Origin of the sequence: Pseudomonas palleroniana (assembly GCF_022836895.1) — a bacterium.
Lineage (GTDB): Bacteria > Pseudomonadota > Gammaproteobacteria > Pseudomonadales > Pseudomonadaceae > Aquipseudomonas > Aquipseudomonas palleroniana.
This window is the reverse complement of sequence record NZ_CP092411.1, coordinates 1,970,398-2,028,068: the sequence shown is the minus strand read 5'-3', so window position 1 is coordinate 2,028,068 and position 57,671 is coordinate 1,970,398. Positions and strand designations below refer to the sequence as shown.

Sequence of the window (57,671 nt, the reverse complement as noted above, 5' to 3'; positions counted from 1 at the left end):
TTGTAGCCACGGGCCTGCCCTTGCGCACAAGCCCGGAAATCCACTCGGTGATCGCATTTTTTTGTGATAGGGTTCGCGCCCTTCGAAAAAGGCTCGGTTGTTTTGCACCCGAAACATTTAATGACAAACGGTGCAATCCAGCAGTAACGCGGCCTACACGGGCATTCGACCTTTCTTACACATTTTACTCACAACCTTATCCACAGGTTACTCCGTTGCTAACCCCTCAAAAACGCATTATCTTGTACCTCGAGGACAAACGAGACCCTACATGTAGGGTTTTCGAGCAAAGTGCCTAACCACACAAGTGGCTCGAAACTCAAGCGCTTTATTTGTTAGCGCGACGTGGAACCAACAGATTTTCAGTAGACCAAACCGCTCACGCGGATGGCATCTGTTCTCCATCCCCGACATGGAAAACGGTACGGGTGTTGCAGGAAAAGCCTGGCACTCGCAATCAAATATAGAACGTGGAGACAACCCCCCATGCAAACCGACACAACTCGCGAGAACCCGCAAGGCTCCGTGCCGCAGGCCGCTGATTCAAACCTGGATCTGTCCGCCACTGCACCCGGCCAACTGCGTGTGATCAAGCGTAACGGCACTGTCGTTCCTTACACCGATGACAAAATCACCGTCGCCATCACCAAAGCGTTTCTTGCAGTTGAAGGCGGCACCGCTGCTGCCTCGTCGCGCATCCACGATACCGTTGCCCGCCTGACCGAACAGGTCACCGCGACTTTCAAACGTCGCATGCCTTCGGGCGGCACCATCCACATCGAAGAAATCCAGGACCAGGTCGAGCTGGCCCTGATGCGTGCCGGCGAGCAGAAAGTCGCTCGCGACTACGTGATCTACCGTGACTCGCGCGCCAAGGAACGTGCCGTGCGCTCCCCCGCTGAAGAAGCTGCGGTGCAAGCTCACCCGTCGATCCGCATCACCCTGGCCGACGGTTCGTTTGCACCGTTGGACCTGGGCCGCCTGAACACCATCATCACCGAAGCCTGTGAAGGCCTGGAAGAAGTCGACGGCGACCTGATCCAGCGTGAAACCCTGAAGAACCTGTACGACGGCGTGGCCCTGACCGACGTCAACACCGCCCTGGTGATGACCGCCCGTACCCTGGTCGAGCGTGAGCCGAACTACTCGTTCGTGACCGCGCGCCTGCTGATGGACACCCTGCGCGCCGAAGGCCTGGGCTTCCTGGGCGTGGCCGACAGCGCCACCCACCACGAGATGGCCGACCTGTACGCCAAGGCCCTGCCGGCCTACATCGCCAAGGGTATCGAATTCGAATTGCTGAACCCGGTCCTGGCCTCCTTCGACCTGGAAAAACTCGGCAAGGCGATCAATCACGAGCGTGACCAGCAGTTCACCTACCTGGGCCTGCAAACCCTGTACGACCGTTACTTCATCCACAAGGACGGTGTGCGCTTCGAACTGCCGCAAGTGTTCTTCATGCGCGTGGCCATGGGCCTGGCGATCGAAGAGAAGCACAAAGAAGACCGTGCGATCGAGTTCTACAACCTGCTGTCGTCGTTCGACTACATGTCGTCAACGCCGACCCTGTTCAACGCCGGTACCCTGCGTCCACAGCTGTCCAGCTGCTACCTGACCACCGTGCCGGATGACCTGTCGGGCATCTACCACGCGATCCACGACAACGCCATGCTGTCCAAATTCGCTGGCGGCCTGGGTAACGACTGGACGCCGGTGCGCGCACTGGGTTCGTACATCAAGGGCACCAACGGCAAGTCCCAGGGCGTTGTACCGTTCCTGAAAGTCGTGAACGACACCGCCGTCGCGGTCAACCAGGGTGGCAAGCGCAAAGGCGCTGTGTGTGCCTACCTGGAAACCTGGCACATGGACATTGAAGAGTTCATCGAGCTGCGCAAGAACACCGGTGATGACCGTCGTCGTACCCACGACATGAACACGGCCAACTGGATCCCTGACCTGTTCATGAAGCGCGTCTTCGATGACGGCAAATGGACCCTGTTCTCGCCATCCGAAGTACCGGACCTGCACGACCTGACCGGCAAAGCCTTCGAAGAGCGCTACGAGTACTACGAAGCCCTCACCGAGTACCCAGGCAAGGTCAAGCTGTTCAAGACCATCCAGGCCAAAGACCTGTGGCGCAAAATGCTGTCGATGCTGTTCGAAACCGGCCACCCATGGCTGACGTTCAAGGACCCATGCAACCTGCGCAGCCCGCAACAGCACGTCGGCGTGGTCCACAGCTCGAACCTGTGCACCGAGATCACCTTGAACACCAACAAGGACGAGATCGCCGTTTGCAACCTGGGCTCGATCAACCTGCCGAACCACATCGTCAACGGCAAGCTGGACACCGCCAAACTGGAACGTACCGTCAACACTGCCGTTCGCATGCTCGATAACGTTATCGACATCAACTACTACTCGGTACCACAGGCGCAGAACTCCAACTTCAAGCACCGTCCAGTGGGCCTGGGCATCATGGGCTTCCAGGACGCGCTGTACCTGCAGCACATTCCGTACGGTTCGGATGCCGCGGTCGAGTTCGCCGACAAGTCCATGGAAGCGGTCAGCTACTACGCGATCCAGGCGTCCTGCGACCTGGCCGACGAGCGCGGTGCCTACGAGACGTTCCAGGGTTCGCTGTGGTCCAAGGGCATCCTGCCGCTGGACTCGCAACAGATCCTGATCGAAGCCCGTGGCCAGAAGTACATCGACGTTGACCTGAAAGAAACCCTGGACTGGGCACCGGTACGTGCCCGTGTGCAGAAAGGCATTCGTAACTCCAACATCATGGCCATCGCACCGACCGCCACCATCGCCAACATCACCGGCGTGTCGCAGTCGATCGAACCGACCTACCAGAACCTGTATGTGAAATCGAACCTGTCGGGCGAATTCACCGTGATCAACCCGTACCTGGTTCGCGACCTCAAGGCCCGCGGCCTGTGGGACTCGGTCATGATCAACGACCTGAAGTACTACGACGGTTCCGTGCAGCAGATCGAGCGCATCCCGCAAGAACTCAAAGAGCTCTACGCGACGGCCTTCGAAGTGGACACCAAGTGGATCGTTGACGCCGCCAGCCGTCGTCAGAAGTGGATCGACCAGGCGCAGTCGCTGAACCTGTACATCGCCGGTGCATCGGGCAAGAAGCTGGACGTGACCTACCGCATGGCTTGGTACCGTGGCCTGAAAACCACTTACTACCTCCGTGCCCTGGCCGCGACCAGCACCGAGAAGTCGACCATCAACACCGGTAAGCTGAACGCTGTTTCCAGCGGTAACCACGGTGATGATTCGGTTCTCGCAGCGCCAGCCGGCCCGGCCCCCGTGCCAAAGGCTTGCGCGATCGATGAGCCGGATTGCGAAGCTTGCCAATAAGCTGAACCGGTCCCGGGCTTGAACAGCCGGGATTGAAAAACCCCCGATAGACCCTGGCTGCAATGGGGTTTATCGGGGGTTTTCTTTTCGGGGGTTTTCTTTAGTCGGACAGGCCGCTTAGAACAAGACGGTCGCCAGCCCCGACCTGGGCGCTCCACCTCGCTGCCCCCACAGCTCGATCCGGCCATTGATCACGGCCATCGAGTGACCGTTGTACTCCACCGTGCCCACCTTGCTGTTTCTCAAGTCCGAGTCAGTTGCCGGCCGGTAACGTCCTTTGAGCCCCAAACGATCCAAACCTTCCCGGCTGTCTTCCCCGTTGTTCAAGCTGTTCAATGCAGCCCGGTAACTGCGTCCGGCAGTGCCATCGTTGTTTTCCATTTGAGCCCGCTTTGCGCTCACGGCATACATGAAGTTTGCGTCGGTCATCATTTGCGGGTCATCCCCCCTGAAGCGTGCCTCTCGCGCTGCAAGTTGCAACTCGCCCTTGGACAAGTACAGCTTGAAGCCATCGCGCATGGTCACGTCATAACCGTCGCCATTTTCCTTGACCTCTTTGTACACATCGGTGGGCTTCTGGCCGTACTGCATCATCGCCGCCTTTATCGCGGAAACCGTGATGCAATTGCCGTCCGGCCCCTGACTGAACCCACTCCAGATGTTGTCCGGTTTCTTCCCCGGATTACTGTAGTCCGGCTTGTAGTTGAAATGTTTCGCCCCTTCGGTAATGGGCTTGTTGCTCATGGATTCACTGGGGCCGAAATCGCTTCTAGGCACGCCAGGACCACGACCACCACTGCCTGGCGACACCGGTGATGGGCTGGGCGGGGCGTCATCCGCATCCGGAAACCATTCCTTCAACAGTCGCTTGAGAAACTCACGAAACTGCGCGGAAGCCTCTGCGATCAGCTCGTCAATCAGCGCCTTGAATTTCTCGTCGCCCAGCTTCTCGCGCAGCGCATTGAGTTTGTCGCGCACGTCCCGGGCCGTCTGGGACTTGGAACCTTGCTCGGCGTCAAACAGCTCGTTGAGCAGCTTCTTGATCGCACCCGCTTCATCAACAGGCGCGACAGGTGGCGACGGTGCTGGCACTACACCCGGCGTGGAACCCACGCGCCCATATTCGAACCCCACTACACCTGAATTCCACATTCCCAAGCCTCTCCATTGAGTCACTGGCCTACTCAGTGGCGATTCAGGACTCAGGCGTTCCACAGCATTCCTTTACTCCTCAGCGGGCGTTTTCCCACGCAAAAAAAAGCCCCTCAAACGAGGGGCCTGTTCAGACTGCATGCCAACCCAGATGCATCAGGTCATCTGGATAATGGTTTGCATGATCGTGCTCTGGGTGGAGATGGTCTTGGCGTTCGCCTGATAGTTGCTCTGGGCCTTGATCAGGTCCACCAGCTCGTTGGTCAGGTTGACGTTGGAGCTCTCCAGGGATTTGGATACGATCGAACCCAGGGTACCGGCTTGCGGGTTGTCATAACCCGGCTGGCCCGAGGCGAAGGTCTCTTTCCAGGTGGTGCTGCCGGCCGGCTGCAGGCCTTGCTCGTTGTTGAAGCTGGCCAAGGAGAGCTGGCCGATCGCCTTGCTCTGCTGGTTGCTGAATGTTGCGAACAGCACGCCGCTACCATCAATGTTCAAGCCGGTAATCTGGCCGGTGGCGTAACCATCGGTGACCGGTGGGTTACGGTAGGTGGCCGAGTTGTACTGGGTGATGTTAGCCATGTTGATGGCGATACCGGTCGGGTTGGCCGTCGCGCCGTTTGGCGTCCACACACCATTGGTCACTGTACCTGGGGTCCAGTTGGCAATGGTCAGCGTAGTGCTGGACGCGCCACCAGTAACGATCCCGGTGAGTTTGCCTGCGCCGTCAAAGCTCAAGGTCGAAGCAACCGGCGGTGTGGAGCCCGTGCCCGTCGGCGCCGTACCATCGGGGTTGCGGCCATCGATTAGGGTGTAGGAATTCCAGGTATTGCCACCGGTCTTGACCAGGTACTGCACCATCGAATGTGAGTTGCCCTGATTATCATACAAGGTGGTGTTGTATTGGGTCGTGAAGGTTTCGGACTTGGTGGGATCGAACGGTGTGGCCGTCTGGTCGATCACCGGCGACGATGAGTTCAGGTTGCTTTGGGAGTCCACTTTGGTGGAGGCCTTGGGCGGCAGGTTCGACAGGTTCAATTGCAAGTCGGTCAGGGCGCCCTTGATAATGTTGCCATTGGCATCCGCCGCGTAGCCTTGCAAGCGCGAGGTACCGGTGTTGTTGACGATGAAGCCGTCTTTATCCGAGTGGAAGGAACCGTTACGGGTGTATTCCAGCGACCCGTCACTGCCCTTCTGGACGAAGAAGCCGCCCCCCTGGATCGCCATATCCAACAGGCCGCCGCTGCCGACGACATCACCCTGGGTGAATTGCTGGGACACGGCTGCCAGGCTCACACCGCTGCCGACACTGTTCTGGCCAGTACCCAGCTTGGAAGCTGCGTAGATGTCGGCGAATTCTGCACGCGACGTTTTGAAGCCGGTGGTCGCAACGTTGGCGATGTTGTTACCGGTCACGTCCAGCTGTTTGTTGGCCGCATAGAGGCCGCTAAGGCCGATATTAAAAGACATGTTTCTCTCCCTCTGCCGTATTTAGCCGGCTCTATGTACCGATAGTCTGAATTTGCGACAGCTTGACGCTGCCCATGCCACCTGCAAGGTTGAGCAGCATCTCGCCGCCGGTCTTGCTCAATGTCACGCTGGTCACCGTGGCGGGCAGCGAAGTCAACAGGGCAGCAGAGTCGCCCTTGTCATTCTTGTAGGTGGCGTTGAAGGTGTAGGTGCCCGTTGGAGCGACTTCACCCTTGTCGTTCTTGCCGTCCCAGATAAAGCTGCTATTACCGGCACTCTGGGCGCCCATATCGATGGTGCGCACCACGTTCCCATCCTTGTCGGTGATCTTGACGGAGACGTTACCCGTCGCTGCCGTCACCGCCACCGAGCCGGTCATGCTCTTGCTGGTATCGACCAACGCTTTGTCGGTCTGGGTGATGATCGAGCGCCCGACCAACGACGAGGCTTGCAGCGCCTGCGACGAGCTGAAGTTGCTGGAGATCGCATTCACCGAGTCATTCAGGGTGTTGATGCCTTCCAGGCTGCTGAACTGGGCCAGTTGCGCCACGAACGCGCCGTTATCCTGGGGCGACAGCGGGTTCTGGTTTTTCAGTTGGGTCACCAGCAGTTGCATGAACGCATCCTTGCCCAGTGCCTGGTTACCCGTGGCGGCCTTGGCAGCGTTATTGAGACTGCTGTTGTCTGTCGCCGTCTTGACCTTGGTATTGAACAGGTCCTGAACCGGCGTGTTGGCTGGATTAGTGGTATCAACAATGGCCATTATTTGGCGCCCCTTATCACTGACCCAGGGTCAGGACCTTCTGCATCATGGTTTTGGCGGTGTTCATCATTTCCGCATTGGTCTGGAACGAGCGGCTGGCGGAGATCATGTCAGCCATTTCCTCGACCACGTTGACGTTGGGGTAGTACACGTAGCCCTTTTCGTTCGCAGCAGGGTGGTTGGGCTCGTAGCGGGCCTCAAGGTTGCTCTGGTCTTCGACCACACCCAACACCTGCACGCCGGAGCCTGCGGCATCCTGATTCTGGAACAGCGAATCGCTGCCGTTGCCCTGGCCACCTTGGAACATGGTGGCGAACACCGGGTGACGGGCGCGGTAGGTCTGGTCGATGCTCGAAGACACGGTCTCGGCGTTGGCGATGTTACTGGCGACGGTGTTCAAACGCGTGGTCTGCGCGCTCATGCCACTGCCGGCAATATTGAAAACACTGGACAGGGACATGGCTTACTCTCCACGCAGGGCTGACATCAGCCCTTTGAATTTACTGTTGAGCAGGGTGAAGCTGGCCTGAAAGTTCACCGAGTTCTCGGCATAGGCCGATTGCTCCAGCTGGGCGTCGACGGTGTTCTGGTCGATCGACGGTTGCATCGGCGTGCGATACAACAACGCCTCATCACCACTGCTCAGGCCCTGTGCTTCGATATGCCGGCTATTGGTCATATTCAAGGCAAAGGTGCCGTTCTTGGTCTTGTCCTGCTGCGCCGCGAGCACAGCGGAGAAATCCAGATCCCGAGCCTTGTAGTTCGGGGTGTCGGCGTTGGTAATGTTGTTGGCCAGGACTTCGGCACGCTGGGCGCGGAAGCCCAGGGCTTGTTCGTGGATACCGAGCGCTTTATCGAAGCTGATGCTCATGGCGGAAACCTTTAGGCTGACCTGCTTTTCGTATCTGGGTTATAGCAAGGCTCATGCCAATTCTTCGAAGGCCCGTATTTCAAGGGTTTGCTGGATGCTGTTAAGCGGCAATGCCAGAAAAGCGGCAATGGACTTCCGCGTGAAGCCAGTAAAGCGGCAATGCATGTTGCCGCTTTGAGGCGAAAAAATGGGAGGCCTGTGTGGGGCCTCCCATTTTTTTGTTCAAGGGTGCATCACTTCGCCTGGTAGATGATCCCAGGGCTGCATTGCACCATCTGGTAATGATCCGGCAAACCGTTCAACGCTTCTGAAGCCCCCAGGAACAGGTAGCCGCCACGCTTGAGGGTGCCGTGGATGCGCAACAGGATGTCTTTCTTCACTTCGGCCGAGAAATAGATCAGCACGTTGCGGCAAAACACCATGTCAAACTTGCCCAGACTGGCATAGCTGTCGAGCAGGTTGAACGAGCGAAACTCCACGCGATTCTTGATCGGCGCCTTGACCGCCCATCGCCCTGCCCCTTTAGGCTCAAAGTAACGCTGCAGGCGCTCCTGGGAAAGCCCACGCCCCAGAGCAAGGCTGTCGTATTCGCCGGTCTTGCAATTGGTCAGCATGGTGCCGGACAAGTCGGTGGCAACAATTTGTGCCCCCGCCTTCAGCTGGCCCATGTTGGTTCGCTCAAACTCATCGATAGACATCGAGATCGAATACGGTTCCTGCCCCGAAGAGCACGCCGCCGACCAGATGCGCAGGCGCTGGCCCGGGCTGGCCTTGATAGCCTCCGGCAGCACTTTGCTCTTGAGCACCTCAAAGGGGTAGGTGTCGCGAAACCATAGGGTCTCGTTGGTGGTCATCGCATCGACCACCATTTCCTTGAGCCCACTGCGCGGCTGTCCCTGGATGCGCTGAACCAACTCGCCCAGCGACTTGATACCCTGCTGCTCCATCAGCTTGTTGAGACGGCTGGATACCAGGTACTGCTTGTTTTCACCGAGCAATATGCCACAGGCCTTTTCCAGGAAGACCCGGAACTGTTCGAAATCCAAATTACCCGTAGACAATGATACCGCCTCTTAAATCGTGTGATCGCTAGGGAAATCCCCTAGCCGTGATCTGCAGCCTTGATCCGGTCGACTACCCGGGATGCCAGGTCATCAGGGCGGAATTTGGCCAGGAAGTCATCAGCGCCGACCTTCTTGACCATTGCCTGATTGAATACACCCGACAATGAAGTATGCAGGATGATATGCAATTTTTGCATGCGTGGATCGCTGCGTATTTCGGCCGTGAGGGTATAACCATCCATTTCCGGCATCTCGATGTCGGAAATCATCATCAAGAACTCCTCTTCCGGCTTCTTGCCCTCATCGACCAGGTTACGCAGGTAATCCAGCGCCTGGCGACCATCATTAAGAGCCACCACGTCCACGCCAACGGTTTGCAGACAACGCGTGACCTGCTTGCGAGCGACCGAGGAGTCATCCACGGTCAGTACGCGCAGGGATACCGCCTTGTGCGCGGTTTCCGCGTCGACCACGCCTACCGAGATAGACTCCGAGGTCGGCGCCACTTCGGCGAGGATCTTCTCCACGTCGATGATTTCCACCAACTGGTTATCAACCCGCGTCACCGCCGTGAGGTAGTGATCGCGCCCAGTGCCCTTGGGTGGCGGATGGATCTCTTCCCAGTTCATGTTGACGATACGTTCCACCGAGCGCACCAGGAAACCCTGGGTCTTGGTGTTGTATTCCGTGATGATCACGAACGGGCTTCCGCGGTCCTGCAAACCGGCGGAACCTGTGGCCAGTGCCAGGTCAAGAATCGGGATGGTCGCACCACGGATGTTGGCTACACCACACACCACAGGGCTGGATTTGGGCATGATCGTCAATTTGGGACACTGCAACACTTCCCGAACTTTAAACACGTTGATGCCATATAGCTGGCTGCCGTCCAGGCGAAAAAGCAACAACTCCAGGCGATTCTGCCCTACCAGCTGTGTACGCTGGTTTACTGAATCCATTACACCTGCCATGCCTGCACTCCTACGCTAAAACCTTGGGCCATACCTACAAGGCGGCGCGCGCCCTAACACGAAACGGCACGAGCTTTGCTATTTATTGGCCATGGACATTAAAACGACAGTTTCCCGACACCCCCGCCCTCGCTACCGCAGACTGCTCTGCGCCACGATGGTTTTGCTTGCCTTGACGGCAGGCGCTACGACCCGTGCCGACAACGTCACATTGCCTGATCTACTTATCGGCGTCACTCAGGGCTTTCTTGAGTTCACTGTAGAAGATTATCTGACAACCACACAAACGCCGGGACGCTACGAGATCCAAGTCAACCAGTTAGACCCTCGCCTGCGCATGCCAATGTGCGACAAGGAATTGACTGCCACCTTGGAAAGCCCTGCCCAGCCTATTGGTCGCGTCACGGTCAAAGTCCGTTGTGAAGGCGCTTCGCCCTGGACGGTGTTCGTGCCCGCTCAAGTCAAATTGTTCCGCGATGTCGTGGTGGTGACACGCCCGCTGAAGCGCACCGGCATCATCGGCTTCGAAGATGTTGCCCTGCGCGAACGTGATATCAGCCAGATCAACCAGGGCTATCTCACATCGGTGGACCAAGCCATCGGGCAGAAATTGACCCGACCAATGGTTACCGATCAAGTCATCACGCTGGTCCATCTGGAACAGGCCGAGGTGATTCGCAAGGGGGATCAGGTGGTGATTTCCGCCAGTAGCGGCGCATTGACAGTAAAAATGCCGGGGGAGGCACTGTCCAACGGCGGCATGAGCGAACAGATTCGCGTCAAGAACCTCAACTCCAACCGTGTGATCAAGGCGCAGGTGACCGCACCGGGACAAGTCGAGGTGGCGTTATAGAGTTCACTGGCATAGGACGCTGGCTTTTCCTACACTGTGGGCTGAACATCCGCGCATTCAGGTTTATTCTCAATCGCGCCTAAAGTTTATCCGGGTATGGCCGAAAACATGGCAAGCGTCCAAATACCCAGAGGTTTTTTAACATGGTCATTGATTTCAGTCGTTTGAATAACGCCCCGGCTTTGCCCGGTTCTACGCGCACCGGTGGTGCCAAGGACAGTGTAGAAGCCAAGTCCCAGCCTGCGCCTACCAAGGCAGAACCGGCCGGTGTCAGCCAGAGCGGGGAATCGGTACACCTGAGCAATGAGGCTCAACAGTTGCAGAAGGTCACTGACTCGCTGCGCGATCAACCGGTTGTCAATAAAGCCCGTGTGGCCGAGTTGAAACAGGCTATCGCCGATGGCAGCTATAAAGTCGACAGCAACCGTGTAGCCAGCAAGCTGCTTAACTTCGAAGCCGAGCGCTAGGCAAAGGCCTGCGCTGGGCTTTTGGACGCTTAAAACCCAAGGCCAGCCATGCACCACGACGAACATTTGCTCCAACTGATCATTGATGATCTGGCGCCGACGCAACATTTGCTCGAGTTGCTCAAAGAGGAATCCCTGGCCCTGTATGGCCGGGATATGCGTTTGCTGGAAGAAATCCTGGCACGCAAACAGTCGCTGATTGTGCTGCTTGAACAACACGGCAAGAAGCGCAGCGAAATTCTCATCAGCCTGGGCCTGCCGGCTGATCACGACGGCCTTGCCCAACTGGCCAGCCATTCCTCGGTCGGTGATCAACTACTGACCCAGAGTAGCGCGCTCAATCAATTGCTCGCCCAGTGCCAGGAAGCCAACCTGCTCAACGGTCAGTCGATCCAGCTTCAGCAAGCCACGACCGCCAACCAGTTGCGCATACTCCACGGCGGAGAACCTCCGGCCCTCTACAACGCCCAAGGCTCGACCTCGCGCCTGGTCAAACCAAGCACCCGCAGCCAAGCCTGACGCCGGTTCACCGCGCGCCTATCCAAGGCACGCTACATACTGGCAAAATGCCCCTTCTTGCGTGTAGTCGTATTTTGTCTGGAGATGGAAGAACCGTGTTCAACGCCCTTAATGCGGAAGATGCCCCGCAGCCACCAAAGGTCCTCACCACGCCTCTGGAAATCGCCAGTACTTTGCGAATGCTGCAGGAAAGCCATGATCCACTGATCATCACTTTCCACGAGCGCAGCCAGCGCTTTCAAAGCTACCTGGTAGACGTTGACCGGGACAGCAAGACGCTGGCCTTGGACGAAATGATTCCCCGCGATGGCGAACGCTACCTCGAGAATGGCGAGTCCTTCCGCATTGAAGGCTTTCATGAGGGTGTGCGGGTTGCCTGGGAAAGCAACGGTACGCTGGCCATCAGCGAGAAAGGTGGTCACCGCATTTACACCGGTAGCATACCTGGCGAAGTGGTCTATCATCAGCGACGCAATGCCTTCCGCGCTGCGTTGAAGCTGGCACAGCTGGTGAACATCGAGCTGGGCGGCGAAAAGCTCAAGGCCCCTATCAGTGGCAAGCTACTGGATATTTCCGCTACCGGCTGCAAGCTGCGCTTTGAAGGCGACATATCCGAGCGCCTGCAACTGGGTCAGGTGTATGACCGCTTTATCGCTGCCCTGCCCTTTGGCAGCATGAGCACGTCCGTCGAACTGCGTTATCTGCACTTCGAAGACAAGATCAATACCACTTTCGCCGGCGTGCGCTTTCATAACATGAGCGGCCTGGTGCAGCGCCAGGTAGAACGGTTTGTGTATCAGCTGCAGCGTGAAGCGAGACGCTTCGACAAGGATGATGATTTTTAAGCCTTGAAACTCGCGTCAAAAAACGGGCAGATCCTGATGGGATCTGCCCGTTTTTATATTCAGGGGCGTGCCTTGCTCAGGTCATGAGGATGATTATCCGGGTCTGGATGCTCGGGTGGAGTATCCAGTGCATCCCCCTCGGTCGGTGCTTGCGGATTAGCGTCGGCCCCAGGCTCAGCTACGGTGGTTTGCATCTGCTCCTGCACCACCGCCTCATCGACACGAGGATCGAGCGCAGCCACCAAGGGTGAACTGGACATGCTGTCGGGCATCGCTACGTGGTGCAGCGGAGCATCATCAACCTGATGCAGGTTAGTCACGGCTTTCGGACGGATACGCCAGACCAGAATCAGCGCGCACAGGCTGAAAAACGCGTACAGCATATGGCTGCCAAACAACTTCATCACCACGCCCGCCAACAGCGGCCCGACACTGGCGCCGATGCCGTAGGTCACCAGCAGCATGGCAGTCAGCGATACCCGACGGTCCCCTTCGACATGGTCATTGGAAAACGCCACGGCCAGTGGGTAAAGGCAGAACTGCACCAACGAACACAGGAAACCCGCGACAAACAGCACCTCCAATGGTACCTGGGTCAGGATCGCCAGCGGCAGAGCTGCCACCGCCAGGCACAAAGCGAAACAGCGAATCAATAATGCGCGGTCATAACGATCAGACAACCAACCCAACGGCCACTGCACCACCAAACCTGCAAAAATGCAGCACCCCATGAACACACCGACCTGTTCAGTCGTCAACCCCTGCTGGGACGCGTACAGCGGGGCCAAACCGTAAAAGGAGCCCACAATCAGCCCGGCCCCCAGCACCGTACTCAACGACTGCGGCACACGCTTGATAAAGAATCGCGGTTCCATCGGTGCCGGATGTAGCGGCGCAGGGTGAATGCGCCGGGTCATGGCCACCGGCACCAGGCACAAGGCAAAACAGACCGCTACCAACATCAACAGCTCCAGGCCAAGCTGAGGATGCAACACGAGAATCAACTGGCCTAATACCAGGCCCAGATAGGAGGCGATCATATAGCCACTGAACACTAAGCCGCGCTGCTTGGCGTCTGCCTGCTCGTTCAGCCAACTTTCGATAACCATGTACTGACACATCATCCCCAGGCCTACGATCATCCGCAGCACGATCCAGGCCGGCAACCAGTTGACCAGCCCGTGACCCAGCACGGCGGCCCCGACAATTCCGGCACAAGTGGCATACGCACGGATGTGTCCGACGCGGGCGATCAGGCGATGCCCGATCTTGCCACCCAGCACCAGGCCAAAATAGTTGGCCGCCATCAATGCCCCCACCCACAAGCTGTCAACATGGTCTGCTGCCAGGCGTAATGCCAGGTAAGTACTGAGCAGGCCGGAGCCGATCAGCATCATCAAGGAAGCGAAATAAAGGGCTCGAAAAGATTTCCAGATCTGGCGCATCGGCGTTCCGAGCGGCTCCTTGTAGTGAGGGACAGGGTTATCGGCATGATAGTCCTGGGTGACTGTGTCCGGACAGGCGATATGAGCTGTTTCCGGGGATTATTTTGCTAAACACTCAGACGCCGCATCGCAGTCTGAAAGGTACACAACGATAGCGATATATACGCGGCGCACTATCTGATCGCAGCCCAGCCGCCAAAACCTGGTGAGGTATTTGGGCTCTGTGGGTACAGCCGTAGAAGCGGCCAGCTTGCCACTTTTCGATCGCCCAAAACAAAACCCCATCTGCTTTCGCAAATGGGGTTTCGGAATTTAATCTTGACGATGACCTACTCTCACATGGGGAAACCCCACACTACCATCGGCGATGCATCGTTTCACTGCTGAGTTCGGGATGGGATCAGGTGGTTCCAATGCTCTATGGTCGTCAAGAAATTCGGGTACTGAGTCGCAGCCAGTCGGCTTCGCTTCAGCAAATTGGGTATGTAATAGAAGTCGGTGTCTTGTGAGCGTCGAACTTTCGGTTCATAGCGTCTTCACACACCGCAATCTGGCCTTTCGACTCAAATTGCTTGGGTGTTATATGGTCAAGCCTCACGGGCAATTAGTATTGGTTAGCTCAACGCCTCACAGCGCTTACACACCCAACCTATCAACGTCGTAGTCTTCGACGGCCCTTCAGGGAACTCAAGGTTCCAGTGAGATCTCATCTTGAGGCTAGTTTCCCGCTTAGATGCTTTCAGCGGTTATCTATTCCGAACATAGCTACCCGGCAATGCCACTGGCGTGACAACCGGAACACCAGAGGTTCGTCCACTCCGGTCCTCTCGTACTAGGAGCAGCCCCTCTCAAATCTCAAACGTCCACGGCAGATAGGGACCGAACTGTCTCACGACGTTCTAAACCCAGCTCGCGTACCACTTTAAATGGCGAACAGCCATACCCTTGGGACCGGCTTCAGCCCCAGGATGTGATGAGCCGACATCGAGGTGCCAAACACCGCCGTCGATATGAACTCTTGGGCGGTATCAGCCTGTTATCCCCGGAGTACCTTTTATCCGTTGAGCGATGGCCCTTCCATACAGAACCACCGGATCACTAAGACCTACTTTCGTACCTGCTCGACGTGTCTGTCTCGCAGTCAAGCGCGCTTTTGCCTTTATACTCTACGACCGATTTCCGACCGGTCTGAGCGCACCTTCGTACTCCTCCGTTACTCTTTAGGAGGAGACCGCCCCAGTCAAACTACCCACCATACACTGTCCTCGATCCGGATAACGGACCTGAGTTAGAACCTCAAAGTTGCCAGGGTGGTATTTCAAGGATGGCTCCACGCAGACTGGCGTCCACGCTTCAAAGCCTCCCACCTATCCTACACAAGCAAATTCAAAGTCCAGTGCAAAGCTATAGTAAAGGTTCACGGGGTCTTTCCGTCTAGCCGCGGATACACTGCATCTTCACAGCGATTTCAATTTCACTGAGTCTCGGGTGGAGACAGCGCCGCCATCGTTACGCCATTCGTGCAGGTCGGAACTTACCCGACAAGGAATTTCGCTACCTTAGGACCGTTATAGTTACGGCCGCCGTTTACCGGGGCTTCGATCAAGAGCTTCGCGTTAGCTAACCCCATCAATTAACCTTCCGGCACCGGGCAGGCGTCACACCCTATACGTCCACTTTCGTGTTTGCAGAGTGCTGTGTTTTTAATAAACAGTCGCAGCGGCCTGGTATCTTCGACCGGCATGGGCTTACGGAGCAAGTCCTTCACCCTCACCGGCGCACCTTCTCCCGAAGTTACGGTGCCATTTTGCCTAGTTCCTTCACCCGAGTTCTCTCAAGCGCCTTGGTATTCTCTACCCAACCACCTGTGTCGGTTTGGGGTACGGTTCCTGGTTACCTGAAGCTTAGAAGCTTTTCTTGGAAGCATGGCATCAACCACTTCGTCATCTAAAAGATGACTCGTCATCAGCTCTCGGCCTTAGAATCCCGGATTTACCTAAGATTCCAGCCTACCACCTTAAACTTGGACAACCAACGCCAAGCTGGCCTAGCCTTCTCCGTCCCTCCATCGCAATAACCAGAAGTACAGGAATATTAACCTGTTTTCCATCGACTACGCTTTTCAGCCTCGCCTTAGGGACCGACTAACCCTGCGTCGATTAACGTTGCGCAGGAAACCTTGGTCTTTCGGCGTGGGTGTTTTTCACACCCATTGTCGTTACTCATGTCAGCATTCGCACTTCTGATACCTCCAGCAAGCTTCTCAACTCACCTTCACAGGCTTACAGAACGCTCCTCTACCGCATCACTTACGTGATACCCGTAGCTTCGGTGTATGGTTTGAGCCCCGTTACATCTTCCGCGCAGGCCGACTCGACTAGTGAGCTATTACGCTTTCTTTAAAGGGTGGCTGCTTCTAAGCCAACCTCCTAGCTGTCTAAGCCTTCCCACATCGTTTCCCACTTAACCATAACTTTGGGACCTTAGCTGACGGTCTGGGTTGTTTCCCTTTTCACGACGGACGTTAGCACCCGCCGTGTGTCTCCCATGCTCGGCACTTGTAGGTATTCGGAGTTTGCATCGGTTTGGTAAGTCGGGATGACCCCCTAGCCGAAACAGTGCTCTACCCCCTACAGTGATACATGAGGCGCTACCTAAATAGCTTTCGAGGAGAACCAGCTATCTCCGAGCTTGATTAGCCTTTCACTCCGATCCACAGGTCATCCGCTAACTTTTCAACGGTAGTCGGTTCGGTCCTCCAGTTAGTGTTACCCAACCTTCAACCTGCCCATGGATAGATCGCCCGGTTTCGGGTCTATTCCCAGCGACTAGACGCCCTATTAAGACTCGCTTTCGCTACGCCTCCCCTATTCGGTTAAGCTCGCCACTGAAAATAAGTCGCTGACCCATTATACAAAAGGTACGCAGTCACAGAACAAAGTCTGCTCCCACTGCTTGTACGCATACGGTTTCAGGATCTATTTCACTCCCCTCTCCGGGGTTCTTTTCGCCTTTCCCTCACGGTACTAGTTCACTATCGGTCAGTCAGTAGTATTTAGCCTTGGAGGATGGTCCCCCCATATTCAGACAAAGTTTCTCGTGCTCCGTCCTACTCGATTTCATGACTAAGAGATTTTCGCGTACAGGGCTATCACCCACTATGGCCGCACTTTCCAGAGCGTTCCGCTAATCTCAAAGCCACTTAAGGGCTAGTCCCCGTTCGCTCGCCACTACTAAGGGAATCTCGGTTGATTTCTTTTCCTCAGGGTACTTAGATGTTTCAGTTCCCCTGGTTCGCCTCTTGCACCTATGTATTCAGTACAAGATAACCATCTTATGATGGCTGGGTTCCCCCATTCAGACATCTCCGGATCAAAGTCTGTTTGCCGACTCCCCGAAGCTTTTCGCAGGCTACCACGTCTTTCATCGCCTCTGACTGCCAAGGCATCCACCGTATGCGCTTCTTCACTTGACCATATAACCCCAAGCAATCTGGTTATACTGTGAAGACGACATTCGCCGAAAATTCGAATTTCTCAACTAAGAGAACTCACAAATTTTACCTTAGCCTGATCCGTTACCAGTGAAAGTAACGTTCAGTCTATCTTTCTATCACATACCCAAATTTTTAAAGAACGATCTAATCAAAGACTAGAAATCAACATTCACCATCACCTTGATGGAATGCTCATTTCTAAGCTTTAAACGTCAGAAGCAGTAGTGGTGGAGCCAAACGGGATCGAACCGTTGACCTCCTGCGTGCAAGGCAGGCGCTCTCCCAGCTGAGCTATGGCCCCGTATTTCTACAGGCGTTTCCCACACAAAATTGGTGGGTCTGGGCAGATTCGAACTGCCGACCTCACCCTTATCAGGGGTGCGCTCTAACCAACTGAGCTACAGACCCAATTTCGGGCTGCTTCTTATCGTCTTCTTCAATGAATCAAGCAATTCGTGTGGGAGCTTATGGAGCAGCTGATGTCGTCGATTAAGGAGGTGATCCAGCCGCAGGTTCCCCTACGGCTACCTTGTTACGACTTCACCCCAGTCATGAATCACACCGTGGTAACCGTCCTCCCGAAGGTTAGACTAGCTACTTCTGGTGCAACCCACTCCCATGGTGTGACGGGCGGTGTGTACAAGGCCCGGGAACGTATTCACCGCGACATTCTGATTCGCGATTACTAGCGATTCCGACTTCACGCAGTCGAGTTGCAGACTGCGATCCGGACTACGATCGGTTTTATGGGATTAGCTCCACCTCGCGGCTTGGCAACCCTTTGTACCGACCATTGTAGCACGTGTGTAGCCCAGGCCGTAAGGGCCATGATGACTTGACGTCATCCCCACCTTCCTCCGGTTTGTCACCGGCAGTCTCCTTAGAGTGCCCACCATAACGTGCTGGTAACTAAGGACAAGGGTTGCGCTCGTTACGGGACTTAACCCAACATCTCACGACACGAGCTGACGACAGCCATGCAGCACCTGTCTCAATGTTCCCGAAGGCACCAATCCATCTCTGGAAAGTTCATTGGATGTCAAGGCCTGGTAAGGTTCTTCGCGTTGCTTCGAATTAAACCACATGCTCCACCGCTTGTGCGGGCCCCCGTCAATTCATTTGAGTTTTAACCTTGCGGCCGTACTCCCCAGGCGGTCAACTTAATGCGTTAGCTGCGCCACTAAAAGCTCAAGGCTTCCAACGGCTAGTTGACATCGTTTACGGCGTGGACTACCAGGGTATCTAATCCTGTTTGCTCCCCACGCTTTCGCACCTCAGTGTCAGTATCAGTCCAGGTGGTCGCCTTCGCCACTGGTGTTCCTTCCTATATCTACGCATTTCACCGCTACACAGGAAATTCCACCACCCTCTACCATACTCTAGTCAGTCAGTTTTGAATGCAGTTCCCAGGTTGAGCCCGGGGATTTCACATCCAACTTAACAAACCACCTACGCGCGCTTTACGCCCAGTAATTCCGATTAACGCTTGCACCCTCTGTATTACCGCGGCTGCTGGCACAGAGTTAGCCGGTGCTTATTCTGTCGGTAACGTCAAAACAGTTACGTATTAGGCAACTGCCCTTCCTCCCAACTTAAAGTGCTTTACAATCCGAAGACCTTCTTCACACACGCGGCATGGCTGGATCAGGCTTTCGCCCATTGTCCAATATTCCCCACTGCTGCCTCCCGTAGGAGTCTGGACCGTGTCTCAGTTCCAGTGTGACTGATCATCCTCTCAGACCAGTTACGGATCGTCGCCTTGGTGAGCCATTACCTCACCAACTAGCTAATCCGACCTAGGCTCATCTGATAGCGCAAGGCCCGAAGGTCCCCTGCTTTCTCCCGTAGGACGTATGCGGTATTAGCGTCCGTTTCCGGACGTTATCCCCCACTACCAGGCAGATTCCTAGGCATTACTCACCCGTCCGCCGCTCTCAAGAGAAGCAAGCTTCTCTCTACCGCTCGACTTGCATGTGTTAGGCCTGCCGCCAGCGTTCAATCTGAGCCATGATCAAACTCTTCAGTTCAAACATCTTTGGGTTTTTAAGAAACCCTAAACTTGGCTCAGCAATCGTTGGTTACATCTTTGATTTCTCGCGGAGTAACTTGTGATGCTGATAATCTTGTTGACTATCAGTCTGACTCCACAAGCACCCACACGAATTGCTTGATTCAGTTGTTAAAGAGCGGTTGGTTAAGTCTTTCGTCTCAACCGAGGCGCGCATTCTACAGCAGCCTCATTTGCTGTCAAGTGATTATTTTCAGAAGCTTTCGAAGATTTCTTCAACAACTTCAACCACTTGCGCTTCCGATCTCTCGTTAGCGGGAGGCGAATTCTACAGACACCAGCAGAGGCGTCAAGCGCTATTTCAAAAAATCGGAATTTTCTTTCTGGGCATCCCCCTCTATCGCTCCCCTCTATATATAGAAAGAGAAAATGACTCTCAGCGAACGCGCTCCGATACTGGAAAGCACGGAGCGAAGCCCACTCGAAAGCGACCAGGAAGCGAAAGAAGATCAAGAGAGGAAAAGAGAAGAAGAAAGACGCGCAAATCAACATGCATCTATAGCGCAACGCCTGGCGTATAGATGGTGTCCCAGGGCCGGTTCGAACGGCCAACCTTCCCCTTAGGAGGGGGATGCTCTATCCAATTGAGCTACTGGGACAAATGGAAGCCGTCAGGCTAAGAGCCCAGTGACGGACGGCGTGCATGTTAACGGCCAAGATAGATTTTGTCATGTCGTCCGTAGGCATTTTGAGTGTAGGCCTAAGCTTGCAGAAGCAAACGCAGTTCAACCCGGCAAATTCGGGCTGCAAATGGAATCGTGCAAATTGCATTGACCCAAAAAGCGAATACATTGCAAATTGCATTCTCTACCCTCACAAAACCAATGCAACCAGTTGATTTTAAAGCATTAAAATATTGGCACGACACCTGCTATACGTCTCCTATAAGCCAGCTTTGCAAAAACTAGTCAGCGGAGAATAGAACCATGAATAGCGCCGCCCTGTTAGCCCTGAATACCGTAGCCTTGGCCGCGCTGGTGATATTTCATTTTCAGTCCACGAATGCCCAGAACACGACACAGATCAACCAGCCGGTTCCACATCACCTCCAGCAACGCCCGCAATTGGCTGTAATGACCGCCGCCCCGCCCTCCCCCGTTTACACGGCTCAAGGCGCTCAGACTTCGACCACATCCAAACATTGGATCTTCTAAGAGAGCCACCAGCCCCGATCCCGGGTTTGGCGTTCATGCAATTCTGTACCCCTATGACCCAGCCGGGGCATTTATGGCCGGCGTAGCGTCCAGTAGCTTCACGCCGACCCGGTCTGCCGGATGAAATCTAGCCAATACCGCACAGAACCACTTCAGCTCGACCTTATGTCGCCTGACGCTAGCAAATCGGCAAACTGCCACTAGTCTTAAGATTGAGGGCAAAAGGCCATATTGCGGTAGGATGTGCGCCCTCAACCCGCGTGCAGCCTGGGCTTGCGCGACGATCTGAATTCCAGATGCTGCGCAATTTTTTTTCCAACCAGTCCGCAGAATTGAAAATGAGTGCTGGCATAAAGCCTGTAGGCGGTTCAATATTTGTCACAGAATTGACGCCAAGTAAACGTCAAATCTGAGGCATGATGCGGCCTCTTTGCAATTCGGGTTGAACTTTGGTCGTGAGCCTTGTCTTAACACTCATCTTGCGGCCAATTCCAGAAACCGCTCCTCTGAACTAACCGGTTAAATATATGCGCCCATTGAAACAGGCAATTTATTCCAGCCGTACGGCTGACAAGTTCGTCGTACGTCTGCCAGACGGAATGCGGGAACGCATTGCCGAGGTGGCTCGCAATCATCACCGCAGCATGAACTCCGAAATCATCGCCCGCCTGGAGCAGAGCCTTATTCAGGAAGGGGCGCTGGGTGAGGAGTTGAGCATGCGCATGGACAGCCCAGAGCTGTCACTGCATGAACGCGAGTTGCTGCAGCGTTTTCGTCAACTCTCCCACCGCCAGCAAAATGCTCTCGTCTCGCTTATCGCACACGATGTTGAGGCAGCCGCAGAAGCCAATTGATTCACCATTGAAAGCAGAAGCCAGCCAAGTGCTGGCTTTTTTTTGTGCGAAATCTGGGAAAGGAGTATGGAACGAGGGGCAGAATTGCCCCCCGCGAAAAGGCATCAGAGCAGGAAGATCGTTGCCAGGCCCAGGAAGATGAAGAAACCACCACTATCGGTCATGGCGGTAATCATCACGCTGGCCCCCATTGCCGGGTCGCGACCCAAGCGTGCCAAAGTCATAGGGATCAGTACCCCCATCAGAGCGGCCAGCAGCAAGTTGAGCGTCATGGCAGCCGTCATTACAACGCCGAGCGACCAACTTCCATAAAGCATGTAGGCCACAATACCGATCACCCCACCCCATACGACTCCGTTAATCAGCGCCACCGCCAGCTCCTTGCGCATAAGGCGTGACGTATTACCGGTGTTCACCTGATCAAGCGCCATGGCTCGTACGATCATGGTGATCGTCTGGTTGCCGGAATTACCACCAATACCGGCAACAATAGGCATCAACGCTGCCAGAGCCACCAGCTTCTCAATCGAACCTTCGAACAACCCAATCACTCGCGAAGCAATGAAGGCGGTAATCAGGTTGATAGCAAGCCACGCCCAACGGTTACGCAAGGAACGCCAGACCGAAGCAAAGATATCTTCCTCTTCACGCAGACCCGCCATGTTGAGAACTTCGGTCTCACTCTCCTCACGAATCAGGTCAACCATTTCATCGATGGTCAGACGACCGATCAGCTTGCCGTTCTTGTCGACCACCGGAGCAGAAATCAAGTCGTAACGCTCAAATGCTTGAGCGGCATCATAGGCGTCTTCGTCCGGGTGAAAACTCACCGGATCACTGGCCATTACCTCCGCAACTTTCTTCTCAGGGTCGTTGACCAGCAGGCGCTTGATCGGCAGTACGCCCTTCAGGATACCTTCGTAATCAACGACAAACAGTTTATCAGTATGGCCTGGCAGCTCTTTAAGACGGCGTAGGTAACGCAATACTACTTCCAGGCTGACGTCCTCGCGGATGGTGACCATCTCGAAGTCCATCAAAGCGCCGACCTGGTCCTCGTCGTAAGACAACGCGGAACGCACGCGCTCACGTTGCTGGCCGTCAAGCGCTTCCATCAGCTCATGGACAACATCACGGGGAAGCTCTGGAGCAAGGTCCGCCAGCTCGTCCGCATCCATCTCCTTGGCCGCTGCCAGGAGCTCGTGATCGTCCATGTCGGCGATCAGGGTTTCACGGACCGAGTCGGATACTTCAAGGAGGATATCACCGTCGCGGTCAGCCTTGACCAACTGCCAGAGCGTCAGCCGGTCATCCAGCGGCAAGGCTTCGAGGATATAAGCAACGTCGGCAGAGTGCAGGTCATCGAGCTTGCGTTGCAACTCGACGAGGTTTTGCCGGTGGACCAGGTTTTCGACGCGGTCGTGATGCGGACCTTCCTGGCGGTGCGTGAGGTCTTCGACCACGCGCTGGCGCTGCAGCAGCTCGATGACTTGAGCCAGACGATCCTGCAGGCTTTCCTGTGTTTTCTTTACTTCTACTTCGGTCATAGGCGAACTCCACTCCCAGCAGCGGGGCACGCCGGAAGGATCAATCAGTCAATTCATGATTGGTAAAGCGGGGTACTGAGTAACTACTGGGTAAGTCCATGGAGGTATTCCACAAGCCCCGGCGGGGCTGACGGGCACAATGATACACGCTGCGTGCGCTTTTAACGTTAAAAAACTGGAAAGAACAAGCGCTTGCGAGACAAAGCTCAGATTGGCTGCATCTATGAACTGCGACGACGCAGCTCGAAGGGAAAACACATGAAGCAGGAGAAAAAGATAATGCCTGCGAGAAAACCTACACAAACGCCAGACGGCAAAAAGCCCGCACTAGGCGGGCTTTTTGTTTGTATGGTGCACTCGACAGGATTCGAACCTGTGACCGCTCGGTTCGTAGCCGAGTACTCTATCCAGCTGAGCTACGAGTGCAAGTTGTGTTTTTAGACCAGATCACAACTGGTTGAAGCCAAGCCACCTGCATCGCTGCAACTGACTCTTAAATGGTGCACTCGACAGGATTCGAACCTGTGACCGCTCGGTTCGTAGCCGAGTACTCTATCCAGCTGAGCTACGAGTGCATTTGTTGCCGCGCATTATAGGCCGTTCAATCTCTATGTAAAGCTATTTTTTCGAGTATTTTCAACAACTTACCGAAAAAACCAGATTGCAACGTACTAAGCAAATAATGGCGGAGAACGGGGGATTCGAACCCCCGACACCCTTTTGAGGTGTACTCCCTTAGCAGGGGAGCGCCTTCGGCCACTCGGCCAGCTCTCCGCAACACGGGGCGTATATTAACCACGTTCATCCCCGTTTGCAAACATAAAAAACGATAAAAATTAAAGGCTTGGTTCTTCGTCCTTCTCTTTCTTGATCCGCAGGTAGATTTCCTCGCGGTGAACAGCCACCTCTTTCGGAGCATTAACCCCGATGCGCACTTGATTACCTTTGACGCCGAGCACGGTCACGGTGATTTCGCCATCACCGATAATCAGGCTTTCTGCGCAACGACGAGTCAGAATCAACATACCTTTCACCTCACGCATTTCAGTTCAGGAACAACAGTCTGCAAAAAAAAGGCCCTCGACCTACAACCCGAAGGCCATAGCCCTACCACCTAAGTATTGTCGAGCCCACACAAAAGAACATGCGCCCCACAAAAAAATGAAAGGCGCGGTAAACCGCGCCTTCCTGGCATCACATCACTCGCCCTGTCGGGCCGGAGCATCCAGCTCGAAAGCGGTATGCAGCGCGCGTACAGCCAGCTCCAGGTACTTCTCTTCGATCACTACCGAGACCTTGATTTCGGAGGTAGAAATCATCTGGATATTGATGCTTTCCTTGGCCAGGGCGCCGAACATACGGCTGGCAACGCCGGCATGGGAACGCATGCCCACACCTACGATCGACACCTTGGCAATCTTGGTATCGCCAATCACTTCACGGGCGCCAATTTCGTTAGCGGTGTTCTGCAGGATTTTCAACGCCGCATCGTACTCGTTGCGGTGTACGGTGAAGGTGAAATCGGTGGTGTTATCGTGCGAGACGTTCTGCACGATCATGTCGACTTCAACATTCGCATCGCTGATAGGGCCCAGAATCTTGAAGGCCACGCCCGGGGTATCCGGTACGCCACGGATCGTCAGCTTGGCTTCATCACGGTTGAAAGCGATACCGGAAATGATCGGCTGTTCCATGGATTCCTCTTCATCAATAGTAATGAGGGTGCCCGGACCCTCTTTGAAGCTGTGCAATACGCGCAGCGGAACGTTGTACTTGCCGGCGAACTCTACTGCGCGGATCTGCAGCACCTTGGAACCGAGACTGGCCATTTCCAGCATCTCTTCGAAGGTGATCTTGTCCAGACGCTGGGCGACCGGTACCACACGTGGGTCGGTGGTGTAGACGCCATCCACATCGGTGTAGATCTGGCATTCATCAGCCTTGAGGGCCGCCGCCAGAGCCACACCGGTGGTGTCCGAACCGCCACGCCCCAGGGTGGTGATGTTGCCGTGCTCGTCCACGCCCTGAAAGCCCGCTACAACTACCACGCGCCCGGCTTTCAGATCAGTACGGATTTTCTGATCATCGATTTGCAGGATGCGTGCCTTGGTATGCGCACTGTCGGTCAGGATGCGCACCTGGCTGCCAGTGTAGGACACCGCCGGCACGCCACGCTTGTTCAGCGCCATGGCCAGCAACGCAATGGTCACCTGCTCGCCAGTCGACACGATCACATCCAGCTCACGCGGCAGCGGCTGTTGATCACCACTGATTGCCTTGGCCAGATCGATCAGGCGATTGGTCTCGCCGCTCATGGCCGACAGCACCACCACCAGGTCATCCCCGGCATCGCGGAATTTCTTAACCTTGTCGGCGACCTGCTCGATTCTTTCGACAGAGCCGACCGAGGTGCCTCCAAATTTCTGTACGATCAAAGCCATTTCTAAGCCGCCTCAGCCCGTAAAGGGGCGCCCAATAAACAAATCTTGCAGCACCGCAGCGAGCCCACGACTAGACCATGGGCTCATTAACAGCGCCTTAAATACCGGCCTCGACAAACGGTACGGTCAGGCCCAGGGCCGCGTCCAGGCTGCCGGCATCTACACCACCGCCTTGCGCCATGTCCGGACGACCACCGCCCTTCCCGCCCACTGCCGCGGCGGCTTGTTTCATCAAATCACCGGCTTTGAGTTGGCCAGTCAGGTCTTTGGTTACACCGGCAACCAGAACGACCTTATCCTCATGGACACCGCCGAGCAGGATCACTGCGTGGCCGAGTTTGTTCTTCAACTGATCGACCAAGGCCAACAGCGCCTTGCCGTCCTGGCCGTCCAGACGCGCAGCCAGCACTTTCACGCCCTTGACGTCCAACGCTTGAGCAGACAAATCGTCACCCGCCGCGCTGGCTGCCTTGGCTTGCAACTGCTCCAGCTGTTTCTCCAGCGCACGGTTGCGCTCAAGCACCGCAGACAGTTTGTCGATCAGGTTGTCGCGGCTGCCCTTGACCAGGCTCGCCGCTTCCTTGAGTTGTTCTTCGGCCGCGTTGAGGTAGGCCAGGGCCGCAGCCCCGGTCACCGCCTCGATACGCCGCACGCCGGACGCCACACCGCCTTCACTGATGATTTTCAGCAGGCCGATGTCACCGGTACGGTTGGCATGGATACCGCCGCACAGCTCCACCGAGAAGTCGCCGCCCATGCTCAGTACGCGCACGCTGTCGCCGTACTTCTCGCCGAACAGTGCCATGGCGCCTTTGGCCTTGGCGGTCTCGATGTCGGTTTCTTCAGTCTCGACCGGAGTGTTCTTGCGCACTTGCGCGTTGACGATATCTTCCAGTGCCTTGATCTGCTCCGGCTTGATCGCTTCGAAATGGCTGAAGTCGAAGCGCAGGCGCTGACTGTCGACCAACGAACCTTTTTGCTGAACGTGCTCGCCAAGCACCTGGCGCAACGCAGCGTGCAACAAGTGAGTGGCCGAGTGGTTCAGCGCGGTAGCGTGACGCACGTCGGCATCGACCTGGGTATCGACCGGCGCACCGACCGTCAAGTTACCCAACACCAGCACACCGTGATGCAGGAAAGCCCCGCCGGTCTTGGTGGTGTCACGCACTTCAAAGCGACCCGACGTCGAACTCAGGAAACCACAGTCACCCACTTGCCCACCGGACTCGGCATAGAACGGGGTCTGGTCCAAGACCACTACCGCTTCGTCGCCTTCATTCAACACGTCGACCGACTTGCCGTCCTTATAGAGGGCAACGATCTTGGCCGACCCCACGGTCGCCTTGTAGCCGATGAAATCGGTAGGCACGTCCACCTTGACCAGGGTGTTGTAGTCCAGGCCAAAGGAACTGGCGGAACGCGCACGCACGCGCTGGGCCTCCATTTCGCGCTCGAAACCGGCTTCATCGATGGTCAGCTCGCGCTCACGGGCGATGTCGGCGGTCAGGTCCATCGGGAAGCCGTAGGTGTCGTACAACTTGAACACCACGTCGCCCGGCACCACGGTACCTTTGAGCTCAGCCAGGTCCTGCTCGAGAATCTTCAGGCCGTGCTCCAGGGTCTTGGAGAACTGCTCCTCCTCAGCCTTGAGCACGCGCTCGATGTTTTCCTGCTGCTGCTTGAGCTCCGGGAAGGCGTCGCCCATCTCGGCGACCAGCGCGGCCACGATCTTGTAGAAGAAGCTGCCGGTGGCGCCCAGCTTGTTACCGTGACGGCAGGCGCGACGGATGATACGACGCAGCACGTAGCCACGGCCTTCGTTCGACGGCAGCACGCCATCAGCAATCAGGAAGCCGCAGGAACGGATGTGGTCCGACACGACCTTGAGCGACGACTGGTTTTCATTGGCGCAGCCAATCGCCGCAGCCGATGCGCTCAGCAGGTTGGTGAACAAGTCGATTTCATAGTTGGAGTGAACGTGCTGCATCACCGCACTGATCCGCTCCAGGCCCATGCCGGTATCCACCGACGGTGCCGGCAGCGGATGCAACACGCCGTCGGCGGTGCGGTTGAACTGCATGAACACGTTGTTCCAGATCTCGATGTAACGGTCGCCATCTTCTTCCGGCGAGCCCGGTGGGCCACCCCAGATGTCGGCACCGTGGTCATAGAAAATCTCGGTGCAAGGACCGCACGGGCCAGTATCGCCCATGGTCCAGAAGTTATCGGACGCGTAAGGCGCGCCCTTGTTGTCGCCGATGCGGATCATGCGCTCGACGGGCACACCGACGTCCTTGGTCCAGATGTCATAGGCTTCGTCGTCTGTCGCGTAGACGGTGACCCAGAGCTTTTCCTTGGGCAGCTTCAACACACCGGTCAGGAAGGTCCAGGCGAACGTGATCGCATCTTTCTTGAAATAGTCGCCGAAGCTGAAGTTGCCCAACATTTCGAAGAACGTGTGGTGGCGAGCGGTGTAACCGACGTTTTCCAGGTCACTGTTCTTACCGCCGGCGCGTACGCATTTCTGGCTGCTGGTAGCGCGGGTATAAGCGCGCTTCTCCTGGCCCAGGAAGCAGTCCTTGAACTGGTTCATCCCCGCGTTAGTGAACAGCAGGGTCGGGTCATTGCCAGGGATCAAGGAGCTGGAGGCTACACGGGTGTGACCTTGCTCTTCGAAGAAGCGAAGGAAGGCTTCACGGATTTCTGCGCTTTTCATTAGGTTCTTCCACGGAGTCTGCGGCCAAAGGCCAGTGCGCAACATCATCAGACGGAGCGACGGCAAAGGGCCGCATTATATCGGCCCTTTGCCGGTGGTACAGCGTGTTTATGCGATAGAAGCATTCAATTAGACGGCCAGCACTGTCATTTTCGGGAAAACTCGACGAATGCCTGCACGACTTGCTCGATCTGCGCCCGGCTGACATCCATATGCGTGACCATGCGCAGACGCGGCGCGGCGACCAACTTGATCCCCCGCTCGGCGGCAAACGCCCTCAGGGCCTGAGCCTGCCCACCGATCTGCACGTAGACCATATTGGTCTGCACCGGCTCCACTTCATAACCGGCTTTGCGCAGTTCATCGCCCAGCCACTGGGCATTGGCATGGTCGTCGGCCAGGCGCGCCACCTGATGATCCAAGGCATACAGCCCTGCCGCCGCCAGCGAACCTGCCTGACGCATACCGCCGCCGACCATCTTGCGCAAGCGACGCGCCTTGGCGATCAACGCCGTAGAGCCGCACAACACCGAACCAATTGGCGCGCCCAGCCCCTTGGACAAGCACACCGAGACCGAGTCGAAATACTGGGCAATTTCCCGCGCCTCCACACCGAGCTTGACCGCCGCGTTGTAGAGCCGCGCACCGTCCAGATGCAGGGCCAAACCACGCTCACGGGTCAACGCGCGGGCCTTCGCCAAGTACTCCAGCGGTAGAACCTTGCCCTGCATGGTGTTTTCCAGCGCCAGCAAGCGGGTGCGGGCGAAGTGGAAATCGTCGGGCTTGATCGCCGCCGACACCTGGTCCAGGTCCAGGGAGCCGTCCGCCTGCGCCTCCAGCGGCTGCGGTTGGATCGAGCCCAATACGGCCGCACCACCCCCTTCGTATTTGTAGGTGTGGGCCTGTTGGCCGACGATATATTCCTCGCCGCGCTCACAGTGAGCCATCAACGCCAGCAGGTTGCTCATGGTGCCCGTGGGCACGAACAGCGCCGCCGCAAAGCCCAGGCGCCTGGCCAGCTCAGCTTCAAGGTGGTTGACGCTCGGGTCTTCACCGTAGACGTCATCACCACTGACCGCACTGGCCATCGCGTCCCGCATGCCGGGGGTGGGTTGGGTCACGGTGTCGCTGCGCAGGTCGATCACTGACATGAAACTGGCCTCTGTGAGTGGGTAAGCCCCTTAGAAGGAGATTACTGCGGGCAAAGCCGCGAGATATCAAGCCCTACGTGTATTCAAATGAATACCAACCAAACAAACCGATATAGCTTATCGATACAGCGGCCGTGCAGTTTTTGAAAAACCGTGTTAAAAACTCTCCGCCGCCAGGGTTCTGGCGGCAACGTTCTCAGGGCGGGGTGTAATTCCCCACCGGCGGTAATTGCACGCAATGTGCATAGCCCGCGAGCGCTTGGCGCCTTGAACTGCTCACGCAGGACGGCGACAAGGTCAGCAGACCCGGTGTGATCCCGGGGCCGACGGTCATAGTCCGGATGAAGAGAGAACGGGATTGGCACCTAAGGGCCGTTCGCTGACCTCATGCGTGCATGACCGGCGTTGCGCACCCTTAAATCCCATTCGATTCATAACGCCCTGTTTTTTTCTTAAACAGGAGTCAGAACATGCAACCCACCGCAATCGACAGCAAAAGCAAAAACCATCACGGCGAGCGTATCGCGTTTATCCAAGCCTGCTGGCATAAGGATATTGTCGACCAGAGCCGTAAAGGTTTCCTTGCCGAAATCATCGCCCAGGGCTACCAGGAATCGGACATCGACTTCTTCGAAGTCGGCGGCGCGTTTGAAATGCCCCTGCACGCCAAGCTGCTGGCCAAGACCGGCCGTTATGCCGGTATCGTGGCTGCCGCGCTGGTGGTGGACGGTGGCATCTACCGTCACGAATTCGTCGCCCAATCCGTGGTCAGCGGCCTGATGCAGGTGCAGCTGGAAACAGAAGTGCCGGTATTCTCGGTTTCCCTGACCCCGCACCACTTCCACGCCGGCAGCGAGCATCATGCATTCTTCCATGATCACTTTGTGCATAAAGGCCAGGAAGCTGCGCGCACTTGTGCCGATACCCTGCACAAGGTGCGTGCGATCCGTCGCAGCGAACCACGTGCCTTAGCAGTCTAAACAACACCACAAAAACAATGTGGGAGGGGGCTTGCTCCCGATGGCGGTGTCTCAACTACAGATGAGTTGACTGTCACACTGCCATCGGGAGCAAGCCCCCTCCCACATTTGGATCCTGGTATGCCTTGAGACCTATATCAGGCCCGCATCCGTCGTCGGCACAATCAATATCCCCGCGCGCAAACCATTCTTCACCTTCGGGTTGGGGAAGATGATGCGTGCACCCTCCTCCTCGATCACCCAGCGGGTCTTGGCCACGTCTTCGGCCAGCAGGTAGCCCTTTTCCAGCTCCGAAAAATTTTCCACGTCTGCCGGCAGGTGCAGCAGGAAAGCGTCGCTGTGCTTGATCACTTCACGCGCAACGGCGAACAGTTTCAGGCCGTCGAGGCTGTCGGTCTCGGGCTCGGTGCCTTCGATGATGTGCTTGAGGCGAGCTTCCAGGCGCGACACATCCACGCCGTCGTTCTGCCCGAACGGCCGCGCCTTGCCCAGCTCCAGGGTGAAAGCCTCGGCGCCCAGTTGCTCATAGGTAAAAGCGGAGAAGGTAATCGAGGTCTTGTTCTGCATCAGCACCGCTTCCATGCCGGCCGCACGCAGGCGCGCAAGCTCACGACGCGAATGCTGGCGCCCCTCCTTCCAGGGGTACAGGGCGAATTGCTCGATCTTCGAACCCCGAATCGCCGTATGCAAGTCGTAATGCAGGCGCGAACGGCCTGGCTGGCTGAAGAAGCTGCGGGCCAGTTGCTCAAGTTCAGCGGCACGCATGGCTTCGGGGCCGATATTTTTTTCATGACGGCCGTTGAACAGCCGATTGATGTCCAGTTCGAGGTAACGCTCACCGCGACGCATCGCCTCGGGGTTGCCGAACAGGAACAGAATACGGTTGCGGGGTTTGATCTCCCCACGGGCGATGCCATGCAACAGGCGGTCGAGCAGTTCGATCGGCGCGGTTTCGTTGCCATGGATGCCGGACGACAGCAGCAGGTCGCTGCCGTTGTCCTTCGCTTCAGGCGGGCGGACTTCAAGTGCGCCCTCGCTGAGCCAGCGCATCTGCACGCCGTCGACAGTCAGTTGAATTTTTTGCGCCGGTTCGCGACCGGCGAGGGTCAGTTCAAGCAGTTTGCCGAGGGCGAGCATAAGCAGCTTCCTTAGTGGTTGCAGCCAGGACCGTGGACGTGATCGTCGTCATCGCCGTCGACGTCGGCCGGCTCCATTTCCAGTTGCAGGCTCATCAGGTTGGTGGCCAACGGGCGCATCAGCAGGTTGGCGTACTCGGCGTCGCCTTCTTCCACATCCACGCCGATCAGCAGCTGGCCACGGCCGTCGTGCTGGATCCAGATCTCCTTGCCCTGCCACACCACGGCAACGCGGGTGCAGGAGGTTTCCAGCTGGGTGCCGTCGGTATCTTCAAGGATCAGTTTCAGGGTGTCGGTGGTCATAAATAACTCTCGGTGGTGCGGCGTTAATTGAGCTGGAAAGGATAAACCGAGCCCAGTTTAAGGATTTGCGTCAGTTCATCCAGTGCCGTCCGGCACTCAAGCAGCAATTGCGGGTCAGCCAGGTCGGATTCACGCAGGCTGTCGCGGTAGTGCTTGTCGACCCATTGGGTCAGCGTGCCGTACAACGGTGCCGTCATGATAACGCCTGGATTCACCGCCGCCAGTTCCGTTTCATTCAAGGCCACCCGCAAGCGCAGGCACGCCGGGCCACCGCCGTTCTGCATGCTTTGCTTGAGGTCGAAGACTTTCACTTCGCGGATCAACCCACCGGACGCGGTCAAGCCTTGCAGGTACTGCCAGACGCGTTCGTTGGCGCGGCACTCTTCCGGCACGATCAGCAGCATCGAGCCGTCGGCGCGGCTCAGCAATTGGCTGTTGAACAGGTAGGAACGCACAGCATCTTCAACGCTGACCTGGGCCCGGGGTACGCACACCGATTGGAAATTGCCGCCCAGCTTGCCCAATTTGCCCTGCAACTCGGCCAGCATCTGTTCGGTATGGAGGAACGCGTCCTCGTGATAGAACAGCACCTCACCGTTGCCCACCGCGATCACGTCGTTGTGGAACACGCCGGCATCGATCACCGCAGGGTTCTGCTGAGCGTAGACCACGCCGTCATCGCTCAGGCCGTGCAGGCGCGCAACGGCTTGGGACGCTTCAAGCGTCTGGCGCGCCGGGTACTTCTGCGGCGCCGGGTAACGGGTGTCGAACGCACTGCGGCCGAACACAAAAAATTCAACGCCAGCTTCGCCGTACTCGCGGCAGAAACGCGTGTGGTTGGCCGCGCCTTCATCGCCGAACTGCGCCACCGCCGGCAACGCCGCGTGGTGGGCGAAGTGTTTGGCATCGGCAAACATCGCCCCCAGCACGCGGCTGGTGGTCGGGTGTTCGATACTGCGATGGTATTTGCAGTTGAGGTTGGCGGCGGTGAAATGCACGCGGCCATCGGCCGTATCGGCGCTCGGGCTGACCGTGGCGGCGTTGGCCACCCACATGCTCGACGCGGAGCAACTTGCGACCAACAACGGCATCGCCTGCTTGGCCGCCTGCTGGATCACTTGCGCATCGGTACCGCTGAAGCCCAGGTTGCGCAAGGCCGCCACGTCGGGGCGCTCCTGTGGCGCCAGCACGCCCTGCACAAAGCCCATGTCCATCAGCGCCTTCATTTTCTGCAGGCCCTGCAACGCCGCTTCCTTCGGGTTCGAAGACTGCTGGCTGTTGCTCTGGGACGCGACGTTGCCGTAGGACAAACCGCCGTAGTTATGGGTCGGCCCCACTAGACCGTCAAAATTGACTTCATAGGATTTCATCGGCGAGGCTCCACGAACATCTGTTTTTATAGGCATCAAATTACTTGAACACACCACAAATCAAGTGTGGGAGCGGGCTTGCTCGCGAATGGGGTGGTTCAGTCACCTGAGATGTCGAATGACACACCGCTTTCGCGAGCCAGCCCGCTCCCGCATTTAGATAAGCGTAATCCCTGGCGTCAGGGTTGCCGGGACCACCAGGCTCGGGGTCTCAAGCGATGCCACCGGGTACGCACAATAATCCGCCGCGTAATACGCACTGGCGCGATGATTGCCCGAAGCCCCTACCCCGCCGAACGGCGCCGTGCTGGCGGCGCCGGTCAGTTGCTTGTTCCAGTTGACGATACCGGCACGGCTCTCCAGCCAGAACTGCTGGTAGCGCGCTTCGGAATCGGACAATAAGCCCGCGGCCAGGCCGTACTGGGTGTTGTTGGCCTCGGCAATCGCCGCGGCGAAATCAACGTAGCGGATCACCTGCAACAGCGGGCCGAACAGTTCCTCGTCCTCGCGCTCGGTCACGCCCGTCACGTCGATGATGCCCGGCGTCAGCAAAGCGGCTTGATCCTGCGGCTGGGTCATTTCCAACAGCGCCACGGCGCCATTGGCCAACATCAGCGCCTGGGCGTCCATCAAGGCCTTGGCCGCGCCGAGGGAAATCACCGAGCCCATGAACGGCGCCGGTTGCTGGTCGAACGCGCCGACCTCGATGCTCGAAGCGACCGCCACCAGGCGCGCCAGCAACGCGTCACCCCAGGCACCTTGCGGCACCAGCAAGCGGCGAGCACAGGTGCAGCGCTGGCCAGCGGAGATAAACGCCGACTGGATTATGGTGTAGACCGCCGCATCCACATCGGCCACTTCGTCCACCACCAGTGGGTTATTACCGCCCATTTCCAGGGCCAGGATCTTGTCCGGGCGCCCTGAGAACTGCTGGTGCAAGTGGTTGCCGGTACGGCTGGAACCGGTGAAGAACAACCCGTCGATACCGGGGTTGGCAGCCAAGGCAATACCGGTTTCCCGAGCGCCCTGCAGCAGGTTCAGCACGCCCGCCGGCAAACCGGCTTCAATCCAGCATTGCACGGTCAGCTCGGCGACTTTCGGGGTCAACTCGCTCGGTTTGAACAATACGGTGTTACCCGCCAGCAAAGCCGGCACGATATGCCCGTTCGGCAAGTGACCGGGGAAGTTGTAAGGGCCGAACACCGCCACCACGCCGTGTGGCTTGTGGCGCAACACGGCAGTGGCGTCGCCCAGCGGGCCGCTCTTCTCGCCGGTACGCTCGCGGTAGCTCTGCACCGAAATCGCAATCTTGTTGGCCATGCTGGTGACTTCAGTCGCCGATTCCCACAGCGGCTTGCCGGTTTCTTCACCGATGCAGCGGGCGATTTCATCGGCACGACGCTTCAGGGTGGCCGCGAAGGTTTCCAGCACGCCGATGCGCTCTTCCAGCGGGCGCCTGGCCCACTCCGGGAATGCCTGGCGCGCAGCCTGCACGGCGGACTCGACTTGCTCAGCGGTGGCGCCATTGCCGGCCCACAGCACTTGCTGCGTCACCGGGTTGCGCGACTCAAACAGCTCACCCTGGCCGGCCAGCCAGCTACCTGCGATATACAGCGAATTCATTATTTCGACTCCCGAGCAGCAGACAACGGTACGGCGCGCACTTGATCACCCACGACCAGTTGCAGGCGCTTGGCGGTTTGTGGATCGACCACCAGGGTGCCTGCGGCCAAGCGGGCCGGTGCGGCGGTGATGCGGCAATCCTCGCGTTTGCGGTTATGAATCAGGAACGGCGTGGCGTCGTCCCCTGGCGTGCCGATGGCCAACACCAGCGACTGGCTGTCACGCACCGCACGGATCTTGCTGGTTTCACACTCCACCGCCGGGCCGGCGTCGAAGATGTCGACGTAACCCTGGTAGCTGAAACCTTCGCTCTTGAGCATGCTCAATGCAGGCTCGGTATCCGGATGGACCTTGCCGATCACATTGCGTGCGTCTTCGGACAGGAAGCAGCTGTACAGCGGAAACTTCGGCATCAACTCAGCAATGAACGCCTTGTTGCCCACGCCGGTCAGGTAATCGGCCTGGCTGAATTCCATCTTGAAGAAATGCCGGCCCAGACTCTCCCAGAACGGCGAGCGCCCGGCATCGTTGGACACGCCACGCATCTCGGCGATGATCTTGTTGCCAAACAGTTGCGGGAATTCGGCGATAAACAGCAGGCGCGCCTTGGCCAGCATGCGGCCGTTGAGGCCGGTGCGGTAATCGGCGTGCAAAAACAGCGAGCACAGTTCGGAATTACCGGTAAGGTCGTTGGCCAGGAACAGCGTTGGAATCTCGCGGTAGATATTCAACTCCTGGGAGGCGCTGACGGTCAGGCCCACCCGGAAGTTGTACCAGGGCTCGCGCAGGCCGACGGCGCCGGCAATGGCGGAAATGCCCACCACGCGGCCTTCGTCGTTTTCCAGCACGAACAGGTAATCGGCATCGCCGCGACCGGCGTCGCCGCGAAAGGTTTTTTCCGCCCAGCCAACCCGATGGGTCAGGCGCTCTTCGTTGGCCGGCAAGGTGGTCAGACCGGTGCCGGTGCTGCGTGCCAGATCAATCAGGGCCGGTAAATCGCTGCTGCGTACGGGACGAACGATCATGCTATCTCCTCGAACGGGCCGCCGTTGTCAGCCACCCGCGAAACTCTGTTTAAACCGGCTCTCAAACCGCAACGAGGCGCACGCTCGCGCCCTCGCCAACACCCAGGGCTTCGGCTGCCGCCAGGTCCAGGGTCACCGGTTTGCCGGGCGCGTAGTCCAACTCCAGCATCACCGCGCGGTAATCCTGCAACTGCGCATTACTCACCAGGTACTGGCGGCCAACACCCTTGGCCATCTCGCCGATCTTGACCGGCACCACACGGCTCTGGGCGATGGAACGAATGCCCGAAACCCGTGCGTGCAACGTCGGGCCGCCGTCGAAGATGTCGATGTAATGATCGGTCTCGAAGCCTTCGCGCATCAGGATGTCGAACGTGATCTGCGCACGCGGGTGCACCTGGCCCATGGCCTCCTGGGCTTCGTCTGGCAGCAATGGCACGTAGATCGGGTAGTGCGGCATCAGCTCGGCCAGGAAGGTGCGGCTTTTAAGCCCGCACAGGCGCTCGGCGGCGGCGTAATTGAGATCGAAGAAGTTGCGCCCGATGGCGTCCCAGAACGGCGAGTCACCGTGTTCGTCGCTGTAGCCGACAATCTCGGTCACCACCGAGTCGGCAAAGCGCTCGGGATGGCTGGCGACGAACAGCAGGCGGCCACGGGAATTGAGTTCCGACCACGGCGAACCGACCAGCTCCGGCACCACGTAGAAACTGGTGAGCAGGCTATTGCCGGTGAGGTCGTGGCACTGGGAAAGCACGTGGATCTTGTTGTGGATCTTCAGCTCGCGCGAGGCGTGAACGAAGGTCTCATTACGAAAGCTGTAGAACGGCTCGGAATAACCCGCCGAGGCGACGATGGCCGAGCAGCCGGCGAGCTTGCCGGTCTCGGTGTCTTCCAGCACGAAGAAATAGCTCTCTTCACCGTTGAAACTCACCTCGGCCGCGAAGGACGCTTCGCTGGCGGCGATCTTGTCGCTCAGGCGTTCCACATCATCCGGCAAGGAGGTGACACCAATCGGGCTGTCCGCAGCCAGACGCTTTACCTCGCCCAGATCAGCCATTTGCGCGGGGCGCATCACCAGCATGGTGTCACTCCTTAACTCGAAAAACTCATAGGAAAAAAATACCGGACAGGTCCGGCTTCAACACAGGTCAACCGGTGGGAGGAGTTCGCCCCCTCCCACATTGGCTCCGGTTCAGCCAATCAGCCTTGGGTCAGTGTTTTTACCGCACGCTCGAAACGATCCAGGCCTTCCTGGATGTCGGCGTCTTCCACCACCAGGCTCGGGGCGAAACGCACTACGTCAGGGCCAGCTTGCAGGATCATCAGGTTTTCTTTCTCGGCCGCGTTGAACACGTCCTTGGCCTTGCCCTTGAAAGCCTCACTCAGTACGCAACCGAGCAGCAGGCCCATGCCACGCACTTCGGTGAAGATGCCGTACTGCTTGCCGATCTGCTCCAGGCGTGCCTTGAACAGCGCATGCTTGGCGTTCACACCGGCCAGCACTTGCGGGGTGTTGATCACATCGATCACCGCTTCCGCCACTGCGCACGCCAGCGGGTTGCCGCCGTAGGTGGTGCCGTGGGTACCGACCACCAGATGCTTGGCCAGCGCTTCGGTGGTGAGCATCGCCGCGATCGGGAACCCACCGCCCAGGCTCTTGGCGCTGGAGAGGATGTCCGGCGTCACGCCGTAATGCTGGTAAGCGAACAGATGGCCGCTGCGGCCCATGCCGGTTTGCACTTCGTCGAAGACCAGCAGTGCGTTGTGCGCGTCGCACAACTCGCGTGCGCCTTGCAGGTAAGCCAGCTCGGCCGGCAATACGCCGCCTTCGCCCTGGACCGGTTCCAACACCACGGCGCAGGTCTTGTCCGAAACAGCGGCTTTCAGCGCGGCCAGGTCATTGTAAGGCACGTGGGTGATGCCGGTGATCTTGGGGCCGAAACCATCGGAGTACTTGGACTGGCCACCGACGTTGACCGTGAACAGGGTACGGCCGTGGAAGCTGTTCAGCGCAGCGATGATCTCGTATTTTTCGCTGCCGAACCGGTCGAACGCGACGCGACGTGCCAGCTTGAACGCGGCCTCGTTGGCCTCGGCGCCGGAGTTGCAGAAGAACACGCGCTCGGCAAAGGTGGCATCGATCAACTTATGCGCCAGGCGCAGGGCCGGCTCATTGGTGAAAACGTTGGAGACGTGCCACAGCTTGTTGGCCTGTTCGGTCAGCGCACCGACCAGCGCCGGGTGGGCGTGGCCCAATACGTTGACCGCGATGCCACCGGCAAAGTCGATCAGCTCGCGACCCGCCTGGTCCCACACGCGCGAACCTTCGCCACGCACAGGAATGAATGCGGCCGGTGCGTAGTTAGGCACCATGACCTGGTCGAAATCGGCACGTTGCACCGGGGCTTGCTCAACGGACATCGGAGTCTCCTGAAGAGGAACGCCTGCCTGAAACTGGCGGGCGATGCAGGGATTGTAAGGACAGTTTTCAGTAGGGCCTTGTCGCCAAGCGACAACTTCTTATAGCGCCAACCCCCGATTTTCAAGGGTTTACGTCAATGCGACAAATAGCGTCGCAATGGCGCAGTTTAAACCGCCCGGCGTGTTTGCGTCAGGGTCAATGGCCGCTCTAATTATCTAGGGCCAAGTGCTCCACACCGGCTGATTTACTGGTGCCCTTTCCATGGCACCAAGAGATTCGCCCCATGAGTACTCCTCCCGAGAGCCATTACGAACGCCTGAAAAATGCTATGCCCCAGTGGCTGGGCCAGGCGAGCGCGGCCAAACATCAGGCTCTGCGCCAAGCCAAGCCGCACCTGGGCAAACCCTTGCAGGCGGCCACAGCCCGACAACAAGCCTTGTTCAAACAAGCCACTGCCCACCATTGGCGCGCACAGAACACCGTCGATGACGCGCTGAAAAACCTGCAAGATCCCAAGACCTACGCCAGGCCCCTGCTGCAAAACCTGCTGCGTCAACGCTTCGCGCTGAACCTGGACGTCGACGAGGTGTTCATCCGCCTCTATATCCCGCTGACCATTCCCTGGTTTGCGATCCGCTCTGGAGCGGCGCGCACCTGGACGGTGTCACTGCTCGATGCAGCGCTGCATAACTTCGATTACAAGGAAGCAGATGCAGGTTTCTACGAGCCCGACTCGACATTTATCAGCCGCCCCTCGGCCACCGGCCAATTCACCACCCTGCCCCATATCCGCGACGTCATGTCGATCAACGCGTTTGTGCGCCTGTGCCGCGAGTTGAACCTCGGCGCCACGTACGCGCACCACCTGCGCAACGCGCTGGGGTTGAACACTCCGAGCGCCGGCAACAGCCTGGCGCTGAAAGTCGATACCAGCCAGCGCGCGGCCTTGCGCGCCGCACTGCAACTGGCGGACATCCGCGGCGACATCAAGCCGGACTTCGCCCAGGTGATCAGCGCCATGCTCGAAGGCGCCCCGCGCCTGAGCCTTGGGCAACTGCCGGTGCTCTGCCATACGTTCACCCTGTTGCAGACGCCACTGTGCGGCATCCTGTTGTTCGCTCCGGACCTGGAGCAGGCGCGCAGCTCACAACGGATCGTCGCCTACGTGCCGGACGATCCGCAGCACCCACTTAAGGAATACATCTCGCCCCTGGAGTTCAAACGCGAGCTGACCCGCCAACTGCGTAACGAGGACTACCAACTGTTCTTCAGCCGCTTTGTGCCCCATGAGCGTCTCGGTGTTTTTTTCTCCGGCCTGAGCCAGCGCCTGTCGAGCATCAACTGGCACCCACCGGAACCCGGCGCCAAGCATGGCATGTGGCGCAAAGAACCCACCCTCGACCCCAAACTGCAATTTGTCGCAACGCCCATTCCCGACGAGCCTTGGCGTTATCTGTATCGGCAGAAACTCAACAAGATCCTCAATGACGCACGCTCCCAGGCCGTCTCCACCGCCAACGCCGACAGCCAGGCACGCTGGGCCTTGTGGGACTCCTTCGTGGATATCGCCTCAACAATTCTCAACGTCGCACTGCTGGTGGTCACGCCGTTCATTCCCGGGCTGGGCGAATTGATGATGGGGTACATGGCCTATCAACTGCTCACGGACGTCTTCGAAGGCGTGATCGACTGGGCAGAAGGGCTGACGGACGAAGCGCTCACCCACCTGGTCAACGTGGTGCAATCCATTGCGCAATTGGGCGTATTTGCAGCAGGTAGCAGCCTCGCCGGCATCGCGATGGACAAACTGTTATCGGCCGAACAACGGGCCTTCATCGAGCGCTTCAAACCCGTGAGCCTGGCTGATCGCAGCCAGCGCTACTGGCAACCAGACCTCGGCCCGTACCAGCAACACCTCGACATCGCCCCGACGCTGAGCACCGATGAAAAAGGCCTGTACCCTGTGCGCGGTGAGTCAGTGCTGCCCCTGGAGGGCCGGCACTACAAGGTCGAGCCCGCCGACGACGGCCATTACGCAATCAAACACCCGACCCGCGCCGACGCCTATCGTCCCAGGCTGCGGCACAACGGGTCCGGGGCATGGCACACCGAACTCGAACAGCCCCTGACATGGGATCGCAAGACTCTGTTGCGGCGCCTCGGCCCCATCGCGCAAGGCTTGAGCGAAACCGACTGCGAGCAAGCCTTGCGCATCAGTGGTGTCAGCGAAGACACCCTGCGCAAGATGCATCACAACAGCGAGCCCATCCCGCCCATGCTCGAGGACACCCTGGTGCGGCTGCGCATCGACCGTGAGATCCAACAGTTGATCCAGCGCCTGCGCAGCGATGACCCGGCGCAGTACAACGCCATCGACCCTCAAGAGCAACTGCACTTGATGACCAGCTTCGGTTACTGGCCCAAGGACAAGACTCTGCAACTGCTGAACGCCCGCAACGAAGTGGTCTGGCAGATGGGTGAAAGCGATCAGCCGCTGGTGCAGATTCACGAAGCGCAACTGCAAAATGGTGACTGGCCCAAAACCGTATTGCAGGCCCTGAGCCCCGAGGAACTCAGCCGCCAGTTCGGCGAACGCACCGGCGACCCACAATTGAGCCTGGAGGCCCGCACCCGACACCTGCGCAAAGCCCTCGCCGATATCGCCGAGCGCAAGCGTGCATCGCTGTTCGAATCACGTTACGGCCCCTCGCAGACCGCCGGCGACCCTGCGGCCCAGCGCATCCTGGACACCTCGCCCGACCTGCCCGCCAGCGTCGCCCACCACCTGCTGCGCCAGGCCAGCGGCGCGGAACTTGCCCAACTGGACGCCCGTCGTGTCCCGCCACGCCTGGCCGACCTGGCTCGTGCGGCGCTGGACGAGGTACGCGTGACCCGCGCCTACGAAGGCCAGCAACTGGACAGCGTGCCGACCATCGACAGCGACCGCCTGGCCCTCAACGCTCTGCGGCTGCTGCCCGGTTGGTCGGACCAGGTGCGCCTGGTGGTGCGCCATGATTCACCCGGCGGTTCGATCTGGAACGAGGTAGGCGTCGAGGACGCGCCGTTGCGCCGCACATTGGTACGCCGGGATAACGGCCGTTATGTCGCCTATGACGAGGACACCGCGCTGTGCGCTGAAACCGACCTGTACAGCGCCATCCTGCACGCCGTGCCCGATCGCCAGCGCGAGGCGCTGGGCATTCAGATTGATCAGGGCGCCGAATTGCAACGGCGTTTGCGTCGACACCCACTGGCACGCAATGAAGTACGCCGTGTCTTGGCCAGCGGCGCTCCCAAGGAGCCATCGACCGACACCCTCAAGCACCTTGGCAGCGACGATGGTTACCGCGCACACACCCCAAGCCCGAACGCCCCGCTGCTGTACCCGCGCGCCCGGGCATTGTATCCAGCGTTGAGCGACGAGCAGATCGGCGCCCTGCTCGAACACCTGCAAAGGCAGCCCGGCGGTGCATCAGTGCGGCTCGAGGCGCTCACCGAGGAATATCAGCAATTGGAAACCGAGCTGCACAACTGGCAGCAAACGGTGCCCACCGAACATCCGCAAACCGGTGCCGCGCTCACGCCGCGCCAGCAAGCCTACGAACGCCAGAATCGCCAGCGCATCGCGCAATTACTCAAGCGTTGCTGGCGCCGAGGCACCGAGTTCGACGATTACTTCGAAGACCCGAGCCGGGACGGCTATATGTTGCGCCTGGATTTTCCGATCATCGGCGAGCTGCCCACACTGAATGCCAATTTCGAACATGTGTCGTTGCTGTCCATCAGCGGCAACGAAGGCACCCAAGGCGTGACCGCCTTTATCAACCAGTTTCCACGGCTGCGGCACCTGGAAGTCAAAGACGTCCCCATGGACGATCTGCCGCCTCAACTCAGCAGCCTGCCTCACCTCAACACCCTGGGGCTGTCCAACTGCAACATCACCCTCACGCCTGCCAGCCATGCCCGCCTGGCGAGCATGAGCCACTTGCAGACGCTGTCACTCAATGGCAATCCCCTGGGCCTGACGCCCAGCGTTGAGGCGATGCCGGAATTGGTGGCCCTGGACCTTGCCGACACCGGTATCGATCGCCTGCCGCCCGGCCTGCTGACCCGCCCGGAGCTGCAGGCCGCGCTGTTGAACGGCAACCAGATCCGCGACGTACCCGCCGCGCTGTTCGAACTGCCCCCTGAGGCCAGCGTGCACTACGATCTTTCCGACAACCCGCTGTCACGGGCGAACCTGGAGCAGGTCAAGGAGTACTACCAACGCCACGGCACGTTCTGGGAGGTCGATGCTATGCCCGTCGACCTGCAAGATACACAACGGCTTTACCCGTCGATGGACAAGGACGAAGCCACACGCTTCATCTATTCACTCCCCGGTGATATTGAGGCGGGTAAACGCGAGCTGGCGCGCCTGGCTGGAGAACTGGAAACCTTGCAGCAGGAGCTGGGCGCCTGGTCACAGGCCCCCGACCTGACCTCCCTGGAACTGGCGCGCAGAATGGCGCTGCATGTGCAGCTGGAAAAAGCCTGGCGCCGCGAACCCGCCCAGGAAACCCGCCACGTTCGCACCCTCAACATCAGCCAGACCTTGGCCGGTGAATTGCCGCGCCTGAGTGCACGGTTCAAGCACATAGGCTCGTTGATCATGCACGGCAACGGTGGCCCGATGGACGTCGGCGAGTTTCTCCAAAGCTTTCCGGCCCTGGATATCCTCGACATCGAACACGCGACGCTGGAGGACATCCCGCCGCGTATCTTCGAGCTGGAAACACTGACTTTCCTGGGCCTGCCGGACTGCTCGCTCAAGCTCAGCGACACCAGCCGTGCGGCCCTGCAAAACATGAACCGCCTGGAATACCTGGACCTCAGCCAAAACCCCAACCTAGGGCAACTGCCGGAGTTCAAGGCGATGCCGGCACTGTCCAGCGTCCTGCTGAAAAACGTCGGCCTCACGCAAGTGCCCTCCGACCTGCTCATCGACGTGCCGCGCAGCGCGGTCAACCTCAGCGACAACCAGATCACCGAGATGCCGGCGGCGGCTTTCACCCTGCGCGCCGAAGCCGCCAGCGCGTTCGACCTGTCCGGCAACCCGTTATCCAAAGTGACCCTGGAGCAGATCAAGAGTTACTGCCAGCGCACCCAGGAATCCTTCAATGCCACGGCTCCCGAAGCCGAGCGTGTGCGCCTCCAAGAGCTATACCCGACGCTGGTCGAAAGCGAAGCGGACCGTTTTATCTTCCGCCTGCCCGGCGATATGGACGCGATCACCCCGACCCTGGCGCGCCTTGAAGCCGAGTATGCCCAGCTCAATACCGACCTCGATCAATGGGTGCTGGATGTGCCACAGCGCCATCCTGTCGACAACAGCCCGCTCGATGACGCTGCCCGCGCCCACCAACAGTTGCTGCGCGATAATTTCAAAATGCTGGTGGAGCAAGCCTGGCGTCGCGAGAGTGCGGAAGATGAAGAGAGCCTGGTGGATGAATTCACCCATTCATTACTGCTCGACACCCCGGTGATGGGAGAGCTGCCGTCACTGAATGCACGGTTCGAGCATGTGTCGTGGTTTGAATTGACGGGCAACGGCACCACCACCCAGGTTGACGGTACGCTGCGCTGTTTTCCGGCGCTGCAAACCCTGGCACTGAGCCAATGCCCGGTGGGCAGCCTGCCCGAACCGATCTTCAGCATGCCCAAGCTGGCCAGCCTGGAATTGACCCAATGCGGCATCCGCCTGACGCCGTTGTCAGCCCGCTCCTTCAACGACCTGGCGGCGCTGGAGTTCGTCGACATGAGCGATAACCCGCTGGGGGAAACCCCAGACGTCAGCAGCTTGCACAACCTGAGCTCGCTGCACCTGCGCAATGCCGGGCTCAAAGCGATGCCGGAGGGGGTTTTCCAGCTCAAGGCGTTGCACACGCTGGACTTGAGCGGCAACCAGATCGAAGACATCGGCGCGGGTTTGCTGGAGACCGATACGGTGTTTCATGAAGACAGCGACCTGAGTAACAACCCGCTGTCGGCACAGAGCCTGGCGTACCTGCGCGAGTATTACCAACGTACCGGCATTGACTTCAATGTGCCCCAGGCCACGCTGGATGAAACCGGCGCACCACTATCGCCCGCGCAGCCCCGGCCACAGGAGGAATAACCGCCCCTTCGGGCTAGCCAGGGTGAGCCGTGCTCAACCGCGTTCGGACGGTACCGAGGACAATTCGAACGGGCTGCTGCTGCGACGCTGGTTGCGGTCTTCACGCGGGGTCGCGCCGAAGAAGTTGCGGTAGGCGCTGGAGAAATGCGGCCCTGAGGAGAAACCGCACGACAGGCCGATCTGGATGATCGACTTGCTGGTTTGCATGAGCATCTGGCGGGCCTTGTTCAGGCGCAGTTCCAGGTAGTACTGGCTGGGGACACGATTGAGGTACTGCTTGAAGATGCGTTCGAGTTGTCGTCGCGACACGCAGACGTGCTGGGCAATTTCGTCAGTGGTCAGCGGCTCTTCGATATTGGCTTCCATCAACAGAACCGCCTGGGTCAGCTTGGGATGGCTGGAGCCCAGGCGGTTTTGCAGTGGAATACGCTGGCGCTCGCCGCCTTCGCGGATGCGCTCCACCACCAGTTCCTCGGACACCGCGCCGGCCAGTTCGGCGCCGTGGTCACGGGCCAGCACTGCCAGCAACAGGTCGAGCACCGACATGCCGCCACAGGCGGTCAGGCGGTCGCGGTCCCAGTCGAACAGATGGCTGGTGGCGATGACCTTGGGGAAGCGCTCGGCGAAATCATCCTGCCAGCGCCAATGCACGGCAGCGCGGTAACCGTCGAGCAGGCCGAGCTGGGCCAACGGGTAGACACCTGCCGACAAACCGCCGATCACGCAGCCTGCCCGCACAAGCTGCTTGAGCGCCGTGCTCAGTTGAGAGGCGATCACCGTCGGCGGCTCGTCCGCCAGCAGGAACAGCTTCTGGAAACCTTCGAGCTTGCCCGCCCAAGCCTCGCCCGGCAATTGCCAGGCGCCGTCGGCAGCCGGTTCCGCGTGCAGGAACGACAGTTCGTAGACCACGTCCGGATGCACCCGTTGGGCAATACGCAAGGCCTCCTCAGCCAGCGCCAGCGTCAGTGCTTTTGTGCTTGGCCAGATCAGGAAACCAATTCGATGGGCAGTCATGGAAGGCTATCCGAAGCGAGTAACAATAATGAAGACAAGGGCCAATGCTAGCCCGGAAACGAACACAAATCTCAAAAACTGATGAAGATCAATGTGGGAGGGGCTTGCTCCCGATGGCGGTGTGTCAGCCAACAGATTGGTATCTGATTTACCGCTATCGGGAGCAAGCCCCCTCCCACAGGGTAGCTATTTCAGGCTGCCGGACAGGAACTGCTGCAAACGCTCGGACTGCGGGTTCACCAACACCTCACGCGGGTTGCCGCATTCTTCGACGATGCCTTTGTGCAGGAACACCAACTGGTTCGACACTTCACGAGCAAAGCCCATTTCGTGAGTCACCACCACCATGGTGCGGCCTTCCTGGGCCAGGTCCTGCATCACCTTGAGCACTTCGCCGACCAGTTCCGGGTCAAGCGCCGACGTCGGCTCGTCAAACAACATCACCTCCGGCTCCATCGCCAGGGCACGGGCAATCGCCACGCGCTGCTGCTCGCCGCCGGACATGTGGCCGGGGAATGCATCCTTACGATGGCCCACACCCACCTTGGCCAGGTAGTGCTCGGCCTTTTCACGCGCTTCTTTCTTCGACACACCCAGCACGTGCACTGGCGCTTCCATCACGTTTTCAATGGCGGTCATGTGCGACCACAGGTTGAAATGCTGGAAAACCATGGACAGGCGCGAACGCATGCGTTGCAGTTGCTTGGGGTCGGCGGCCTTCATGGCGCCGTCCTTGCCGGCGACCAGCTTCAGCTCTTCGTTGTTGAGCAGGATCTTGCCGGCGTGGGGTTGCTCGAGCAGGTTGATGCAGCGCAAAAAGGTACTTTTGCCCGAACCACTGGAACCGATGATGCTGATCACATCACCGGCCGCGGCGGCCAGGGACACGCCTTTGAGCACTTCATGACTGCCATAGCGTTTATGCAGGTCTTGGACTTCAAGTTTGTACATGCGGTCGGTTCTCACAAAAACAGGTGGTCAGTCGTTGAGCAAGCGCCCGTGACGCAGCGCTTCGCGCCCCGCCACCTTGGCCAGCCAGAAACCCGCTTGGGCATAACGTAGCCGTTCAACGGCAAACAACACCCCGGACGTGCCCGCGCAAACCATACTCACGCGGTCGGTCAGGGGATCAATCACTTCAAAAATCGGTTCGCCGGTTTCCACCCATTCGCCGGCTTGGCGCAGGTAACTGATCACCCCGGCGTGGGGTGCAAACAACAACTCGGTACCTTCGAAAGGCACGCCTTCGCACGGTTCGTACTGTGGCGCGGGCCATTGCCCCTTGATCAGGCCCTGTTCAGCGAGAAACGCGAGGATGCCTTCAGCGTGGAAGATGGCTTCGTCACGGCCGGTATCGGCCTGGCCGCCCAGCTCCAGCGTCGTCGCCAGGCACGCCAGCGGGATCTGCGCCTCAGGGAACAAGCGGGACAGGCGCAGCCACGGCAGCGAACAGGCTTCATCAAACGAGCTGCCGCCGGAATCCTCGGCCAGCAGGCCGACTTTCACATTCAAGTGCGCCGACAACGAACGCCACTGCGGCCAGTGCTGGGGCAGCGCATACATGTGCAACGCCGCCTCCGCATCGCAGTGCAGGTCCAGGACCACATCGGCGGTGCAGGCATGGCTGAGCAAGACGCGCTGCATGCCTTGCAGCTGGCTGCTCGGCACCGGCAGGGCGTCGAGTGCATCGGTCATCGCCTGGCGAATCATGCGCACATTGGCGTGGGGGTCATCGCCCAGCTTGCCGGCGAGCAACGCGGCGACCGGCTCGCTCAACTCGACGAAATCGCGGTTGAAATTCTTGCCGCTGCCCACCTCGAAACGGCCCTGGTGAGCACCTTGCAACAGTTGCCCCAGGCCCATCGGGTTGGCCACCGGCACCAGCTCGATCACACCGTTGAGGGCGCCCTGGCGCTCCAGTTCGATGAGACGCTTTTTCAGCTCCCAGGCGGCGCGCATCCCCGGCAACTCGTCGGCGTGCAGGCTGGCCTGGATATACGCCTTGCGCTCGCCGCTGCCGAAACGAAAGACGCTCAGTTGGCGCTCGCAACCCAGGTGACCCCAGGGCAACAGGTGATCGATACGTTCCATCTCAATGCTTCCTTGGAGCCAGGTAGCTCAGCCAGCGGCGCTCGGCCAACTTGAACAGGCGCACCAGGATGAAGGTCAGGCACAGGTAGAACGCGCCGGCCGTGATATAGGCTTCGAACGGCAGGTAGAACTGGGCGTTCACCGTGCGCGCGGCACCGGTGATATCGATCAGCGTGACGATGGATGCAAGGCTGGTGGTCTGCAGCATCATGATCACTTCGTTGCTGTACTGCGGCAGTGCACGACGCAGGGCCGACGGCAGCAGGATGCGGCGGTACAGTTTAGAACGCGACATGCCCATGGCCTTGGCCGCTTCGATCTCGCCATTGGGCGTGGCCTTGAGGCTGCCGGCGATGATTTCGGCGGTGTAGGCGCTGGTGTTGATCGCAAACGCCAGGCACGCGCAGAACGTGGCGCTGGACAGCAGCGGCCAGAGGAAGCTTTCGCGTACGGCGTCGAACTGCGCCAGACCGTAGTAGATCAGGAACAGCTGCACCAGCATGGGCGTGCCGCGAATGACATAGGTGTAGAGCCACGCCGCGCCGTTGACGATCGGCTGCTTGGACACCCGCATCAAGCCCAGCGGCAAGGCGGCGAGCAGGCCGAAAAACAGCGAGATGGCGAGCAATTTCAGGGTGGTGACCAAACCGCCGAGGTACAGCGGCATGGCCTCCCAGATGACGTTGTAGTCGAAGATCATAGATCAGCCGCCCTTACGCCTACCGAGTAGCGCTTCTCAAGATGACGCAAGGCCAGCAACGACACGCTGGTGATCACCAGGTACATCGCCGCCACTGCGAGGAAGAAGGTAAAAGGTTCGCGGGTGGCGTCTGCCGCCTGCTTGGCCTTGAACATCATGTCTTGCAGGCCCACCACCGAAATCAGCGCAGTGGCCTTGGTGAGTACCAGCCAGTTGTTGGTGAAGCCGGGGATCGCCAGCCGGATCATCTGCGGCACCATCACCCGGAAAAACACCTGGAAGCTGCTCATGCCATACGCCAGGCCGGCCTCGGCCTGCCCCTTGGGAATGGCCATGAAGGCACCGCGGAAGGTTTCCGACAGGTAGGCGCCAAAGATGAAGCCCAGGGTGCCGATACCGGCCGCCAGGGGGTTCAAGTCAATATAGTCGTCGTAGCCGAGCATCGGCGCGACGCGGTTAAGCAGGTCCTGACCGCCGTAGAAAATCAGCAGGATCAGCACCAGGTCGGGAATCCCACGGATGACCGTAGAGTACAAGTCACCCAGCCAGGCCAACCAGCGCACCGGCGACAGGCGCAACGCGACCCCGATCAGACCCAGAACAATGGCCAAGGCCATGGACGACAAGGCGAGCTGAAGCGTCAACCATGCGCCATCGAGGATGACGGCCCCGTAGCCTTTCAACATGATTCAGGTCCTCGAAAAGGGGGATGAAAAAATGGCGCAAACCGCAGGAATTCTGTTGCTTGCGCCATTCTGGACAGACAGCTGCGACGAGTTATTTAGGGTCAGCGCCGTAAATATCGAAGTCGAAGTATTTGTCCTGGATTTTCTTGTATTCGCCGTTGGCACGGATCGCCGCGATGGCCGCGTTGATCTTGTCCAGCTCGGCCTTGTCGCCTTTGCGTACAGCGATGCCGATGCCGTCGCCAAAGTACTTGGCGTCGGTGAACTGTGGGCCTACGAACGCGTAGCCTTTACCGGCCGGGGTTTTCAGGAAGCCGTCCTGCAGCAGGGTGGCGTCAGCCACGGTGCCGTCGAGGCGACCTGCTTCCACGTCCAGGTAGATTTCGTTCTGCGAGCTGTAAGGCACAACCGTGGCGCCTTTAGGGGCCAGGACTTCCTTGGCGAAGCGATCGTGGATCGAACCGCGTTGCACGCCGATTTTCTTGCCTTTCAATTCATCCAGGCTGTCGCTGACCGTGGTGCCTTCCTTCATCACCAGCTGCGCTGGGCTCAGGTAGTAGCGGTTGGTGAAGTCCACGGACTTCTTGCGGTCGTCAGTGATGGACATGGACGACAGGATCGCGTCGATCTTGCGCACTTTCAACGCCGGGATCAGGCCGTCGAATTCTTGCTCGACCCACACGCACTTGACCTTCATCTCTGCGCACAGGGCGTTGCCGATGTCGTAGTCAAAACCCACGATGTTGCCATCCGGCGCCTTCGAGGCAAACGGAGGGTAAGCCGCTTCGATACCAATCTTCAGGGGCTTTTCATCAGCGAAGGCCTGCATGGACAGCACGGACAGCGCCAGGGCGCCCAACAGCACAAGTTTCTTCATCTTGGGACTCCATCGGTATAGGGCAAAAAGCAGTATGAGCCAGGGCCCACGATGCGACTTAAGTGAAACCGAATAGCGGTGCTGCGCCCTACGCGGTGTAAACCTGCGACGACGAGCGAGTGATCGGCATTCTAACGACAGGCCGGAAGCCGATATTTCCTCAATGCGACAACAATTTACAGAAGCACCGAGAAAGCGGTTCCAGCACATTGACAGCCTCTGTTTTTTATGCAGAGACAAAAGATATTAAACCTGTTGATGCTGCAAGTTGCGGGCCTATTATTCGCAAACCCTTCTAGCACGGCAAGTCTGGCGTTTAATCTTATTTCCTGGGGTGTCTAAAACGCGGTTTTTCGGGGCATTGGCGTAGCACATTGCCCCAGGTTTGGGCGGCAGGTTACACATCCAGGAGCGACGGTAACATTCAGAAACGTCCTACGAGAGAAACCGATATTTATTGAACTCCACCCGATCGTCCCCACGCTCCGCGTGGGAACGCCTCCTGTGACGCTCCGCGTCACGACCCCAAGAGCAGACGCGGAGCGCCCAGGGCTGCACTCCCACGCAGAGCGTGGGAACGATCACCCATGTAAAAAGCCCCACTCGGCTCACACCGAATGGGGCTTTGTCCAACCTGCCTCGCCTTACGCGGCGTTCATGGTCTTGTGGGTTTCAATCAAATGCGCCACCACGCCTGGATCCGCCAGCGTGGAGATATCGCCCAGCCCGTCATACTCAGCCGTGGCAATCTTGCGCAGGATACGCCGCATGATTTTGCCTGAACGCGTCTTCGGCAAGCCTGGCGCCCACTGGATCACATCCGGCGATGCAATCGGCCCGATCTCCTTGCGCACCCAGTTTTTCAACTCCAGGCGCAGCGCTTCGGTCGGCTCTTCGCCATTCTTGAGGGTGACATACACGTAGATGCCCTGCCCCTTGATGTCATGGGGCACACCCACTACCGCCGCTTCCGCGACTTTAGGGTGGGCAACCATGGCGCTTTCGATCTCGGCGGTGCCCATGCGGTGGCCGGACACGTTCAACACGTCATCCACGCGCCCGGTGATCCACCAGTAGCCGTCTTCATCGCGACGGGCGCCGTCACCGGTGAAGTACATGCCACGGAAGGTCTTGAAGTAGGTGTCGACAAAACGGTCATGGTCGCCGTACAGCGTACGCGCCTGGCCTGGCCACGAATCGAGGATCACCAGGTTGCCTTCGGCAGCCCCCTCGATGATGTTGCCCAGGTTATCCACCAACGCCGGCACCACACCAAAGAACGGACGCGCCGCCGAACCCGGCTTGAGCGCGTGGGCACCCGGCAGCGGGCTCATCAGGGTGGCGCCGGTCTCGGTTTGCCACCAGGTATCGACAATCGGGCAACGGGATTGGCCGACGTTCTTGTAGTACCAGTCCCACGCTTCAGGGTTGATCGGCTCACCCACCGAACCGAGCAGGCGCAGGCTGCTGCCATCGACGCCTTCGCAGGCCGCAGTGCCGGAGGCCATCATGGCGCGGATTGCGGTCGGCGCGGTGTAGAGGATGTTGACCTTGTGCTTGTCGACGATCTTGCCCACCCGGGTAATGTCCGGGTAGTTCGGCACGCCTTCGAACAGCAAGGTGGTCGCGCCATTGGCCAGCGGGCCATAGACAATATAAGTGTGGCCAGTGACCCAGCCGACGTCGGCGGTGCACCAGTAGATTTCACCCGGGCGGTAGTCGAACACGCGCTCATGGGTCAGGGCAGCGTAGAGCAGGTAGCCGCCGGTGGTGTGCTGCACGCCCTTCGGCTTGCCGGTGGAACCCGAGGTGTAGAGGATGAACAGCGCTTCTTCGGCGCCCATCTCCTTGGGCGCACACACGGTGCCTGCCACTTTCATCAGGTCTTCGTACCAGATGTCGCGATGCTGGTTCCACTTGATCGCGCCATTGGTGCGCTTGCACACGATGACCTTCTGGATGCTGTTGGTTTCCGGGTTGGTCAGGGCGTCGTCAACGTTGGCCTTCAGCGGAATCTTCTTACCGGCACGAATACCTTCGTCGGCAGTGATCACCACCTTCGAGCGACAGTCGATAATGCGACCGGCCAGGGCTTCTGGGGAGAAACCGCCGAAGACCACCGAGTGAATCGCACCGATGCGGGTACACGCCAGCATGGCGACCACGGCCTCGGGGATCATTGGCATATAGATAGTCACCACGTCGCCGCGGTGTACATCTTGGCCGCGCAGGGCGTTGGCGAACTTGCAGACTTGTTCATGCAGCTCGCGGTAAGTGATGGTGCGGCTTTCGGAAGGGTCATCGCCCTCCCAGATGATCGCTGCCTGGTCGCCACGCTCGGCAAGGTGACGGTCCAGGCAGTTGTAGGAAACGTTCAGGGTGCCATCGGCAAACCATTTGATATCGACATGGTGGTCGTCGAAAGAGGTCTGCTTCACCGCGGTGAAAGGCTTGACCCAGTCAAGACGTTTGGCTTGCTCGCGCCAGAAGCCATCGGGGTTGACCACCGACTGCTGGTACATGGCCTTGTAGGTCGCCTCGTCGGTCAGCGTATTGGCTGCTACTTCGGGGCGAACGGGGTACAGGGAAGCCGCACTCATCTTTCTTACCTCGGTGACAATCGTTGTTTTTGTATGGCCCCTGTTTTAGCCGGGGCCGGTCTATAGAACCATTCGACGATGGTAGTAACAAGCCCCTACAAATTGCCCTGATATGCCGATTTGCCGCTCTGGCCCGCGCCCTGCGGCGCTTTCACGGTTTGTGAAAAAACCTTTACCACGGGATTGTTACAAAAACCGCCAAAAGTGTTTATCAAAACCACGGGTATATGAATATAACCCGCAAGCCTAAAATCAACTTCGCCAACCAAGGCGCTGTGCTCGACACAGCAGTGATTAACAACGCAACAGCCCCCACGAAGGCAACGTTAATCCGAACTTCCAACTTTTAAGTTACACACGTGGCCTCACAAGGGCCCCGTGCCCCCTTTCGCCCTGAAGAAGGTAAATGAAGAAATGAAAGTGTTCGCAGTCATGGCTCTCAGCAGCTTGTTCGCCACCGCCGCCCTCGCCGACGAGGCCCCGACAGAACTGGCCAGCCAGAATGCTCCCATTGTTGAGGATTACACCTACAGCACCCACTTGGACGTGGCAAAAGTATTGTCCATGAGCAATATCCCGGAAGTCTGTGAAGTTGTACCGGTAAAAATGGAATATGAAGACTCGCAAGGTCAACGGCATATTCTGAACTATCAAGTCATGGGTAACGGCTGCTCTAACGGGTAATAACTTCTTTAATTAGATTCAATCCCGGATCTTGGTCGCCGCAAGAAATCATTCTTGCGGCCAAGAACCCATCGCTGCCGCACCACCATCAACCTGTGGGAGGGGACTTGCTCCCGATGACCTGAGCCGCCACACCCACCTTACAAAGCCCTACCCTGCCCTACCTGCCCCCGCTTACAAAATCCCCTCACCGCCCGTCAAAAAAATCCAATCCCGGCAAAGCCTTGCAAACACACGCTTTGGCCGCAGACCACGGCATTTTGGTGCCCCCAAGTGACCATCCGCCGCAACACAAAGCCGAATTTTTCCCTATAATGCGCGGGTAAATCGGGCCTGCAATATCCCTTTACACAGGGATGAAGAGCCAGACCTGAGGCCTCCCCTGGAGCAAGCATCTGTCGCTCCACGCCTCAAGCCTCACGCAGAGCACCCGAACACCTGATTGCGTTTAATGCGTGCGCTAGCTGCAACAAACGATTCCTTAAGATCCACCGCGGCCTCTGGGCCGTGTGAACACCCAACCATCCGGTTTCACACGGGCACTTTGAGCCCTCACGCAGGAGACGACACGTCATGCTGAGCTGGGACGAATTCGATAAAGAAGAAGACGGCGAAGTCGCCGCCAAAGGCGCCAACGCCGGCCACGCCACCGAAGCCAACATGGACCGCCTTGACGGCGCCGGCGCTGCCGCCGCGGTTGAAGCCCGCGCCGTCACCGCCAGTGACTCCGCCGCCATCGTGCGCGCCAAGGCCGCCCTCGACAAACTCGACATCGCCGAAGGCCTCGCCGAACTCGAAGGCGCCTCCGCCCGCGTCGCCGTTGACGAAAAACGCATGATCAACTGCCGCGCCGACCTCAACCAGCTCGTGCCTTTCAAGTACGACTGGGCCTGGCAGAAGTACCTCGACGGCTGCGCCAACCACTGGATGCCGCAAGAGGTCAACATGACCGCCGACATCGCCCTGTGGAAAAACCCCGAGGGTCTGACCGACGACGAACGCCGCATCGTCATGCGCAACCTCGGCTTCTTCTCCACCGCCGACTCGCTGGTCGCCAACAACCTGGTGCTGGCCGTGTACCGCCTGATCACCAACCCGGAGTGCCGCCAGTACATCCTGCGCCAGGCTTTCGAAGAAGCGATCCACACCCACGCCTACCAGTACTGCATCGAATCGCTGGCCATGGATGAAGGCGAGATCTTCAACATGTACCACGAGATCCCATCGGTCGCCAAAAAAGCCGCCTGGGGCCTGAAATACACCCGTTCGATCTCCGATCCGAAGTTCGAAACCGGCACCGTCGAGACCGACAAGGAACTGCTGCGCAACCTGGTCGCCTACTACTGCGTGCTGGAAGGCATCTTCTTCTACTGCGGCTTCACCCAGATCCTCTCCATGGGCCGCCGCAACAAAATGACCGGCGTCGCCGAGCAGTTCCAGTACATCCTGCGCGACGAGTCGATGCACCTGAACTTCGGTATCGACGTGATCAACCAGATCAAAATCGAAAACCCACACCTGTGGGATGCCGAGATGAAGGAAGAAGCGACCCAGATGATCCTGCAAGGGACTCAGCTGGAGATCGAATACGCTCGCGACACCATGCCTCGCGGCGTGCTGGGGATGAATGCGGCGATGATGGAAGACTATTTGAAGTTCATCGCTAACCGTCGGTTGTCGCAGATTGGTCTTAAGGAAGAGTATCCAGGCACTACCAACCCGTTCCCGTGGATGAGCGAGATCATGGACTTGAAGAAAGAGAAGAATTTCTTCGAGACTCGGGTGATCGAGTACCAGACCGGCGGCGCGCTGAGCTGGGACTGATTCTCCCGAAGCCAGGCAGTATCAAAAAGCCCTGACTCGTTCAGGGCTTTTTAATTTCTAGTGAACTCAAAGTTGGCGTTGAATCGCCATCTCTTGAAGCACATCACATCAAGCACCTCGCCCAGAAGGGTTCGGATCGCATCACCAATGCTGTAGCCTTATGCCCCAATTGCCATCAGCGTTGTCACCGGTCGAGTGATCGGGAGGCTTTTACCGAAGGGCTTTACGCCAAGATCGGAAGATTGGCACGGGAGTAGACTCCTGCTGTCACACCTGATGCACGCTTAAACATTTAGATAGGACCGAGGCCACCCGTGAACCCAGACATGCTCGAAGCCGGCCCCGCTGACGCCAAAGTACTTTCCGTCTTTGACTTCGACGGCACGCTGACCCACCACGACAGTTTTGTGCCCTTCCTCAAGTTCGCCTTTGGCCCCGGTGAGTTCTATGGCCGGATGGTCAAGCTGGCGGTGCCGGGGCTGCGCTTTTTGGTGCGGCAGATCAGCCGGGATGAGTTGAAGGCACAACTGATTCGCACCTTTATGACCGGGGTGGAGAAGGCGTGGGTTCAGCAGCAGGCCGAGGCGTATTGCCAGCGCTATTGGAGCAAGTTGATGCGCCCCAAGGGCTTGCAGTCGGTGGCCGATGAGGTGAACTCGGGGGCCGTGGTGACGCTGTGTTCTGCGTCGCCGGCGTTGGTGTTGCAGCCGTTTGCGAATCGGCTGGGGATCAAGTTGATTGGCACTGAGCTTGAGGTGGTTGATGGCGTATTGACCGGCAAGCTCACCGGGAATAACTGCCGCTGTGAGAACAAAGTGCTGCGGCTTGAGGCGGTGTATGGCGACCTGGGGGAATACCGGCTGCGGGCCTGGGGCGATACGCGCGGGGATCGGGAGTTGTTGGCAGCGGCGCAGGATGCGCATTTTCGGCATTTTCATGCGAAGAAGAAAAAGCGGGATCGGTTGCAGTGATGACGTGGGTGGGGTTGGCAGGAAGTCTGCACTAGACGCCTAACCAGTTTTCCACAATCAAGCCATTTACGCGCTTGAACTCACCTTCATTGTTAGTAACCAAGACCAAGCCTGAGCTTCTAGCGTGCCCGGCAATGTGTAGGTCATTGACGCCGATAGGCGTGCCCTTTTTCTCCAGATCTGAACGTATCGAGCCGTAGTGAAAAGCGGCCTTGTCGTCGTAGCTAAAGACATTGAGCCGGGAAGAGAAGTCTTCCACGGCTCGCGTATTTTTTTCTACGAACTGACTCTTTTCTGCGCCATGCATCAGCTCAGCAGGGTGATGAAAGAGAGATCACCATACGCCCAACATTGGCATTGAATTTTTCCAATATTTCGATCGGACGACGCTTGATGATGTAGATCACGATGTTGGTATCAAGCACGTACTAATCATCAAAAGACTCTCGTTCTTGCTGGGTTTGATCGGCACGTTCCTCCATGAAATCTTCAGATACCGATTCACTGGCAAGAAAAAAGCTGTCCCAAGTGTTTTCAACAGGCGAAATGATCAGCTCTCTTCCCACAGCACGGACCTCCACGGTCTTCACTCCCGCAGGAAAACGCATGTCGGCAGGGATGCGAATATTTTGCGTACGGTTGTTAGTAAAGACGGTTCCAGAAGACATAGAGAACACCTCTCTGGGTAAGGAAAGACTGGGAAGAATGATGATTCGAGAATGCTCTATTTCAAAGCTATCTGGCAAACATCCGAAGAATGCCAGCGTTATCGCACTAGCATGGGCTGCTACGAGTCGAGGCGATACGGGTTTATGGGCTCGACAGGGAAATCGCGTCGATCTCTTCGCAGCCTCGCTGGGGCTCGACAGCTCCCACATTTGATCTTTGCCAATCCGATGATTTGTGGTCGGCAGGTATTTATGTCGCGGCTTTCAGGTCTACGCCCAGGGCTGTGGCGAAGGCTTTTACCATGGGGCTGCGCGGTGCGTTGTGGCGCAGGATGAGGTTGAATGCCGTGCTCAGGTGGACCTGCTCCGAGCACAGTACGCGCAGGCGGCCTTCTCTCACTAGCGGCGTTGCGTAGTGTTCCGGCAGGAAGCCGAGGAAGCGGCCGGTAAGGATCAGGATGGCCACGGCTTCAACCTGGGAGGCCGAGGCTGACTGGCTGTCGTAGTTGACGAAGTTGGCCTTGTCGCGATGGATCGCATACCGATGGTTCACCACTTCGTATTGGCGCAAGACTTCGGGCGTGATATCGCTCGCATTGAAGAGTGGATGCCCTGTTGCGCAGTAGGCGTGGGCCTTTTCTTCGTACAGCGGGAAGTAGTCGAATTCCTCGCGGCGTTGGTAGACCGGGACGATGCCGGCAACCAGGCGCCCTTCCACTACGCCGCGCTCAACTTCATCCAGTTGTGAGGCGTGCAGGCGTAATCGAATCTTGGGCGACTCACTATGTAATTTTCCCAGGGCCGCAATAAGCGGTGAATTAACGTCCGATACGGTGTTATCAATAACGCCCACACTAAGGTCACCGATCAGTTCATTTTGCGCTGAACTAAGCTTGTCGCGAAAACTGTCGACCGAGGTAAATAACTCGATGGAAGCTTGATACACCAACTTGCCTTCTTCGGTCAGCCCGAAGCCTTCCCTGCCCCGGGTGCACAGGCGCATGCCAATGCGGATTTCCAAGTCGGAAATCTGTTTGCTGATAGCTGCCAAGCCCACATTCAGCTCGTTTTGCGCGGCGCTGAAACCGCCGGCCTCGACCACAGCCATGAATACCCGCAGCAACTTGAAGTCCAGCCCGCTCAATTGCAGCGGCGGTCTTGTGCCGGGTTTGGGTGGCAGGTTTCCAGAAGTGGAAAGTGGGGTTTCCATAATACGCGTTGACCTCTAGTGCCATATTCAACAGGCTTGAACCCAATCCTTGAATATAGCCAGGCGGCGATAATGAACATAAACATCCGCCCTTGGCAACCTTGA

Annotated in this window: 41 protein-coding genes, 6 tRNA genes, 3 rRNA genes, 2 pseudogenes and 1 riboswitch; of the genes and pseudogenes, 13 read left to right on the top strand and 39 right to left on the bottom strand. The window is 58.2% G+C overall.

The annotated features are described in order from the left end of the window. The first annotated feature begins 486 nt into the window (after positions 1-486). Complete coding sequence (locus MJP36_RS09260) at positions 487-3,381, top strand: ribonucleoside-diphosphate reductase subunit alpha (RefSeq protein ID WP_090369079.1); 2,895 nt, start codon at positions 487-489, stop codon at positions 3,379-3,381. A 117-nt stretch (positions 3,382-3,498) separates the two neighbouring features. Here the strand turns inward: MJP36_RS09260 and MJP36_RS09255 are convergent, their stop codons facing one another. The 7 genes from MJP36_RS09255 to MJP36_RS09225 all read right to left on the bottom strand — a co-directional run bounded on the left by MJP36_RS09255 (position 3,499) and on the right by MJP36_RS09225 (position 9,669). Then, entirely contained in the window at positions 3,499-4,533 is a 1,035-nt protein-coding gene (locus tag MJP36_RS09255; protein ID WP_244385213.1) for a hypothetical protein, read from the bottom strand. A gap of 156 nt (positions 4,534-4,689) precedes the next feature. Continuing rightward, on the bottom strand, positions 4,690-6,000 hold the full coding sequence (gene flgE, locus MJP36_RS09250) for a flagellar hook protein FlgE (protein WP_244385212.1): 1,311 nt from the start codon (positions 5,998-6,000) through the stop codon (positions 4,690-4,692). Between the two features lie 31 nt (positions 6,001-6,031). Then, the gene (gene flgD / locus MJP36_RS09245; RefSeq protein WP_060756327.1) at positions 6,032-6,763 is read right to left on the bottom strand and encodes a flagellar hook assembly protein FlgD; all 732 of its coding nucleotides are present in this window, start codon (positions 6,761-6,763) and stop codon (positions 6,032-6,034) included. Positions 6,764-6,779: 16 nt separating this feature from the next. Next, positions 6,780-7,223, bottom strand: a complete 444-nt coding sequence (gene flgC / locus MJP36_RS09240) for a flagellar basal body rod protein FlgC (protein WP_060756328.1) — start codon at positions 7,221-7,223, stop codon at positions 6,780-6,782. A 3-nt stretch (positions 7,224-7,226) separates the two neighbouring features. Continuing rightward, positions 7,227-7,634, bottom strand: a complete 408-nt coding sequence (flgB, locus tag MJP36_RS09235) for a flagellar basal body rod protein FlgB (protein ID WP_060756329.1) — start codon at positions 7,632-7,634, stop codon at positions 7,227-7,229. 233 nt (positions 7,635-7,867) lie between these two features. Next, on the bottom strand, positions 7,868-8,695 hold the full coding sequence (gene cheR / locus MJP36_RS09230; protein ID WP_060756330.1) for a protein-glutamate O-methyltransferase CheR: 828 nt from the start codon (positions 8,693-8,695) through the stop codon (positions 7,868-7,870). A 41-nt stretch (positions 8,696-8,736) separates the two neighbouring features. Then, a complete protein-coding gene (locus MJP36_RS09225; protein ID WP_161549523.1) occupies positions 8,737-9,669 on the bottom strand; it encodes a chemotaxis protein CheV in 933 nt (310 codons plus the stop codon). A gap of 91 nt (positions 9,670-9,760) precedes the next feature. On the opposite strand from MJP36_RS09225, the gene flgA reads away from it, so the two are divergent. The 4 genes from flgA to MJP36_RS09205 all read left to right on the top strand — a co-directional run bounded on the left by flgA (position 9,761) and on the right by MJP36_RS09205 (position 12,353). Beyond that, complete coding sequence (gene flgA / locus MJP36_RS09220) at positions 9,761-10,522, top strand: flagellar basal body P-ring formation chaperone FlgA (protein ID WP_060756332.1); 762 nt, start codon at positions 9,761-9,763, stop codon at positions 10,520-10,522. Positions 10,523-10,665: 143 nt separating this feature from the next. Next, complete coding sequence (flgM, locus tag MJP36_RS09215) at positions 10,666-10,989, top strand: flagellar biosynthesis anti-sigma factor FlgM (RefSeq protein ID WP_090369072.1); 324 nt, start codon at positions 10,666-10,668, stop codon at positions 10,987-10,989. Positions 10,990-11,037: 48 nt separating this feature from the next. Further along, a complete protein-coding gene (locus MJP36_RS09210) occupies positions 11,038-11,508 on the top strand; it encodes a flagellar protein FlgN (RefSeq protein ID WP_060756334.1) in 471 nt (156 codons plus the stop codon). Positions 11,509-11,603: 95 nt separating this feature from the next. Then, positions 11,604-12,353 (top strand): flagellar brake protein, encoded by a 750-nt coding sequence (locus MJP36_RS09205; protein ID WP_205343299.1) that lies wholly within the window; start codon positions 11,604-11,606, stop codon positions 12,351-12,353. Positions 12,354-12,412: 59 nt separating this feature from the next. Here the strand turns inward: MJP36_RS09205 and MJP36_RS09200 are convergent, their stop codons facing one another. The 7 genes from MJP36_RS09200 to MJP36_RS09170 form a co-directional block, all read right to left on the bottom strand. Beyond that, on the bottom strand, positions 12,413-13,798 hold the full coding sequence (locus MJP36_RS09200) for an MFS transporter (RefSeq protein ID WP_060756336.1): 1,386 nt from the start codon (positions 13,796-13,798) through the stop codon (positions 12,413-12,415). Positions 13,799-14,114: 316 nt separating this feature from the next. Continuing rightward, positions 14,115-14,230: ribosomal RNA gene (rrf, locus tag MJP36_RS09195) — 5S ribosomal RNA — on the bottom strand. Between the two features lie 151 nt (positions 14,231-14,381). Then, positions 14,382-17,273 (bottom strand): 23S ribosomal RNA (locus MJP36_RS09190). Positions 17,274-17,519: 246 nt separating this feature from the next. Further along, positions 17,520-17,595: transfer RNA gene (locus MJP36_RS09185), tRNA-Ala, on the bottom strand. A gap of 30 nt (positions 17,596-17,625) precedes the next feature. Next, positions 17,626-17,702, bottom strand: a tRNA-Ile gene (locus MJP36_RS09180). Between the two features lie 82 nt (positions 17,703-17,784). Then, positions 17,785-19,321 (bottom strand): 16S ribosomal RNA (locus MJP36_RS09175). The 16S, 23S and 5S rRNA genes sit together here with 2 tRNA genes alongside, the layout of an rRNA operon. Positions 19,322-19,884: 563 nt before the next feature. Continuing rightward, positions 19,885-19,961, bottom strand: a tRNA-Arg gene (locus MJP36_RS09170). Positions 19,962-20,288: 327 nt separating this feature from the next. Here MJP36_RS09170 and MJP36_RS09165 point away from each other — a divergent pair. Beyond that, positions 20,289-20,516: a hypothetical protein gene (locus MJP36_RS09165; RefSeq protein WP_104994604.1), complete on the top strand. Its 228-nt coding sequence runs from the start codon at positions 20,289-20,291 to the stop codon at positions 20,514-20,516. A gap of 527 nt (positions 20,517-21,043) precedes the next feature. Further along, positions 21,044-21,370 (top strand): Arc family DNA-binding protein, encoded by a 327-nt coding sequence (locus MJP36_RS09160; protein ID WP_060757333.1) that lies wholly within the window; start codon positions 21,044-21,046, stop codon positions 21,368-21,370. Positions 21,371-21,474: 104 nt separating this feature from the next. Here MJP36_RS09160 and mgtE read toward each other — a convergent pair whose 3' ends face one another. From mgtE to ltaE, 8 genes are all read right to left on the bottom strand, one after another. Further along, positions 21,475-22,917, bottom strand: a complete 1,443-nt coding sequence (gene mgtE / locus MJP36_RS09155) for a magnesium transporter (RefSeq protein WP_060757332.1) — start codon at positions 22,915-22,917, stop codon at positions 21,475-21,477. Between the two features lie 349 nt (positions 22,918-23,266). After that, positions 23,267-23,343: transfer RNA gene (locus MJP36_RS09150), tRNA-Arg, on the bottom strand. A gap of 72 nt (positions 23,344-23,415) precedes the next feature. Next, positions 23,416-23,492: transfer RNA gene (locus MJP36_RS09145), tRNA-Arg, on the bottom strand. A gap of 108 nt (positions 23,493-23,600) precedes the next feature. Continuing rightward, a tRNA-Ser gene (locus MJP36_RS09140) sits at positions 23,601-23,691 on the bottom strand. Between the two features lie 62 nt (positions 23,692-23,753). Beyond that, positions 23,754-23,942, bottom strand: a complete 189-nt coding sequence (csrA, locus tag MJP36_RS09135) for a carbon storage regulator CsrA (protein WP_003175645.1) — start codon at positions 23,940-23,942, stop codon at positions 23,754-23,756. A 174-nt stretch (positions 23,943-24,116) separates the two neighbouring features. After that, positions 24,117-25,358, bottom strand: a complete 1,242-nt coding sequence (locus MJP36_RS09130; RefSeq protein WP_060757331.1) for an aspartate kinase — start codon at positions 25,356-25,358, stop codon at positions 24,117-24,119. A gap of 97 nt (positions 25,359-25,455) precedes the next feature. Then, on the bottom strand, positions 25,456-28,074 hold the full coding sequence (alaS, locus tag MJP36_RS09125; RefSeq protein ID WP_060757330.1) for an alanine--tRNA ligase: 2,619 nt from the start codon (positions 28,072-28,074) through the stop codon (positions 25,456-25,458). 146 nt (positions 28,075-28,220) lie between these two features. Continuing rightward, positions 28,221-29,225, bottom strand: a complete 1,005-nt coding sequence (gene ltaE / locus MJP36_RS09120; RefSeq protein ID WP_060757329.1) for a low-specificity L-threonine aldolase — start codon at positions 29,223-29,225, stop codon at positions 28,221-28,223. Positions 29,226-29,413: 188 nt separating this feature from the next. Next, a riboswitch (FMN riboswitch) is annotated at positions 29,414-29,583 on the top strand. 112 nt (positions 29,584-29,695) lie between these two features. On the opposite strand from ltaE, the gene MJP36_RS09115 reads away from it, so the two are divergent. Then, positions 29,696-30,205, top strand: coding sequence for a 6,7-dimethyl-8-ribityllumazine synthase (locus MJP36_RS09115; protein ID WP_104994607.1), 510 nt, complete (start codon positions 29,696-29,698; stop codon positions 30,203-30,205). Between the two features lie 132 nt (positions 30,206-30,337). On the opposite strand, the gene astE is transcribed toward MJP36_RS09115, so the two are convergent. The 7 genes from astE to MJP36_RS09080 form a co-directional block, all read right to left on the bottom strand. Continuing rightward, entirely contained in the window at positions 30,338-31,342 is a 1,005-nt protein-coding gene (gene astE / locus MJP36_RS09110) for a succinylglutamate desuccinylase (protein WP_060757327.1), read from the bottom strand. Between the two features lie 11 nt (positions 31,343-31,353). Beyond that, positions 31,354-31,644 carry a hypothetical protein gene (locus MJP36_RS09105; RefSeq protein ID WP_060757326.1) on the bottom strand — a complete coding sequence of 97 codons (291 nt, stop codon included), beginning with the start codon at positions 31,642-31,644 and terminating at the stop codon, positions 31,354-31,356. Positions 31,645-31,667: 23 nt separating this feature from the next. Then, the gene (gene astB / locus MJP36_RS09100) at positions 31,668-33,014 is read right to left on the bottom strand and encodes an N-succinylarginine dihydrolase (protein WP_090369061.1); all 1,347 of its coding nucleotides are present in this window, start codon (positions 33,012-33,014) and stop codon (positions 31,668-31,670) included. A gap of 156 nt (positions 33,015-33,170) precedes the next feature. Further along, positions 33,171-34,640 carry a succinylglutamate-semialdehyde dehydrogenase gene (gene astD, locus MJP36_RS09095; protein WP_162492709.1) on the bottom strand — a complete coding sequence of 490 codons (1,470 nt, stop codon included), beginning with the start codon at positions 34,638-34,640 and terminating at the stop codon, positions 33,171-33,173. Continuing rightward, positions 34,637-35,662 (bottom strand): arginine N-succinyltransferase, encoded by a 1,026-nt coding sequence (astA, locus tag MJP36_RS09090; protein WP_060757323.1) that lies wholly within the window; start codon positions 35,660-35,662, stop codon positions 34,637-34,639. Before astA ends, astD begins: the two co-directional genes overlap by 4 nt. 61 nt (positions 35,663-35,723) lie before the next feature. Continuing rightward, positions 35,724-36,743, bottom strand: a complete 1,020-nt coding sequence (aruF, locus tag MJP36_RS09085; RefSeq protein WP_244385211.1) for an arginine/ornithine succinyltransferase subunit alpha — start codon at positions 36,741-36,743, stop codon at positions 35,724-35,726. A 119-nt stretch (positions 36,744-36,862) separates the two neighbouring features. Further along, positions 36,863-38,083, bottom strand: a complete 1,221-nt coding sequence (locus tag MJP36_RS09080) for an aspartate aminotransferase family protein (protein ID WP_060757321.1) — start codon at positions 38,081-38,083, stop codon at positions 36,863-36,865. A gap of 284 nt (positions 38,084-38,367) precedes the next feature. On the opposite strand from MJP36_RS09080, the gene MJP36_RS09075 reads away from it, so the two are divergent. Next, positions 38,368-44,241, top strand: coding sequence for a leucine-rich repeat domain-containing protein (locus tag MJP36_RS09075; RefSeq protein ID WP_244385210.1), 5,874 nt, complete (start codon positions 38,368-38,370; stop codon positions 44,239-44,241). A 33-nt stretch (positions 44,242-44,274) separates the two neighbouring features. On the opposite strand, the gene argR is transcribed toward MJP36_RS09075, so the two are convergent. The 7 genes from argR to acs form a co-directional block, all read right to left on the bottom strand. After that, positions 44,275-45,255, bottom strand: a complete 981-nt coding sequence (gene argR / locus MJP36_RS09070) for a transcriptional regulator ArgR (protein ID WP_060757319.1) — start codon at positions 45,253-45,255, stop codon at positions 44,275-44,277. A 186-nt stretch (positions 45,256-45,441) separates the two neighbouring features. Then, positions 45,442-46,206, bottom strand: coding sequence for an ABC transporter ATP-binding protein (locus MJP36_RS09065; RefSeq protein ID WP_060757318.1), 765 nt, complete (start codon positions 46,204-46,206; stop codon positions 45,442-45,444). A gap of 27 nt (positions 46,207-46,233) precedes the next feature. After that, on the bottom strand, positions 46,234-47,346 hold the full coding sequence (locus MJP36_RS09060) for a succinylglutamate desuccinylase/aspartoacylase family protein (protein WP_244385209.1): 1,113 nt from the start codon (positions 47,344-47,346) through the stop codon (positions 46,234-46,236). Between the two features lies 1 nt (position 47,347). Continuing rightward, positions 47,348-48,046: an ABC transporter permease gene (locus MJP36_RS09055; protein ID WP_161550355.1), complete on the bottom strand. Its 699-nt coding sequence runs from the start codon at positions 48,044-48,046 to the stop codon at positions 47,348-47,350. Then, the gene (locus MJP36_RS09050) at positions 48,043-48,732 is read right to left on the bottom strand and encodes an ABC transporter permease (RefSeq protein WP_010208305.1); all 690 of its coding nucleotides are present in this window, start codon (positions 48,730-48,732) and stop codon (positions 48,043-48,045) included. Before MJP36_RS09050 ends, MJP36_RS09055 begins: the two co-directional genes overlap by 4 nt. A gap of 91 nt (positions 48,733-48,823) precedes the next feature. Beyond that, positions 48,824-49,609 carry an ABC transporter substrate-binding protein gene (locus tag MJP36_RS09045; RefSeq protein WP_244385208.1) on the bottom strand — a complete coding sequence of 262 codons (786 nt, stop codon included), beginning with the start codon at positions 49,607-49,609 and terminating at the stop codon, positions 48,824-48,826. Positions 49,610-50,253: 644 nt separating this feature from the next. Further along, a complete protein-coding gene (gene acs, locus MJP36_RS09040; RefSeq protein WP_060757314.1) occupies positions 50,254-52,209 on the bottom strand; it encodes an acetate--CoA ligase in 1,956 nt (651 codons plus the stop codon). Between the two features lie 414 nt (positions 52,210-52,623). Between acs and MJP36_RS09035 the strand changes: the two genes are divergently transcribed. From MJP36_RS09035 to MJP36_RS09020, 4 genes and pseudogenes are all read left to right on the top strand, one after another. After that, positions 52,624-52,893 (top strand): DUF2790 domain-containing protein, encoded by a 270-nt coding sequence (locus MJP36_RS09035; protein WP_060757313.1) that lies wholly within the window; start codon positions 52,624-52,626, stop codon positions 52,891-52,893. Between the two features lie 573 nt (positions 52,894-53,466). Further along, positions 53,467-54,717, top strand: coding sequence for a ribonucleotide-diphosphate reductase subunit beta (locus MJP36_RS09030; protein WP_090369047.1), 1,251 nt, complete (start codon positions 53,467-53,469; stop codon positions 54,715-54,717). Between the two features lie 86 nt (positions 54,718-54,803). After that, positions 54,804-54,974, top strand: a pseudogene (locus MJP36_RS09025) (HNH endonuclease); the annotation flags it as partial. 69 nt (positions 54,975-55,043) lie between these two features. Next, a complete protein-coding gene (locus MJP36_RS09020; RefSeq protein WP_060757249.1) occupies positions 55,044-55,688 on the top strand; it encodes an HAD-IB family hydrolase in 645 nt (214 codons plus the stop codon). A gap of 31 nt (positions 55,689-55,719) precedes the next feature. On the opposite strand, the pseudogene vapC reads toward MJP36_RS09020, so the two are convergent. The 3 genes and pseudogenes from vapC to MJP36_RS09005 form a co-directional block, all read right to left on the bottom strand. After that, positions 55,720-56,113: pseudogene (vapC, locus tag MJP36_RS09015) on the bottom strand (type II toxin-antitoxin system tRNA(fMet)-specific endonuclease VapC). 3 nt (positions 56,114-56,116) lie between these two features. Next, positions 56,117-56,356: a type II toxin-antitoxin system VapB family antitoxin gene (gene vapB / locus MJP36_RS09010; RefSeq protein WP_104994612.1), complete on the bottom strand. Its 240-nt coding sequence runs from the start codon at positions 56,354-56,356 to the stop codon at positions 56,117-56,119. A 250-nt stretch (positions 56,357-56,606) separates the two neighbouring features. Beyond that, entirely contained in the window at positions 56,607-57,566 is a 960-nt protein-coding gene (locus MJP36_RS09005; RefSeq protein WP_244385207.1) for a LysR family transcriptional regulator, read from the bottom strand. Positions 57,567-57,671: the final 105 nt, after the last annotated feature.

Coding starts and splice junctions, on each gene's coding strand:
- astE (WP_060757327.1), bottom strand. CDS start 31,342: ATGCTCGCCCTCGGCAAACTGCTTGAACTGACCCTCGCCGGTCGCGAA.
- MJP36_RS09045 (WP_244385208.1), bottom strand. CDS start 49,609: ATGAAGAAACTTGTGCTGTTGGGCGCCCTGGCGCTGTCCGTGCTGTCC.
- alaS (WP_060757330.1), bottom strand. CDS start 28,074: ATGAAAAGCGCAGAAATCCGTGAAGCCTTCCTTCGCTTCTTCGAAGAG.
- MJP36_RS09115 (WP_104994607.1), top strand. CDS start 29,696: ATGCAACCCACCGCAATCGACAGCAAAAGCAAAAACCATCACGGCGAG.
- flgD (WP_060756327.1), bottom strand. CDS start 6,763: ATGGCCATTGTTGATACCACTAATCCAGCCAACACGCCGGTTCAGGAC.
- MJP36_RS09050 (WP_010208305.1), bottom strand. CDS start 48,732: ATGTTGAAAGGCTACGGGGCCGTCATCCTCGATGGCGCATGGTTGACG.
- flgA (WP_060756332.1), top strand. CDS start 9,761: ATGGACATTAAAACGACAGTTTCCCGACACCCCCGCCCTCGCTACCGC.
- ltaE (WP_060757329.1), bottom strand. CDS start 29,225: ATGTCAGTGATCGACCTGCGCAGCGACACCGTGACCCAACCCACCCCC.
- astA (WP_060757323.1), bottom strand. CDS start 35,662: ATGATCGTTCGTCCCGTACGCAGCAGCGATTTACCGGCCCTGATTGAT.
- flgE (WP_244385212.1), bottom strand. CDS start 6,000: ATGTCTTTTAATATCGGCCTTAGCGGCCTCTATGCGGCCAACAAACAG.
- MJP36_RS09160 (WP_060757333.1), top strand. CDS start 21,044: ATGCGCCCATTGAAACAGGCAATTTATTCCAGCCGTACGGCTGACAAG.
- mgtE (WP_060757332.1), bottom strand. CDS start 22,917: ATGACCGAAGTAGAAGTAAAGAAAACACAGGAAAGCCTGCAGGATCGT.
- MJP36_RS09105 (WP_060757326.1), bottom strand. CDS start 31,644: ATGACCACCGACACCCTGAAACTGATCCTTGAAGATACCGACGGCACC.
- aruF (WP_244385211.1), bottom strand. CDS start 36,743: ATGCTGGTGATGCGCCCCGCGCAAATGGCTGATCTGGGCGAGGTAAAG.
- MJP36_RS09210 (WP_060756334.1), top strand. CDS start 11,038: ATGCACCACGACGAACATTTGCTCCAACTGATCATTGATGATCTGGCG.
- MJP36_RS09130 (WP_060757331.1), bottom strand. CDS start 25,358: ATGGCTTTGATCGTACAGAAATTTGGAGGCACCTCGGTCGGCTCTGTC.
- flgC (WP_060756328.1), bottom strand. CDS start 7,223: ATGTCCCTGTCCAGTGTTTTCAATATTGCCGGCAGTGGCATGAGCGCG.
- MJP36_RS09035 (WP_060757313.1), top strand. CDS start 52,624: ATGAAAGTGTTCGCAGTCATGGCTCTCAGCAGCTTGTTCGCCACCGCC.
- astB (WP_090369061.1), bottom strand. CDS start 33,014: ATGAAATCCTATGAAGTCAATTTTGACGGTCTAGTGGGGCCGACCCAT.
- MJP36_RS09055 (WP_161550355.1), bottom strand. CDS start 48,046: ATGATCTTCGACTACAACGTCATCTGGGAGGCCATGCCGCTGTACCTC.
- MJP36_RS09225 (WP_161549523.1), bottom strand. CDS start 9,669: ATGGCAGGTGTAATGGATTCAGTAAACCAGCGTACACAGCTGGTAGGG.
- MJP36_RS09030 (WP_090369047.1), top strand. CDS start 53,467: ATGCTGAGCTGGGACGAATTCGATAAAGAAGAAGACGGCGAAGTCGCC.
- argR (WP_060757319.1), bottom strand. CDS start 45,255: ATGACTGCCCATCGAATTGGTTTCCTGATCTGGCCAAGCACAAAAGCA.
- flgB (WP_060756329.1), bottom strand. CDS start 7,634: ATGAGCATCAGCTTCGATAAAGCGCTCGGTATCCACGAACAAGCCCTG.
- MJP36_RS09065 (WP_060757318.1), bottom strand. CDS start 46,206: ATGTACAAACTTGAAGTCCAAGACCTGCATAAACGCTATGGCAGTCAT.
- csrA (WP_003175645.1), bottom strand. CDS start 23,942: ATGTTGATTCTGACTCGTCGTTGCGCAGAAAGCCTGATTATCGGTGAT.
- MJP36_RS09255 (WP_244385213.1), bottom strand. CDS start 4,533: ATGTGGAATTCAGGTGTAGTGGGGTTCGAATATGGGCGCGTGGGTTCC.
- MJP36_RS09060 (WP_244385209.1), bottom strand. CDS start 47,346: ATGGAACGTATCGATCACCTGTTGCCCTGGGGTCACCTGGGTTGCGAG.
- flgM (WP_090369072.1), top strand. CDS start 10,666: ATGGTCATTGATTTCAGTCGTTTGAATAACGCCCCGGCTTTGCCCGGT.
- MJP36_RS09005 (WP_244385207.1), bottom strand. CDS start 57,566: ATGGAAACCCCACTTTCCACTTCTGGAAACCTGCCACCCAAACCCGGC.
- MJP36_RS09075 (WP_244385210.1), top strand. CDS start 38,368: ATGAGTACTCCTCCCGAGAGCCATTACGAACGCCTGAAAAATGCTATG.
- MJP36_RS09080 (WP_060757321.1), bottom strand. CDS start 38,083: ATGTCCGTTGAGCAAGCCCCGGTGCAACGTGCCGATTTCGACCAGGTC.
- MJP36_RS09260 (WP_090369079.1), top strand. CDS start 487: ATGCAAACCGACACAACTCGCGAGAACCCGCAAGGCTCCGTGCCGCAG.
- MJP36_RS09165 (WP_104994604.1), top strand. CDS start 20,289: ATGAATAGCGCCGCCCTGTTAGCCCTGAATACCGTAGCCTTGGCCGCG.
- MJP36_RS09020 (WP_060757249.1), top strand. CDS start 55,044: ATGCTCGAAGCCGGCCCCGCTGACGCCAAAGTACTTTCCGTCTTTGAC.
- vapB (WP_104994612.1), bottom strand. CDS start 56,356: ATGTCTTCTGGAACCGTCTTTACTAACAACCGTACGCAAAATATTCGC.
- MJP36_RS09200 (WP_060756336.1), bottom strand. CDS start 13,798: ATGCGCCAGATCTGGAAATCTTTTCGAGCCCTTTATTTCGCTTCCTTG.
- acs (WP_060757314.1), bottom strand. CDS start 52,209: ATGAGTGCGGCTTCCCTGTACCCCGTTCGCCCCGAAGTAGCAGCCAAT.